Annotated in this window: 59 protein-coding genes (2 of these 59 cut by a window edge); 31 read left to right on the top strand and 28 right to left on the bottom strand. The window is 43.0% G+C overall.

The features are described from left to right. The 11 genes from BW980_RS18240 to BW980_RS18190 form a co-directional block, all read right to left on the bottom strand. On the bottom strand, positions 1-1,961 hold the 5' portion of the coding sequence (locus tag BW980_RS18240) for a HEAT repeat domain-containing protein (RefSeq protein ID WP_076456599.1). The gene continues 1,450 nt to the left of window position 1, outside the view; only the first 1,961 of its 3,411 coding nucleotides appear in the window; it begins with the start codon at positions 1,959-1,961; its stop codon lies off the left edge, out of view. Between the two features lie 78 nt (positions 1,962-2,039). Further along, complete coding sequence (locus BW980_RS18235) at positions 2,040-2,264, bottom strand: putative signal transducing protein (protein ID WP_076456598.1); 225 nt, start codon at positions 2,262-2,264, stop codon at positions 2,040-2,042. Between the two features lie 102 nt (positions 2,265-2,366). Then, on the bottom strand, positions 2,367-2,882 hold the full coding sequence (locus BW980_RS18230) for a DinB family protein (RefSeq protein WP_076456597.1): 516 nt from the start codon (positions 2,880-2,882) through the stop codon (positions 2,367-2,369). Positions 2,883-2,907: 25 nt separating this feature from the next. After that, the gene (locus BW980_RS18225) at positions 2,908-3,927 is read right to left on the bottom strand and encodes a DUF3500 domain-containing protein (RefSeq protein ID WP_076456596.1); all 1,020 of its coding nucleotides are present in this window, start codon (positions 3,925-3,927) and stop codon (positions 2,908-2,910) included. 142 nt (positions 3,928-4,069) lie between these two features. Next, positions 4,070-4,603 carry a hypothetical protein gene (locus BW980_RS18220; protein WP_076456595.1) on the bottom strand — a complete coding sequence of 178 codons (534 nt, stop codon included), beginning with the start codon at positions 4,601-4,603 and terminating at the stop codon, positions 4,070-4,072. Between the two features lie 292 nt (positions 4,604-4,895). Further along, on the bottom strand, positions 4,896-6,227 hold the full coding sequence (locus BW980_RS18215) for a DUF58 domain-containing protein (RefSeq protein WP_076456594.1): 1,332 nt from the start codon (positions 6,225-6,227) through the stop codon (positions 4,896-4,898). 2 nt (positions 6,228-6,229) lie between these two features. After that, positions 6,230-7,228: an AAA family ATPase gene (locus tag BW980_RS18210; protein ID WP_076456593.1), complete on the bottom strand. Its 999-nt coding sequence runs from the start codon at positions 7,226-7,228 to the stop codon at positions 6,230-6,232. Further along, positions 7,206-8,429: a DUF4350 domain-containing protein gene (locus BW980_RS18205; protein ID WP_076456592.1), complete on the bottom strand. Its 1,224-nt coding sequence runs from the start codon at positions 8,427-8,429 to the stop codon at positions 7,206-7,208. Before BW980_RS18205 ends, BW980_RS18210 begins: the two co-directional genes overlap by 23 nt. Beyond that, positions 8,422-9,162, bottom strand: coding sequence for a DUF4129 domain-containing protein (locus BW980_RS18200; protein WP_076456591.1), 741 nt, complete (start codon positions 9,160-9,162; stop codon positions 8,422-8,424). The genes BW980_RS18205 and BW980_RS18200 overlap by 8 nt, the downstream gene beginning before the upstream one ends. A 2-nt stretch (positions 9,163-9,164) precedes the next feature. After that, entirely contained in the window at positions 9,165-10,037 is an 873-nt protein-coding gene (locus BW980_RS18195) for a hypothetical protein (protein ID WP_076456590.1), read from the bottom strand. Beyond that, the gene (locus tag BW980_RS18190) at positions 10,034-10,993 is read right to left on the bottom strand and encodes a stage II sporulation protein M (RefSeq protein ID WP_076456589.1); all 960 of its coding nucleotides are present in this window, start codon (positions 10,991-10,993) and stop codon (positions 10,034-10,036) included. The genes BW980_RS18195 and BW980_RS18190 overlap by 4 nt, the downstream gene beginning before the upstream one ends. Positions 10,994-11,025: 32 nt before the next feature. Between BW980_RS18190 and BW980_RS18185 the strand changes: the two genes are divergently transcribed. Together BW980_RS18185 and BW980_RS18180 are read left to right on the top strand one after the other, a co-directional pair. Beyond that, positions 11,026-11,742: an RDD family protein gene (locus tag BW980_RS18185; RefSeq protein WP_076456588.1), complete on the top strand. Its 717-nt coding sequence runs from the start codon at positions 11,026-11,028 to the stop codon at positions 11,740-11,742. Between the two features lie 60 nt (positions 11,743-11,802). Continuing rightward, positions 11,803-12,420: a trimeric intracellular cation channel family protein gene (locus BW980_RS18180; RefSeq protein ID WP_076456587.1), complete on the top strand. Its 618-nt coding sequence runs from the start codon at positions 11,803-11,805 to the stop codon at positions 12,418-12,420. A gap of 13 nt (positions 12,421-12,433) precedes the next feature. On the opposite strand, the gene BW980_RS18175 is transcribed toward BW980_RS18180, so the two are convergent. Continuing rightward, entirely contained in the window at positions 12,434-13,147 is a 714-nt protein-coding gene (locus BW980_RS18175; RefSeq protein WP_076456586.1) for a peptidylprolyl isomerase, read from the bottom strand. Here BW980_RS18175 and BW980_RS18170 point away from each other — a divergent pair. Together BW980_RS18170 and BW980_RS18165 are read left to right on the top strand one after the other, a co-directional pair. After that, complete coding sequence (locus BW980_RS18170) at positions 13,146-13,790, top strand: NUDIX hydrolase (RefSeq protein WP_076456585.1); 645 nt, start codon at positions 13,146-13,148, stop codon at positions 13,788-13,790. The genes BW980_RS18175 and BW980_RS18170 overlap by 2 nt on opposite strands. Before the next feature lie 25 nt (positions 13,791-13,815). After that, entirely contained in the window at positions 13,816-14,631 is an 816-nt protein-coding gene (locus tag BW980_RS18165; RefSeq protein ID WP_076456584.1) for a lysophospholipid acyltransferase family protein, read from the top strand. Here BW980_RS18165 and BW980_RS18160 read toward each other — a convergent pair. Further along, positions 14,628-15,278, bottom strand: coding sequence for a hypothetical protein (locus tag BW980_RS18160; protein WP_083690525.1), 651 nt, complete (start codon positions 15,276-15,278; stop codon positions 14,628-14,630). The two genes, BW980_RS18165 and BW980_RS18160, sit on opposite strands and share 4 nt — an antisense overlap. A gap of 4 nt (positions 15,279-15,282) precedes the next feature. After that, positions 15,283-15,777, bottom strand: a complete 495-nt coding sequence (locus BW980_RS18155) for an RNA polymerase sigma factor (RefSeq protein ID WP_013991915.1) — start codon at positions 15,775-15,777, stop codon at positions 15,283-15,285. Between the two features lie 326 nt (positions 15,778-16,103). On the opposite strand from BW980_RS18155, the gene BW980_RS18150 reads away from it, so the two are divergent. Beyond that, a complete protein-coding gene (locus BW980_RS18150) occupies positions 16,104-17,429 on the top strand; it encodes an NAD(P)/FAD-dependent oxidoreductase (RefSeq protein ID WP_076456582.1) in 1,326 nt (441 codons plus the stop codon). Here the strand turns inward: BW980_RS18150 and BW980_RS18145 are convergent. Further along, positions 17,414-19,108: a glycoside hydrolase family 13 protein gene (locus BW980_RS18145; protein ID WP_076456581.1), complete on the bottom strand. Its 1,695-nt coding sequence runs from the start codon at positions 19,106-19,108 to the stop codon at positions 17,414-17,416. The genes BW980_RS18150 and BW980_RS18145 overlap by 16 nt on opposite strands. A 231-nt stretch (positions 19,109-19,339) precedes the next feature. Here BW980_RS18145 and BW980_RS18140 point away from each other — a divergent pair, with 231 nt between their 5' ends. Beyond that, positions 19,340-19,837: a hypothetical protein gene (locus BW980_RS18140; RefSeq protein WP_139327728.1), complete on the top strand. Its 498-nt coding sequence runs from the start codon at positions 19,340-19,342 to the stop codon at positions 19,835-19,837. Positions 19,838-19,843: 6 nt separating this feature from the next. Here BW980_RS18140 and xerD read toward each other — a convergent pair whose 3' ends face one another. Beyond that, positions 19,844-20,740: a site-specific tyrosine recombinase XerD gene (xerD, locus tag BW980_RS18135; protein WP_076456579.1), complete on the bottom strand. Its 897-nt coding sequence runs from the start codon at positions 20,738-20,740 to the stop codon at positions 19,844-19,846. A 242-nt stretch (positions 20,741-20,982) separates the two neighbouring features. On the opposite strand from xerD, the gene BW980_RS18130 reads away from it, so the two are divergent. From BW980_RS18130 to BW980_RS18120, 3 genes are all read left to right on the top strand, one after another. After that, positions 20,983-21,570, top strand: coding sequence for an outer membrane beta-barrel protein (locus tag BW980_RS18130; RefSeq protein ID WP_175609913.1), 588 nt, complete (start codon positions 20,983-20,985; stop codon positions 21,568-21,570). A 93-nt stretch (positions 21,571-21,663) separates the two neighbouring features. Next, the gene (aroQ, locus tag BW980_RS18125; RefSeq protein WP_076456577.1) at positions 21,664-22,080 is read left to right on the top strand and encodes a type II 3-dehydroquinate dehydratase; all 417 of its coding nucleotides are present in this window, start codon (positions 21,664-21,666) and stop codon (positions 22,078-22,080) included. Positions 22,081-22,259: 179 nt separating this feature from the next. Further along, complete coding sequence (locus BW980_RS18120; protein WP_139327727.1) at positions 22,260-22,778, top strand: outer membrane beta-barrel protein; 519 nt, start codon at positions 22,260-22,262, stop codon at positions 22,776-22,778. A 17-nt stretch (positions 22,779-22,795) separates the two neighbouring features. Here BW980_RS18120 and BW980_RS18115 read toward each other — a convergent pair whose 3' ends face one another. The 5 genes from BW980_RS18115 to BW980_RS18095 form a co-directional block, all read right to left on the bottom strand. Next, positions 22,796-23,086: a DUF3817 domain-containing protein gene (locus BW980_RS18115; RefSeq protein WP_076456576.1), complete on the bottom strand. Its 291-nt coding sequence runs from the start codon at positions 23,084-23,086 to the stop codon at positions 22,796-22,798. A gap of 102 nt (positions 23,087-23,188) precedes the next feature. Then, the gene (lpdA, locus tag BW980_RS18110) at positions 23,189-24,580 is read right to left on the bottom strand and encodes a dihydrolipoyl dehydrogenase (RefSeq protein WP_076456575.1); all 1,392 of its coding nucleotides are present in this window, start codon (positions 24,578-24,580) and stop codon (positions 23,189-23,191) included. A 165-nt stretch (positions 24,581-24,745) separates the two neighbouring features. Beyond that, positions 24,746-25,273 carry a DUF1572 family protein gene (locus tag BW980_RS18105; RefSeq protein ID WP_076456574.1) on the bottom strand — a complete coding sequence of 176 codons (528 nt, stop codon included), beginning with the start codon at positions 25,271-25,273 and terminating at the stop codon, positions 24,746-24,748. A gap of 55 nt (positions 25,274-25,328) precedes the next feature. After that, positions 25,329-25,832, bottom strand: a complete 504-nt coding sequence (gene msrB, locus BW980_RS18100) for a peptide-methionine (R)-S-oxide reductase MsrB (RefSeq protein WP_076456573.1) — start codon at positions 25,830-25,832, stop codon at positions 25,329-25,331. Positions 25,833-26,001: 169 nt separating this feature from the next. Beyond that, a complete protein-coding gene (locus BW980_RS18095; RefSeq protein ID WP_076456572.1) occupies positions 26,002-26,574 on the bottom strand; it encodes a dihydrolipoamide dehydrogenase in 573 nt (190 codons plus the stop codon). Positions 26,575-26,770: 196 nt separating this feature from the next. Between BW980_RS18095 and glgB the strand changes: the two genes are divergently transcribed. From glgB to BW980_RS18075, 4 genes are all read left to right on the top strand, one after another. Then, a complete protein-coding gene (glgB, locus tag BW980_RS18090; RefSeq protein ID WP_076456571.1) occupies positions 26,771-28,672 on the top strand; it encodes a 1,4-alpha-glucan branching protein GlgB in 1,902 nt (633 codons plus the stop codon). Positions 28,673-28,772: 100 nt separating this feature from the next. After that, complete coding sequence (locus BW980_RS18085) at positions 28,773-31,172, top strand: glycoside hydrolase family 31 protein (RefSeq protein WP_076456570.1); 2,400 nt, start codon at positions 28,773-28,775, stop codon at positions 31,170-31,172. 35 nt (positions 31,173-31,207) lie between these two features. Continuing rightward, entirely contained in the window at positions 31,208-32,020 is an 813-nt protein-coding gene (locus BW980_RS18080; protein WP_076456569.1) for a M48 family metallopeptidase, read from the top strand. Positions 32,021-32,086: 66 nt separating this feature from the next. Then, positions 32,087-33,412 carry an MFS transporter gene (locus tag BW980_RS18075; RefSeq protein WP_076456568.1) on the top strand — a complete coding sequence of 442 codons (1,326 nt, stop codon included), beginning with the start codon at positions 32,087-32,089 and terminating at the stop codon, positions 33,410-33,412. A gap of 43 nt (positions 33,413-33,455) precedes the next feature. On the opposite strand, the gene BW980_RS18070 is transcribed toward BW980_RS18075, so the two are convergent. From BW980_RS18070 to BW980_RS18055, 4 genes are read right to left on the bottom strand one after another with little or no spacing between them, the layout of a single operon-like run. Further along, positions 33,456-34,178 (bottom strand): head GIN domain-containing protein, encoded by a 723-nt coding sequence (locus BW980_RS18070; RefSeq protein ID WP_076456567.1) that lies wholly within the window; start codon positions 34,176-34,178, stop codon positions 33,456-33,458. Positions 34,179-34,212: 34 nt separating this feature from the next. Next, positions 34,213-35,304, bottom strand: a complete 1,092-nt coding sequence (locus tag BW980_RS18065) for a hypothetical protein (protein ID WP_076456566.1) — start codon at positions 35,302-35,304, stop codon at positions 34,213-34,215. Continuing rightward, on the bottom strand, positions 35,285-35,842 hold the full coding sequence (locus BW980_RS18060) for a hypothetical protein (protein ID WP_076456565.1): 558 nt from the start codon (positions 35,840-35,842) through the stop codon (positions 35,285-35,287). Before BW980_RS18060 ends, BW980_RS18065 begins: the two co-directional genes overlap by 20 nt. Before the next feature lie 3 nt (positions 35,843-35,845). Continuing rightward, positions 35,846-36,400 carry an RNA polymerase sigma factor gene (locus tag BW980_RS18055; protein WP_076456668.1) on the bottom strand — a complete coding sequence of 185 codons (555 nt, stop codon included), beginning with the start codon at positions 36,398-36,400 and terminating at the stop codon, positions 35,846-35,848. Between the two features lie 231 nt (positions 36,401-36,631). Here BW980_RS18055 and lon point away from each other — a divergent pair, with 231 nt between their 5' ends. Then, positions 36,632-39,082, top strand: a complete 2,451-nt coding sequence (gene lon, locus BW980_RS18050; RefSeq protein ID WP_076456564.1) for an endopeptidase La — start codon at positions 36,632-36,634, stop codon at positions 39,080-39,082. Beyond that, positions 39,082-39,774, top strand: a complete 693-nt coding sequence (cmk, locus tag BW980_RS18045) for a (d)CMP kinase (RefSeq protein ID WP_076456563.1) — start codon at positions 39,082-39,084, stop codon at positions 39,772-39,774. Before lon ends, cmk begins: the two co-directional genes overlap by 1 nt. 55 nt (positions 39,775-39,829) lie before the next feature. On the opposite strand, the gene BW980_RS18040 is transcribed toward cmk, so the two are convergent. Then, positions 39,830-40,210 carry a LysM peptidoglycan-binding domain-containing protein gene (locus BW980_RS18040; protein ID WP_076456562.1) on the bottom strand — a complete coding sequence of 127 codons (381 nt, stop codon included), beginning with the start codon at positions 40,208-40,210 and terminating at the stop codon, positions 39,830-39,832. Positions 40,211-40,481: 271 nt separating this feature from the next. Between BW980_RS18040 and rpsA the strand changes: the two genes are divergently transcribed. The 9 genes from rpsA to ppk1 all read left to right on the top strand — a co-directional run bounded on the left by rpsA (position 40,482) and on the right by ppk1 (position 49,106). After that, positions 40,482-42,314, top strand: a complete 1,833-nt coding sequence (rpsA, locus tag BW980_RS18035) for a 30S ribosomal protein S1 (RefSeq protein ID WP_013991889.1) — start codon at positions 40,482-40,484, stop codon at positions 42,312-42,314. A gap of 230 nt (positions 42,315-42,544) precedes the next feature. Beyond that, positions 42,545-43,084 carry a bifunctional pyr operon transcriptional regulator/uracil phosphoribosyltransferase PyrR gene (gene pyrR / locus BW980_RS18030; protein ID WP_013991888.1) on the top strand — a complete coding sequence of 180 codons (540 nt, stop codon included), beginning with the start codon at positions 42,545-42,547 and terminating at the stop codon, positions 43,082-43,084. A 2-nt stretch (positions 43,085-43,086) separates the two neighbouring features. Further along, complete coding sequence (locus tag BW980_RS18025; RefSeq protein WP_076456561.1) at positions 43,087-44,013, top strand: aspartate carbamoyltransferase catalytic subunit; 927 nt, start codon at positions 43,087-43,089, stop codon at positions 44,011-44,013. 7 nt (positions 44,014-44,020) lie between these two features. After that, positions 44,021-44,353 carry a ribonuclease Z gene (locus tag BW980_RS18020; protein ID WP_076456560.1) on the top strand — a complete coding sequence of 111 codons (333 nt, stop codon included), beginning with the start codon at positions 44,021-44,023 and terminating at the stop codon, positions 44,351-44,353. After that, positions 44,350-44,823, top strand: a complete 474-nt coding sequence (locus tag BW980_RS18015) for a DUF3291 domain-containing protein (RefSeq protein WP_076456559.1) — start codon at positions 44,350-44,352, stop codon at positions 44,821-44,823. Before BW980_RS18020 ends, BW980_RS18015 begins: the two co-directional genes overlap by 4 nt. Positions 44,824-44,830: 7 nt before the next feature. Continuing rightward, positions 44,831-45,736, top strand: coding sequence for a ribonuclease Z (locus BW980_RS18010; RefSeq protein WP_076456558.1), 906 nt, complete (start codon positions 44,831-44,833; stop codon positions 45,734-45,736). Positions 45,737-45,805: 69 nt separating this feature from the next. Further along, positions 45,806-46,453 (top strand): pyridoxamine 5'-phosphate oxidase, encoded by a 648-nt coding sequence (gene pdxH / locus BW980_RS18005; protein WP_013991883.1) that lies wholly within the window; start codon positions 45,806-45,808, stop codon positions 46,451-46,453. 61 nt (positions 46,454-46,514) lie between these two features. After that, positions 46,515-47,000 carry a SixA phosphatase family protein gene (locus tag BW980_RS18000; protein ID WP_076456557.1) on the top strand — a complete coding sequence of 162 codons (486 nt, stop codon included), beginning with the start codon at positions 46,515-46,517 and terminating at the stop codon, positions 46,998-47,000. Beyond that, a complete protein-coding gene (gene ppk1, locus BW980_RS17995; RefSeq protein ID WP_076456556.1) occupies positions 47,001-49,106 on the top strand; it encodes a polyphosphate kinase 1 in 2,106 nt (701 codons plus the stop codon). It abuts the gene before it with no gap. A gap of 40 nt (positions 49,107-49,146) precedes the next feature. On the opposite strand, the gene miaE is transcribed toward ppk1, so the two are convergent. Then, entirely contained in the window at positions 49,147-49,728 is a 582-nt protein-coding gene (gene miaE / locus BW980_RS17990) for a MiaE family protein (protein WP_076456555.1), read from the bottom strand. Positions 49,729-49,906: 178 nt separating this feature from the next. On the opposite strand from miaE, the gene BW980_RS17985 reads away from it, so the two are divergent. The 7 genes from BW980_RS17985 to BW980_RS17955 are packed head-to-tail and all read left to right on the top strand — an operon-like array spanning position 49,907 to position 56,708. After that, positions 49,907-50,764, top strand: a complete 858-nt coding sequence (locus tag BW980_RS17985) for an EboA domain-containing protein (protein ID WP_076456667.1) — start codon at positions 49,907-49,909, stop codon at positions 50,762-50,764. Between the two features lies 1 nt (position 50,765). Beyond that, positions 50,766-51,674, top strand: a complete 909-nt coding sequence (locus BW980_RS17980) for a TatD family hydrolase (RefSeq protein WP_076456554.1) — start codon at positions 50,766-50,768, stop codon at positions 51,672-51,674. Further along, positions 51,674-52,576 (top strand): UbiA-like protein EboC, encoded by a 903-nt coding sequence (gene eboC / locus BW980_RS17975; RefSeq protein ID WP_076456553.1) that lies wholly within the window; start codon positions 51,674-51,676, stop codon positions 52,574-52,576. The genes BW980_RS17980 and eboC overlap by 1 nt, the downstream gene beginning before the upstream one ends. A gap of 34 nt (positions 52,577-52,610) precedes the next feature. Continuing rightward, positions 52,611-53,771 carry a 3-dehydroquinate synthase gene (locus BW980_RS17970; RefSeq protein ID WP_076456552.1) on the top strand — a complete coding sequence of 387 codons (1,161 nt, stop codon included), beginning with the start codon at positions 52,611-52,613 and terminating at the stop codon, positions 53,769-53,771. Between the two features lies 1 nt (position 53,772). Next, positions 53,773-54,966, top strand: coding sequence for a metabolite traffic protein EboE (gene eboE / locus BW980_RS17965; RefSeq protein WP_076456551.1), 1,194 nt, complete (start codon positions 53,773-53,775; stop codon positions 54,964-54,966). A 3-nt stretch (positions 54,967-54,969) separates the two neighbouring features. After that, positions 54,970-56,349, top strand: a complete 1,380-nt coding sequence (locus BW980_RS17960; protein WP_076456550.1) for an alkaline phosphatase family protein — start codon at positions 54,970-54,972, stop codon at positions 56,347-56,349. Then, positions 56,346-56,708 carry a transmembrane 220 family protein gene (locus BW980_RS17955; protein WP_076456549.1) on the top strand — a complete coding sequence of 121 codons (363 nt, stop codon included), beginning with the start codon at positions 56,346-56,348 and terminating at the stop codon, positions 56,706-56,708. The genes BW980_RS17960 and BW980_RS17955 overlap by 4 nt, the downstream gene beginning before the upstream one ends. On the opposite strand, the gene BW980_RS17950 is transcribed toward BW980_RS17955, so the two are convergent. Continuing rightward, positions 56,697-57,031 carry the 3' end of a DNA polymerase III subunit gamma/tau gene (locus BW980_RS17950; protein ID WP_076456548.1) on the bottom strand. Its footprint extends 1,492 nt past the window's final position, so the window shows 335 of its 1,827 coding nt (coding positions 1,493-1,827); its start codon lies off the right edge, out of view — the gene reads right to left on this strand; the stop codon is at positions 56,697-56,699. The two genes, BW980_RS17955 and BW980_RS17950, sit on opposite strands and share 12 nt — an antisense overlap.

Below are 57,031 nucleotides of genomic sequence, written 5' to 3'. Positions count from 1 at the left end.
ACGGCCGCATGTCTTAAATAAACGTCTTCATCGTTGTTCGCTACAATTAAGTCTAGCAAGGGTTGTACGGCGGCTTCGGCCTTTGTTCTTCCCAAAGCTTGGGCAGCAAAAAACCGTACCCTAGGGTTGGTATGCCTTAATAGTCCGATTAATTTGGAAGTGGCTCCCGTATATCGTACATCGCCTAAAACTTTTGCGGCTTGGGCAATGATTTCAGGATCCTTATCGGATAATAGGTTAACCAAGGGTTCGGCTTCGGTGGCTTTTGTATCGGCCATTTGGCCAATACCCCAAATTGCGTGGATCCGGGCAAATTGATTCGGGCTTTCGGCGGCAACCTGTTTTAGGGCCTTATATCCTTTTGCGCCGTTCTTTGCCAATTGAAATTGGGCTTTTTTTCTGATGCGCATATCGCCGTATGAAAGCAATTTGACCAGTTCTTCGATTGACTGGGCCTCGTAGTCGAGCGTCATAAGGCGCTTGGTCTCCTGACGTTCTTTTTCAAGGTCGTTTTTAGAAGCGTTCACATCGAGCTTCCAGACCCGACCATAGTTTTTGGTGCCCCATCCGGTAATCCAGTCCGCAAGGTACATGGCGCCATCGGGGCCAAACTGGATTCCTGTAGGTAGAACGCCGCTCAAGATACTTTTATCGGTATTGAGTTCAAAACTGGCTCCCTTCGGTTTTAGGTCAAAGGCCCAGATATTGGAACGATCCGGGTTGCCCACAAATTCAACCAAAAAGAACTTGTTCAGCCAATCTTTACCTAGGGCGGTGCCTGGGTTATAAGTCATACCCGTAGGTCCGTTGTGGAAATTCTGTATAGGGGGGACAATGTATGCCGCTTGTCCTTCCCAGCGGGGAGTGAATAGTTTTTCATCCATCCAAACCTTATATCCGTTGTTCTTGGGGTCGGTATACTTGCCGTATTGCCAGTTGGAGCGCCATCCTGAATCGGAACCTTCCACGAGGTGTACAAGGCGTTCGCTTTCACCGGCGTGGTCGCCATCGTTATCGGAGGAGATAATATTTCCGTAGGCATCGAATACAAATTCATGGGTGTTTCTCAATCCTCTGGCGAATACCTCAAAATTGCTTCCGTCAGGGTTGCAGCGTACAATAACACCTTGGTTAGGGTATTTGAACTTTTGGCCGTCGGCAGTGGTAAGGTTGGCGCCAATATCACCTATGCCCCAGTAAATCTTGCCGTCGGGACCTTCAATGGCTCCTGACATACCATGGGCGGCAAAACCTATATGAACGGCGAAACCGTGGGCAAGGGAAGTTTTTTCGTCAAGGATCAAATCGTCGTTCGTATCGGTCAGGCGCCACATATCGGGTCCTACTCCTACAAAGACATCGTTGTCGCGCACTAAAAGTGCTCCGGCAACATCGGTAATCTCTTCGTTAAAATCTTCCAATATTCGGGTAGACCTATCGGCAATACCGTTATTGTTGCTGTCTTCCAGCATCCATACTTCGTCTTTTTCAACGGTAAGATCTTTCCAGTCATGGCTACCGTCTTCGTTCAAGTCTGGAAACCATTCGTTTTCCTCACTTTTTTCAGGGGCGAAGGTTTGGTGTAAAAACTTGCGGCGATCTTCTACCGATTGTAATGAAATTGAAGCGGTCATCCAATCTTGGTGTCCGCGGATGTCGAATTCCGAGTTTTTTTGTCGATTGGTACGGGTGAGGTAAACTCTGCCCTCATCGTCAATTTGCATGGCAATGGGGTCGGGCGCGAGAGAATCGGAAGCCCATAGACTCAATTCGAGTCCCTCTGCTATTTGGGGGTTAATGCTTTCCCTGATCTGTCTTGCCCGACTTACTTCGGTAAGCGAATCTTCAACGATTACCAAGGGCGTTTCCTTTGGTTTTTTCGGTGTGGATTCGCAGGAACAGAATAAGGTAAAAAAAAGCGCGAACGCGACGAACTGGGGGAGTTTGGTGTTGATTGTCATTATTGTTATGTATTCATTGGTATGGAGCCGATAAAAATAGGGAATAATGAATACAGAAAGCAATGTTGCCCCGTTTTTTTACTCTGCCGACACGGCCTTGACAATACGCATGGCCTGTTCCTTCTCGTCTTCACGGACATAGAGCTCTAGCGCACCATCCATATTGGCCGCAAACCCTGCTAAACGAGCCGATTGCGACTCATCCTTGATTATGGGCGCTATGCCGACTTCCTTCAATTTCCCTTCGATTAGTTGTGCCGTAAAACGATTCCCGGAGTAGATTTTAACATCATTTGTGTTCATAGCATTGTTTTTATAACAATATGAAGTTATGGTGTTATTCCAAATTTGTGTCCCCTTAAAACGTTAATTTTTGATCATATAAAACTTGGTAAAAACAAGAGTCTAGTTTTTAGGGGGGATAAGGACGCTTTTTGTAACCAGTAACTGACCTACATGGCGTTGGCTGTGTTCGGCAGCGTGAAATAACAGGCCTAGGGTAGTTGAAGGAAGCTTTTTTCTTCCTACCGAACGTACTTCCCCTAAGGTGGCCTCGTTTAGGGTCTTAAAAAAAGATAGGGCCTCTTGGGTCTTTTCCTGAAAAGCGGAAACCAATTGTTTGACGGTGAGCCCGTCGTCGGCTTGGCCTTCTCTGGAGAGATAGCCAAACTGTTCTTCCGACAAGCTTTCGGCCCGGGCATAGCTCAACATGCGGTCTAATACCCCGGTAATGTGTTGTAAATGAAAGCCTACCGAAGCGCGACCGGCAACTTTGGTCCATAATTTGTCTTGTGGAAAGTGGATAAGGTAGCGCTCTATTTCTTCTGAAGATTGTAACAGGGCGTGTGCCGCGGGTTGTAGTAGAGCGGGTATTTCCGGTATAGGGCCGCGAAGCCAGACTTCAGGTTTTTGGTTTTGCATCTGCTCAAAATTTAGGATCCGGGGTTCAATGGCTGTGCCGGTAGTGCTGCTTTAAAATATCTTGGCCGAAGTCATTGGTCAGGTCGCGGACTACGGTGTGTACATGGTTGGCATTGTTTTGGGTATTGTCGTATTCAATAAGGATGGTCGGTCCGTAAATGCGGTAGTAGTGTCCTTTTCCGGGTTTTAGGCTTCCGGCCCAGCTAAAGGAGAGCTTGTTGATGCCGGCCTCTTCAATTTTGGATTTTAACGATTTTGAAAACTTGGCTTCGTAGTTGCCTAAATACAGGTCCAACAAGTTTAGGAAGAGGTTTTTTTGCGTTTTGGATAAATCGGTGAACGAAATTCCGTCAGGCTCTGGTCGAGATACGGTTCTTTGGTTACCGGTGATTATTTCGTAGGGCGCCTTTTCGGCAAACAAGGCCTGGGCGAGTTGTGGTTCTGTTAGGGAGTGAACAAATGAAAACCCCATTTCGGTCTCTTTTTGAAGCACTTGTTTTCCCTTGGATTGTCCGTGGGGCACGATGCCCGGATTGGAGCCCATAAAGGTAGGTGTGGCCGACAGGATAGTTCCTTTGGAAGCTACAAAGTTCAATGATAGGTGATGCCCTTCAAACCGCCAGCCCCAAAAGTCCTTGGCTGTGGGGTTTCCGAAAATACAAAAATGGTAGTTAAGGGCATCCCGCATCGGAGATCCATCGGGCATAGTGAGCTGGTTCTTTTCAATAAGGGCCAGAACGTCTTCAAGGTCCATGATTTCAGAAGTTTTACGTAAGCCTTCCTTGCTTAAGGATGTTTTTAATAAGGCCAAGGCGGCCTCTTTTTGAATCGCGTCAAAGTCGTTGAAGGTGGGACCTTTTCTTTCTAGGGGTACATAGTTGAAGTTGAAACGTTCGTCGTCGTTTAGTTTGAACTGGGCTTCTTGGCGTAATTCATCGGTCAGCGAAAGAAGAAAGGTTTCCGCTAGTACATGTAATTCTTGGGCTTGTCCTATTTGAAAAGTAATCAGGGCAAGCAGTGATACGACGCTTTGTTTGATGGTCATGGTATTGTCTGGCTAAAAGGTGCTGGTATCCCTAAATTTAGGGAACTCGATTGAATTTGCGGGCAGACTCGACCTAAAACTTGCTATAGTGTGCCTTTTGTGAAGCAAGCCGGTATTGAAAAGCTGTTCAAATAGTGGAAAACTAATAAAGATTGTAGTTCAAAAGACTTAATGTCGGTTTTTGAACAAGGTTCAATTCGTCGGTATACCCGGCTTTTTTGAAAATTCGTAGTAGCTTACCGTAGTCGTTACCGCTGGTTATCAGCTTTAGTTGGTATTCGTCACATTTGATGATGACCTGGGTCTCGGTAATCTTGTGTTCCGATGGGTATACTTTAAAATAACGCGAAATACTACTAGGGATGCCCAATTTGAGTAAAATGTGCATGGGCGACAAGCAGAATGTATCAATGGTTTCCTTCCCTTTTATCAAGCTGATCGAGCGTATTTCGTCTTTCAACAAGGGGATAATATTGTCAGTGCCGTCAAAATTCCCTACTACCATTACCCCTTTAGGTAGGATTTCTAAATTACATTGGGTCTGACATAATAAAAGATCGGTTTTGTAATCTTTGTTTTTGAAATCTACAAGACGGAACCTATACTTTGGTTTTTTATTTGAAAAATTTACGATGTTCTTTGATGATTTCGCAAATCGTGGAAGTGTTTCTTTCATTCCTGTTCTAGTAGGTTTGGTTCGTCGTTATAGTTTTCTCTGTGGCATTCCGCATGCCGTGGGGGGTGCGCAATTTACAGAATAATACCATATTTTTTGCCGTGGTATTTCGTCTAGTGGTATAAACTAAGGTTATCAGGTGTGCATTTTGTCGATAATATATAAGCACAATAAGGGTTGGCAAATAGCTGTTTTTCCGTCAAAAAGTTATCAACAGGATTTTTGGGGATAAACTGTTGAAATCTTATGAAAAATTTATTTGCTAAATTGATTTAATTGAAAACCTTAGCTTTTATAGAAGTCCGCGGGCCTTGATCTCTAAATAGGTGTTAATGGTATTGACGGTAAGCTTTTCAGGTTGCGTAAGAATAGTCTGTATACCGTATTTTTGAAGTTCTTTTTGCATCAGTCGTTTTTCGAGCGAGAATTTTTCGGCAATAGTTTTATGGTAGATGCCCTGAAGGTCTTCTGCCTCTTTCGTTATTAGCTCTTCGAGTTCGGTGTTCTCAAAGAATATGACCACAAGTAGGTGCTTTTTTGCGATGGCCACCAAAAAGGGAAGTTGTCTTTTTAAGGCGGATATATGTTCAAAATTGGTGTACAAGAGCAGTAAACTTCGCTGATTGACATTGCGTTTTATATGGGCGTACAGCATGCCGTAATCTGCATCGGTAAATTCGGTATTAATGTGGTAAAGTTTTTCAAGTATAGTGTTGAGGTGGGTGATTTTCTGAATTGCCGGAACAAAGGATTCTATTTTCTTTGAAAAAGTGATCATGCCCGTTTTGTCGTTTCGTTTTAGGGCGACATTTGAAAAGGCCAAAGCGGAATTGATGGCATAATCCAAAAGTTTTAGGCCGTTAAAGGGCATTTTCATGACCCGCCCCGTGTCGATAACGGAATAGATAGGTTGTGAGCGTTCATCTTGGTACTGATTGACCATCAACTGGTTGTTTTTGGCGGTGGCCTTCCAGTTTACCGTCCTATAATCGTCACCTAGAACGTATTCCTTGATCTGTTCAAATTCTTGGGTGTGCCCGATCCGGCGTATCTTTTTGAGTCCCACTTCCGTGAGACGGTTGTTCATGGCCAAGAAATCGTATTGCTGCATTTGAATGATGCTGGGGTAGACCGGCACCATTTGGTCTTTTTGAAAAACGAATCTACGTTTGATGATCCTAAGTGGGGAAGAAGCATAGATGTTCAGGTGGCCGAATACATATTCGCCGCGCTCGACCGGGCGTACGGTGTATCTGTGCTCTCGTTTTTCGCCATTTTTTAACCGTGTCTTGTATTCAAAATCACGTTTTTGGAACTGTACGGGTAGCTCGTCTATTATAGACAGGTAGGTGGTGAAAGGGTAGTGGCTTTCAAACTGTATGGTAATGGGGTTTTCGTCGCTGTTCGATAGCTTTTTGGGGAGGGTCCGTAGGCCTCGGATAGCTTTGGGGGCAGCGTAGAGCAGGTACAGGTCAAAGAGCAGCAAGGCCGCCAATAGCATGGTCAAAAGCCAGGCGATGGGATAGAGTGCGGGGAGCCAATAGCTCATGATGAAGCAGGCGGCAAGCAGGGCGATGTACCGAAAGAAAACGTTGTGTATGTAGAGCGATCTTATGAACTGCATATTTACCTCGGGATTTCCACCGACTCGGTTATCATTTGTACCACGCTTTCCGTGGTCATGCCTTCCATTTCGCGTTCGGGCGTTAAAATGACCCTATGGTTGAGTACGGGTACAAGTGCTTTTTTGACATCTTCTGGTGTTACAAAATCCCTTCCATTGATGGCGGCAAAGGCCTTGGCCGCATTTAAGGTGGCAATCGATGCCCTAGGGGATCCGCCCAAATACAAATGGGGGTGGTTTCTCGTTTTGGTGATAATGTCCGCAATGTATTTGATGATCTTTTCCTCAACGATAACCTCTTGGATCTTGTTTTTATATTCGTTCAGTTCATCGGGGCTCACCACGCCATTGATCCTTTCCTTGGCTATGGCTCCTTTGCGTTCATGGTGGCTCTTGATAATCAAGACTTCTTCTTCCAAAGAAGGGTAGTCGACCTTTATTTTAAATAGAAATCGGTCTAATTGTGCTTCGGGAAGGGCATAGGTGCCTTCTTGTTCAATAGGGTTTTGGGTAGCCAATACCATAAAGGGGCGATCCATTTTATAGGTCTGGCCGTCCATGGTGATCTGTCTTTCTTCCATGGTCTCGAACATGGCGGCTTGGGTTTTGGCAGGGGCGCGGTTGATCTCGTCGATCAAAACGATATTTGAAAATATAGGACCTTTTTTATATTCGAACTCCGACAGTTTTACATTGAAAATAGAGGTGCCGAGAATGTCGCTGGGCATTAGGTCGGGGGTAAATTGGATCCTGTTAAAATCGGTTTTCAGGGTTTTGGCAAAGAGTTTGGCCGTAACCGTTTTGGCAATACCGGGCACCCCTTCTATAAGGACGTGGCCGTCTACCAAAAGTGATACGATCAAAAGTTCTATAAAATTCTCTTGTCCGATAATGACTTTGGAGAGTTCTTTTTTTATCCGGTCAACTGCGTTTTTTAGTTCGTCTAAGGGAATTCGGTTGTTGAAGTGGAGTTCTTCGTTAGGATCGTGCGTTTCTTCCATGTGCTTTGTTTTTGAATTTTTCTATAGCCGTATTCAATTGTTGTAATTCGGTGTCGGTCAGGTTCGCTTTGGTTTCCACTTGATCTATAAGTGAAAAAAGCGAAGCGATCTGCTCTTGGGTATGGTGGCTTCGCGATGCCAAGTTTTTAAAGAAATCGTCTGTCCTTTCCGTAGTATTCAGATAAAAATGTGACCGAAGGTATTCTAAAAAATGGACGATCTTATGTTGGGCAATTTGTTTTCCTTCCCCTTTTTCAAAATACATGTCGGCGATGGTACGGGTAAAGGCCAAGGTTTGGTTTTTTAGAGGGGTGACGATAGGTATGGCCCTTTGTTTGCGTTTTCCTTCAAAAAATACGTACATGACGACTCCTATCAATACGAGGTAATAGGCCCATTTAAATTCCTTGGTATTCAGAAAAACGTGCATGGGAGACGTATAGACCGCTTTTCCGGCTTTATGATAGTTATCTATGTAAATGGTGCGGGTGTCATCGAGGTAAGAGAGTAGGCCCGCCGTATACTGTTTGTTATCGTTCTTTAAGATAAAATAATTGGTAAAGGCTTTGGGGAATGTGCTGAGCACGATTTCGCCTTTGCCGTAAGCTATTTTGATGACGTTGGCGAAACCAGGGGTTTCGGTATTGTTCTCGTTGGAAACCGTACCCAAGACGGTTGTGATTTCGTTTTTGTACGCATCGAAATAGGTGGCGTAATCGTCTTTTTTGAAGGTATAGGCATTTTCGGGTTTTAAAGTGGGGTTGACCAGCTTGTGCCGATACGAACGTATATTTTCGAATCCATTAAAAAGGCTTGCCGTATTAAGCTTAAGGGTATCTAAAAGTGTCTTCTCAAAATTTTCCGAAGCAATGAAAAGGGTATTCCCTTGGGTGGTCCAATCTAAAAGGGCGAACAGCTCGGTGTCGCCAAAATTTATGGAGTTGTTTACGAAAAAGTAGGTTCCCGAAGTTTTTTTGTTCATCGATAAGAACTCAAAGGGCGATAGGTTTACCTGCTGTGTCCGATCTTGAAAAAGACCTTGCATCACATCGTTCAAGACATAGGTGCCGTAGGGAATTTTGTGTTTGGCCACATAGGAGTCGCCCCAGTTTATCTCTTTGGGCCGGTTGTATTGAAACAACATCAGGAGTACCAAGGTGCCAACGGCAACAATGATGTATTTGAGGCCTTTTTTATCCATTTTTTTGTATCGATTTTTCTATGGATAAAAATGTTTGCTTTGCCCTCTGGTATCCTGTTTCGTCTATGGGGAAATCACCATACCATATAAAATTGTACAAGTGGGTAATATGTGTGAACGGGTCTTTGAGGCCTGAATTTGATATTTCCCGTAGATAATCGTCATTGGTTTTTTGGGGTTCCCAGGCGATCAATTCTTTTTCGCCCATCAATTTGAGCAGGTGTAGGTACCAATAACGCACCGCAAGTCGAAAATCATTTTTTAAGAGGGCCTCCTGTATGAGGTCGTGGATGTTCTCGTTTTTAATGATATGTTCCTCTTCGGAAAGCGAAACCAGGGACTGGTTTTTTTGGGCCGCTTGAAGGGCCCTGGCATTGATGTTAAGAAAAAACCGTATCAAAATATAGATCAATAGGCCTAAAAGTAAATAGGGTACAAGCCGTATGAGTCCCGCAAGAATACCCGAGGCTTTTCCAACGCCGAAAATAAGTTCCAGTGTGCGAAGCATTAGATTGCCGAGCCAACTTTTAAAATTGTCCCACCAAGTGGCTTCGGCTTCGAAGGTTTCATAATTGAAAGCCTTGTCGTTTTGGTAAGGAAGCAGGTCGGCATCACTGATTTTTTTAACCTTCAGTGGCTCGGAGTCGTACGAAATCTTCAATGAGTCCTGTGGCATGGCAAAGGCCATGGAGCAACACAGGGCAAAACAAAAAAAGAAAAACGTTTTTGGCATATTTATTCTTCGAAGGTTCGGCCGAGATTTTTTATACGTTCATAGGTGCCGGTAAAGTTCTTTTTTTCGTTCAGGTCAAAATAGATCAAAACGCCTGCCACGACGGATATGATATTCAAAAGAAACTGAGCGAGTGTACCCATACTGCCCAAAACGATGGATATCGAGTCGGCGGTCCCAAAATTTTCCATGTCTATTTCACCTGATAATATTCCCATTTTGGCATAGTTGTAAATAGTAGCGGGCAAGGCAAAGGCATAGCCGGTAACCATAACGATAATGCCCACCACGAAGAGCGAGGCAAAGGTGATCCACCAATAATCCTTGACCAGTTTGAAACTGTCGCTAAAAGCATCTGAAACAGTTTTGCTTTCAAAGGCGAGTAAGCAAAACGACAAAGATAGGGGCACGTATAGATAGATACCGGGTATAAGGCAGAAAAGAAAACCACATCCTGCACAGATAGCTACTAAAAAACCTAGGCCGATAAACTTCCAAAATGATTCGTAAACGTTTTGCTTTATTTCGTCAAAATCGATATTGCCCTCGTTCTTAATGTACGACTTAATATAGAAAAGGGTAGTGGCCTGGGCCATTATATACGAAGTGATCGTGGTAATGAGGAAGGCGAGCGTAACGATGAAGAAAAGTAAGGGAAGGCCCATTGAGGAAGAGAGGGCGTCATTTCTCTGAACAAAATCCCCTGTTTGGTACATGTAAAATCCGTAGCAAACGATCATGGCCACAAGATAGGGGCCGACCAGTTTGAAGAAAGTAGTGAAAAATGATTTGAAATCGTTTCTCAAAAAAGCAAAGGTGTCGGATAAGATTTGGCCCATCTCCCGTTGTTTTTTGAACTCTATGTATTGTTTCATGGATTTGGTCTTTTATGCAGTCGTTTAGGGTATATAACGTAGTAAAATAAAATTAGTGCCAAAGAGGCCAAAATAATACAAACGGCAAGAAAGTCGGGCATTTCGGTATGTCGGGTGACAAAACCTTCGAGAAAGCCCGCTATGACAAAGAAGGGGATTGTACTCACCATAACTTTTAGTCCGTTCCGAACCCCTCTTTTAAACGATTCAATTCGCGTGTAGGTTCCGGGAAAAAGAATGCCATTGGCCAATACCAGTCCAGCGCAACCGGCAATGATGATGACCGATATTTCTATGGTGCCGTGGATCCAAATGGTGCGCACCGATTCCCATAACAATCCTTTTTCGTAAAAGAAGTACTGAAAGCTGCCCAGCATAATACCGTTATGCATCATAATATACAAGGTGCCTATTCCTAGCATAATACCGTAGGCAAAGGCCATAAGGGCCACGCGTATATTGTTGATGGTGATGCCCAAGAACATGTTGAATTCACCCATTTGCTTGTAGACTGCCATAGGGTCGCCCTTTTCAATGTTTTCGAGGGTCATGTTTACATAGGCATCGCCTAATATCGAACGTACAAAAGTACCTTCGTTGGCCGCAGAGAAGGCTCCGACCATACTAAAGAACAGAAACACCAAAAAAGAAATGAGCAACTCCCTTTGGTGGTAGAAGAACATTTTCGGAAATTCCGTTTTCCAGAATTCGATTATTCGATTTTTGGGTTCGCGTTTGGTCTTGTAAATCTTTTGATGGGCCTGGGAGGCCAGATTATTCAAATAGAACTCTGTGTTGCTTCCCGGATAAAAAGTTTTGGCGTAGCTGAGGTGGTCGGTGATCTCTATATAAAGATTGGACAATTTATCGGGCGTCAACTTCGTTTTGTTGGTCAGGGCACTTTCAAAAGTAGCCCATTTGTCTTTATTTTGTTTTACAAAGGCGGCCTCGCGCATTAACGTTTGGTTTATACCAAAGAAACGAAACTATGGAACAATTTCAAATAGAAACGGCTCAAAATATAACCATAAGCCAGAATACCGCACACCTCGGGGAACGTATGTTGGCCTACCTCGTCGATAGTTTAATTATCCTCGCTTATACCGTACTTGCGGTTGTAACCTTGCTTGCCATGGATTTGGATTTCAGTGATATGTGGGCGCTATACCTACTTTTGAGCCTGCCCGCATTTTTGTATTATGTGCTTCTTGAAACTTTTACCGATGGGCGTACCGTAGGAAAGGCCCTTATGAAGATCCGCGTGGTTAAGTTAGATGGTTCAAAGCCCGGTTTTTCCAGTTATTTCGTTCGGTGGATCTTAAGGATTATCGATGTGGTGCTCAGCTCGGGGGGTGTTGCCGTACTTACCATTCTATTTCGGGGCAATGGCCAGCGTGTTGGTGATATAGCCGCCGGTACCACGGTAATCAGCGAAAAAAAGCGAATTTCGTTAAGCGATACCTTGCTGCGTGACCTACCTGACGATTATACTCCGCAATTCCCGCAAGTGACCGTATTTAAAGATAGCGAGATGCAAACGATTAAAGAGCTTTACGAATCGGCAAAACGGAAGGGGAATCATAATGTAATCGTATCTTTGAGCGATCAAATAAAAAAGGTGGCACAGATTACGACCGATATGAAACCTATTGATTTTGTAGATGTAGTGGTCAACGATTACAGCTACTACACTCAGCGACTCTAGCAATGGTAATAGCTTTTGTCTGAGGGTGAACGGAATCGACTCAGAAATACCCTGTAATGCATGTTTTATTTTCTAATCGATATTTTAGGTACCATAGCTTTTGCTATTTCCGGGGTCTTGGTGGCCATGGATAAAAAACTCGACTTGTTCGGAATTTTTATCGTAGCCTTCGTTACGGCGGTGGGTGGTGGTACCCTTCGCGATGTACTTATCGGCAATACGCCCGTACTCTGGATGCGCGAGCCTATCTACATTACCGTAATCACCGGGGCGGTCATCTTTTCGGTTATTTTTGTTCGCCAATTGAAATACTTAAGAAAAACCCTGTTCTTATTCGACACTATAGGCATAGGTCTTTTTACGATGTTGGGTATAGAAAAAGGTCTGGCAATAGACCTCTTGCCCGTAATGTGCATAGCCTTGGGTACTATTACCGCATGCTTTGGAGGGGTTATTCGCGATATGCTTTGCAATGAAATTCCCGTTATCTTCAGGAGGAAGGAAATATATGCCACCGCCTGTATTTTGGGGGGAATCAGTTATTTTGTTTTGGTGCTGTTGCCCTTTGACGGTGCCTATGCCTATGTGGCGGCCATCTTGATTATTATTGTTACCCGATTGTTGGCGGTTAAATTCGGTATAGCACTGCCCAACATTTACGGTAAAATCGAAAGCTAAGTTGTTGAACGGACTATTCTATGACCTCTGCTTTTTGAATGTAAATGTTCTGTGAGGGCCAATCGCCATCGCCAGTTTCTACCTGGTTAATGGCATCCACCACGTCCATGCCCTGTATGACCTTTCCAAAGGGTGTAAAGTCTCCGTCTAGATGGTATGAGCCCGGGTCGGTGACCACGATAAAGAACTCGTAGGGCGATGCCAACATATGTGGGTTGTCTATTTCACTACTCGGCATTGAAATGGTCCCCCTGTGGTGGCGGTGGCCTTTTCGCGTATCGGGTGGTAAAAGATAGCGTCCGATCTTACTTCTTTTTTGCCCTGTTAACCTATCGTCTGAGTTGCCGCCTTGAATAATGAAATTCTTCACCACCCGATGAAATTGGGTATTGTCAAAATACCCTTTGCGCGCGAGATATATAAAATTGGCCTTGTGGTAGGGAACATTATCGTAAAGCTGCACCGTAAAACTGCCGAAACGGGTAGTTATCTTTACTTTGTCGGCTTTGAGGTCTTTTTGGTAATTGAAGAAAAAATCGATGGCATTGTCTTCGGTGAGCACAAATTCCTCTTCTTTTTTCGTTTCGGAAGAATCTACGGCCACCGAATCTTTTTTGGTTGCTGTCCGGGCCGGGGGCGTTTTTACCTTTTCTTTAGGATTTTCCCCACATGAAGCCAGAAAAATAAGTAGTAATATTGTTACTGAAAACGAACTTTTGATTGTCATGAATTTTGATGATTTCTCCATACGGATACCAAAAATAAAGAATCTACCCTTACCCGGTGAAGCTTCGCATTTAAAAATGGCCCCCCAATTTAGGCTGGAAGACTTGCAGGCCGCCCGTAAAAAGTCGGCAAACACCAAAAAAGCCGCCGTCATGGCGCTTTTCTACCCAGATGAGGTTAATTTGACCCGCCTGTTGCTTATTTTGAGAAAGAGTCACCCAAAGGATGTGCACTCCAATCAAATCGGTTTTCCTGGCGGACAGGTAGAAGAAAATGATAGGGATATGAGGGCTACGGCATTGCGGGAAACCTATGAGGAAGTAGGCGTAGACCCGAACCATATTGAAATTGTAAAATCGCTTACCGAAATTTACATTCCGCCCAGTAATTTTGAGGTTCGACCCTATATGGGACTCTACACGCGTACCGAGCCTTTTACCAAGCAAGATACCGAGGTAGAGGAGCTGGTAGAGGTCCGTTTGGCCGATTTTATGGATGATGCCAATGTTTTTACCGAAAACCTCACTACTTCCTATGCGACCGATGTGCCCGTACCTGCCTTTAAATTAAATGGTTATACGGTTTGGGGGGCTACCGGAATGATGCTAAGTGAAATCAAGACCTTGTTACAACAGGTTTTATAGGGGTAAATTCGTATTTTTGCAATCTATGGGCATATTCAAAGAAAATCCGTTCGGGCATATTTTGTTTCTGAAAAAATGGCTTATTCGTATTTTGGGACTTATGACCCACTCGCGATACAAGCGTTTTAACAGTCTTGATGTAGAAGGTTCCGAGATCATTCGGTCATTACCTGACAAGAACGTTCTTTTCGTAAGTAACCACCAGACCTATTTTGCTGATGTAGTGGCTATGTTCCACGTATTCAATGCAAGTCTCAAGGGCCGCGACAATAGCATCAAGAACGTAGGCTATATTTGGCAACCCAAGTTGAACATGTACTATGTGGCCGCAGCCGAGACCATGAAGAAAAGTCTTTTGACCAAGATTTTTGCCTATGCAGGGTCCGTAAGTGTAGAGCGGACTTGGCGTTCAGAGGGTAAAGATGTAAAAAGGCAGGTGAAAATGAGCGATATTTCCAATATAGGAAAAGCCTTGAACGACGGTTGGGTTATTACTTTTCCGCAAGGTACTACCACGCCTTGGAAACCCCTTAGAAAAGGTACCGCACACATCATCAAAAAATATAGGCCTGTTGTCGTTCCCGTAGTTATTGACGGGTTTAGACGTTCCTTCGATAAAAAGGGACTCCGGATCAAGAAAAAGGGAATTCTACAGTCTATGGTCATAAAAGAACCTTTGGATATCGATTACGAGAACGAATCTTTCGACTCCATCATCGAAAAATTGGAGTATGCCATTGAACAGCATCCGTCGTTTTTAAAGGTTATTTCCAAGGAAGACCTCATGGCCTACGAAGAAGAGAACGAACTCCGAAGGTTCCGTAATCGGCATAAGGTTTAGACTTCAAGTCTTTTTAGTTCCTTATAATTGCGCTTGAGCTTACGCAAGAGTAGTCCGTAGAGCAAAAAGTATACCCCACCGAAAAACGCTATCATGACTACGCCCATAATTGCCATCGATACCATTAGGGTGGTCTTTAGCTTTTCAGGGGAAACATCTTTGGTATTTGCGGCCATTTCCGAAAAGTTATCCATAAAGCTATCGTTGAGATAGATGCCTATGATCACCAGGCCTATAAATATGAGTATGGTAGATAATGAGAATATCACGTAATATTTTACCGTTCTTCGGGTCCTGATAATTTTGCGCATCAGGCCCTTGGCACTATCGAGAACCGATATTTCCTTGTACCTTTTGTAAAAGAGGAAAACGAAGTAGAATACTACCAGGTAGTAGATGACGGTCATGGCGACGAAGCATTGGTCTACAATGGTATTGTCGTAAATGCTCATGCTTTTCCTAAAGGAAGGAATCAGGTACAGTAAATTGGGTAATATGATTTCTAGGATGCTGATAATGAGTATCCATTTGACAATGGAGGAGGATTTCTTCCATGTCATTTTATGAATTTCGTTATAGGTCAACTTAGGAAGCTGGTCGTTTTTCTTTTGCCAGTCTTTCTTTAAAAGTTCCAGTTCGTCCATCATATCCTTAAGGATTCAATATCGTTCTTAATTTTGTCTTGATCCTATTCATCTTCACTCGTGCATTTACCTCGCTAATACCGAGGGTTTCACTTATTTCGCGATAGTCTTTGTCTTCTAGGTATAGAAAGACCAAGGCCTTGTCTATATCACCTAGTTGCTTTACCGCCTTGTACATGAGCTTTAACTGTTCTTCTTCGGTACTGTCATATTCGTCGGCCTTTATCTTAAAGATTACCGACTCATAATCTTGCGTCTGAACACGTCTTTTCGACTTTCGGTACAAGGTAATTGCCGTATTCAGCGCGACACGGTACATCCATGTACTGAATTTCGACTCACCCCTGAATTTAGGGTATGCTTTCCAGAGCTGTATCGTAATTTCTTGAAACAGGTCTTTATGCGAATCCCTATCATGGGTATACAATGTGCAAACCTTGTGAACAATGTTTTGATTGTTCTCAAGCTCCGTAACAAATTGATGTTCCAGTTCTTTGTTCACTCCAAGTTGGTAGGTTGTTAGACTATTAGTAGCACTAAAGGATTAATTGTTACAGCGTCAATTCGGTTATTTTAAGCAGTGATTGAAGATGTTGTTTTTGAAAATGGGATCAAGGTCATTGATTTTTAAGGAGATATGATACTGTTCAATGGATGTGATTAATTTTAAAGTTTACGTTTTTGAATTTTAGTTAAAGTTAAATAAACTTTATTTCACTACATAGTGAAATGAAATTTCTTACGTTATAGTTTCTCCCGAAAGAATAAAACCTGTGGTTTGCCCGTGGGGTAAGTATTGAATGATTAATTTTGCCCATATTTTAGAATATGTCAGATATAGATGCACTTAACATCCCTAAATTGAGCTTGCCGCGTATTGTAATTGTTGGTGGTGGTTTTGGGGGAGTGGCCTTGGCCAAGAAATTGAGCAAAAAAAAAGAAGTACAAGTCGTGCTTCTTGACAAAAATAACTATCATACGTTTCAACCCTTGCTGTACCAGGTTTCTACAGGAGGGCTTGAGCCTGACTCCATAGCTTATCCGATCCGGAAGATTTTGCAAGACTACAGCAACTTTTACTTTCGCTTGGCCGAAGTGCAGCAAGTGAAGCCCGAATCAAAGGTTATCGTTACCAATATCGGTCAGTTGACCTATGATTATTTGGTCATTGCCGCAGGTTCTACCACTAATTTTTTCGGCAATACCGAAATTGAGCTCAACGGTATGGCCATGAAGACCATTCCGCAATCGTTGAACCTTAGGAGTCTGATACTCGAGAATTTTGAACAAGCACTATTGACCGATGACTTGCATGAGCGTGATGCGTTGATGAATTTCGTAATCGTAGGGGGCGGACCTACGGGAGTGGAGCTGGCCGGTGCCTTGGCCGAAATCAAGAAAGGGATTCTTCCCAAAGATTATCCGGATCTAGATACGCGTAGGGCACAGATCAATCTCGTGCAATCGGGGGATCGGATATTGAAGGGAATGAGCGATAATGCTTCGAAAAAGGCAGAGGATTTTCTAGAAAGCCTTGGGGTCAATATCTGGAAAAATACACGGGTTACCACTTATGACGGTAAAACGGCATTGACAAAAACGGAACTGAAGTTTGAAGCGGCCACTTTGGTTTGGGCCGCCGGGGTAAAAGGCGTGCCTATTGCCGGGCTAGATGCCAAGGAAATTCTGGCGGGCGGCAACCGTTTGAAGGTTAATGAGTTTAATCAAGTGATGGGCCATGATCGTATTTTTGCCATTGGCGATATAGCTTGTATGCAAACCGACGCTACCCCTCAAGGGCATCCGATGATGGCGCAGCCTGCCATTCAGCAAGGTCGTAACCTGGGTGAAAACCTATTGCGCTTGGTTCGTGACGAAGCCATGGAACCTTTTGTGTATAAAGACAAGGGAAGTATGGCCACGGTAGGCCGTAACAAGGCCGTAGTCGATCTAAAAAATTATAAGTTTCAAGGGGTTTTTGCCTGGTTCGTATGGATGTTCATACACCTCTTTTTTCTTATCGGGTTTAGAAACAGGGTAGTGGTCTTTGTAAATTGGGTCTACAATTATGTACGCTTTGATAGGGAAGCACGTTTGATCATACGTCCCTATCAGCGTGATTATTCATTGTTCAAAAATCAAAAGACCTTATAGATCGAAGCTTGATAAGGGGCCAGTTTAAAATTGGTTCCGACCTGTACGTTTTCGGCCTTATGGTTTGAAATAATAAGACGGGCCTTTTCAAAGGGAATTTCATTTATGCTTACCGAACTGGATTCGGTTGAAAAGTTGAGGAGGACTAAAAATTGTTCACCCTGCCATTCACGGGCATAAGCATATACCTTTTCGTCGTCTTTAAGCAATAAGCGGTAGGTGCCATAGACCAGTCCGAGATGGTCTTTTCGCACTTGAACCATGCTCTTGAAGTAGTTGAGTACGGAGTCTTTATCCGATTCTTGTGCCGCAACGTTGATGCCCTCCTTGTAATTTTCATTCACCTTTAACCAAGGTTTTTTTACCGTAAAGCCCGAATGGGGCTCGGTATTCCATTGCATGGGGGTTCGGGCATTGTCCCTACCGGCATCTTTTTCGTTTTTGATAAAAGCTTCCAAGTCACCACCGGATTTTTTTATGCTTTCGTAGCGGGTCAGGGTGTTAATGTCTTGATAATCGGTTATACTGTCAAATTTTATATTGGTCATTCCTATTTCCTCTCCATATAAAAAATAGGGGGTTCCGCGCATTGAGAGCAAAAAGGTCTGTAATAGGGTGGCCGAGTTTTTCCAGTGCTCCTTAGAGTCGTTTCCCCAACGGCTGACACTGCGGGGGAAATCGTGGTTGTCTAAGTAGAGGCTTCCCCATCCCTTTTGGGCAAAGACTTCGTCCCATTCGGAGAATATATGTTTAAATTCGGTGAGTTTCCAAGGTTCTTTTCTCATCTTAAAGGTCTCCCCAGGTTCACGGTCAAGGCCCATAAGGTCAAAATGAAAGAACATATTGAGTTCGTTTCGGTCTTCATCAACAAAGTCCAAGGCCTGTTCTTTTCGAACACCGGGAGCCTCTCCAACCGTCATGACGTCATACTTGCTCAAAACTTTTTCGTTCATTTCCTGCAGGTACTCGTGCAAGTGGGGGCCTTCGGCGTAGTATGGAATAAAATCGCCCATGTACTTTTCGGGAAGCTCTGGGTAATCGGTGTCTTTTGAAATGGTTGAAATCACATCCATACGGAAGCCGTCTATGCCTTTGTCGAACCAAAATTTCATAAGGTCGTAGACTTCTTCCCTTACTTTGGGATTTTCCCATTTGAGGTCGGGCTGTTTGGCCGAGTAGTAGTGTAGGTAATATGAATCGCTAGGTGGGTCATATTTCCACGCATTGCTGTCTATATCAAAATAACTAAAGCGTTTTGGGGGAGTGCCTTTTTCGGCGGGCCACCAATGATAGTAGTCGCGGTAAGGGTTGTCTCTTGATTTTCGCGATTCAACAAACCATTGATGTTCATCGCTACTGTGGTTTACAACAAGGTCCATGACCAGGCGTAGGTCTCTTTTTTTCATTTCTACCATAAGCTCGTCCATGTCTTCCATGGTTCCGAACTCGCCCATAATATCCCTATAGTTTGAAATATCATAGCCGTTATCGTCGTTGGGGGAAGTGTAAACGGGATTCAGCCAAATGATATCGACACCTAGGCTTTTTATATAATCGAGTCTTTTAATGATGCCTTGTAGGTCGCCAATACCGTTACCGGTGGTATCTTGAAAACTTCTTGGGTAGATTTGATAGACTACACCTTCTTTCCACCATTTTCGTTCGGTGTTTTCGTACATGTGCTTTATTTATTTTTTAAATATAGAACTTGTAGATTCAATAAAAGAGGGTGTAGGCGTATGGGGCTAAACTACAACGTTTTCGGTTTATAAATTTCCTATAAAATAGCGTTTAAAGTGAAAATGAGGCGCTTTTTTGGGCTTCGACCAAAGGTTAAAATTGTCAAAATCAGTCATTTTTGGCCCGGGGTATACTTATATTTATAATGACAAAACCAAGCTGTGATTCCATTGATCAGAATTGTATGTATATTTTTTATTGTAGCCATTGGAAAGTGTCAAACTCCCGAAAAGACACTACAGGGAATTGAACCCCTTACGGAAAATTCGAACTTTAATACAAGTGCATATTCTTATCCGGTTTTTATGGATGATGAAATGCACTCGGGGTTTTTAATAGGCTATGAATTTGACGAGAAATTCATGGTTGAGCTACAGAATTACTATGACACCTATAGGACCTTTGATGTTCAAAAGGTCTCGATGAGACTAAAAAATTATGTGAGTCATAGGCTGTACTTTGTAAACGGAGCTGCAATGGAACGGGAATTGGATAAGCATGGTGCAAATGCACCCAAGCCACGTTATATCATGACCAACGGCGTGGGCTACGACATCAATAAAAATGTGATGATGGAAGTGAATCACGACTTGAATTTCAATAAATCGAATATAGGTACTTACGGAATGCCGAGTTTGTTGTCGATAAAAAGCAAAATTAAATTTTAATGCCCTCTACTTTCTCGGGTGGTATTTGTTCATGACATCGGTCAGGTGTGTGCGGTCTACATGTACGTACACCTCGGTAGTGGTAATACTTTCGTGTCCCAACATCTGTTGAATGGCCCTTAGATCGGCACCGTTCTGTAAGAGGTGCGTGGCAAATGAATGTCTGAAAGTATGGGGGCTTATGCTTTTCTTTAGGTCTATTTTTACCGCCAGTTGTTTGATGATGGTAAAGACCATGGCACGGGTAAGCTGTCGCCCCCGACGGTTTAGGAAAAGGATGTCTTCAAAGCCCTTTTGTATGTTTTGGTGAACCCGTATCTCCTTCCTGTAAATGGTAATGTATTTTTTGTTGACGGGGCTAATCGGAACAAAACGCTGTTTATCTCCTTTACCCGTCACTTTTATGAAGTCTTCTTCAAAAAAAAGATCTGAGATTTTAAGGTTGATTAGCTCCGAGACCCTGAGTCCACACCCGTAGAGTGTTTCGAGCATGGCACGATTCCGCTCGCCTTCGGGTTTTGACAGGTCTATTGCTTCGATTAGGGCGTTGATCTCATCTTCCGATAGGGTATCCGGTAGTTTGCGTCCTATCTTGGGTGATTCGATCAGGTCCATTGGGTTATCGTCCCTATAGTCCTCAAAAACCAGATAATTAAAAAAACTTTTGAGTCCTGATATAATACGTGCCTGTGACCTTGGGTTCATGGTCTTGGCAACTTGATAGACGAACTGCTGCAAAACTTCCTTTTTTATTTTTACAGGGCTATCGCTTAAGGAACTCGCGTCTAGAAACCTTATGAGCTTGGTAATGTCCAAAGTATAGTTGGTAATCGAGTTTTTCGATAGGCCCCGTTCGATTTTCAGGTAATGTTGGTAGTCTTGAAGCGCTTCATGCCAATTCATAGGGTAAAGTTAACCATTGCAGGGTTTACGGCAATCCGTTTTTTATAAGGAGGTGTAAAAATTAAAATCAAAAAATGAGCTAAATAACTGACAGTATGTAAAGTTTTCTATCTTTGGTTACGATATAATAACGAACCAATGCTAGTTTTCGTTGTTGTTGCCTTGGTCTTAAAATCTATCTTTTTCTGTTAAAATAGGGATGGCAACTAATGAAAATAGCGTTCACAAAAACCATTGTAATCATGAAAATTAAGTTTTGCGCTATTCTGGCGTTAGTTTTTTTTGGAGTACAAAGTAGCATTGCACAAACCGTAATTCAGGGTACCGGCCCATCGGGTGGAATCAATACAGGGGATATTTCCTTCGGGGGAAAAACCGGTATCAATTTCACTACATGGCGCGGTAGCGAGTTCAATGGCATATCGGCCAGGGTGGGAGCTTATATTGGTGGTGTGGTAGAGATACCTGTTATGGACGATTTTTATGTGCAGCCAGAGTTGTTGTTTTCTTTGCAAGGTGCCGATTTAGGCCCTTCCAATGCCAATCTGGTTTATTTGCAAATACCGGTTATGGGAAAGTACCATATTACCGATGAAATAGCCGTAGAGCTAGGGCCTCAACTAGGTTTTCTCTTGGCGGATAACTGGGAAGAGGACCTTCAGTCACAAGATACCGAGTCTCTTGAATTAGGCTTGAACTTAGGGGGCGGTTATCGAATGGATGAAAATTTCTATTTTCAGCTTAGAATAGGTTTGGGACTTTCCAAAGTATTGGAAGTTACCAAAGCCTATAATGCCGGAGTGTCGATAGGGGCCGTATACTTCCTGTAATTGATAAGATCCATATTAATATAACGGCCGCCTAAAGCGGCCGTTTTTCATTGTCTAGGGTAAGAATCACATTAAAAAGTTTATTTTTGGAATATGAAATTAATCATTATCAACGGCCCTAACCTGAATCTGTTGGGCAAACGCGAACCAGAGGTATACGGAAACAAAACTTTCGAAGATTATTTTGCTGATTTACAGTTTAGGTACAAAGACGTTCAGCTCGAATATTTTCAATCGAATATTGAAGGTGAACTTATAGGAAAGATACAGGAAGTAGGCTTTTCTTATGACGGTATTGTCTTGAATGCCGCGGCCTATACGCACACTTCCGTAGGTATTGGCGATGCTATAAAGGCGGTTACGACACCTGTGGTAGAGGTTCATATTTCCAATACCCATAAGCGCGAAGAATTTAGGCATGTATCCTACATCTCGCCCGTTGCAAAAGGGGTAATTCTTGGCTTTGGTCTTCAGAGTTATGATTTGGCCATTCAGAGTTTTTTAAAATAGCCTAATGACTTATTTTGACCTGTTTTAGGCAGTTTTTTGGTTTAAGGGAAGCTTATTTATAAGAGTTTCGTCGTTTGTCACACGTCGATTTTTGGTTTGTTGCTGCAACAAAAGGATAAAAAACTTCGTTTAGCTTCTAGCTTACAAAGCAATCCAAACAAACCAAATTTTATATTGCCATGATCAAATCTTTTTGTTTATTTCTGACCCTGACCTTTTCATGTATTTCCTTATACGCCCAAGAGGGCTTTAAAATCGGTGCCCAGGCGGGTTTGCCTATCGGGGAGTATAATGACTATGTAGGGGTGGTCATAGGAGCCGATGTAGGTTATATGTGGGCCCCGAACAAGATCTTCGACCTCGGTATAAAGGGGGGTATCATCCACGGTTTTGCCGAAACGTTTACTGCCCAGAACATCAGTGTAAAGTATCCCAGTATCCAGTTCGCGCCCCTTGCAGCCTCGGTAAGGCTTTGGCCGGCAAAAACTTTTTCCATCGGCGGCGATATCGGAAAGGCTTTCGGATTAAATGAAGGAAACGAGGGCGGACTTTACTATCGGCCTCAAATAGGGTTTCAAGTGGGGCCAAAGTCGGAATTGAACTTTTCGTATACCGGTATTAGCGTAAACGATAGTACTTGGTCGACCATTACCATGGGCTTTGTCTATACCTTTTTATCGGCGAGACATTTTAGGTAATTCGGCGGAAGGGAATTTTAAGCCAATGTAGCCTCTTCGTTCAAGTACTTTTTTTCCACGTAGAAAGTGGCAAAGGGAAGGAGGGAAGCGACCAGTAGGATGACTCCTTTTTTTAAGCTCCATTTTTTTTCCATCCAAAGAACAACCGCCAAAATAATATAGGCAATGAACAATGCGCCGTGTGCATACCCTACATATTTGTTGGGCATAGGCAAATCTGCCAAATATTTTAACGGCATGGTAACGGCGAATAGGGCCAAATAAGAGATACCTTCTAAAATAGCTATAACCCGAAAAAAACTTAGCATACGGAATGGATTTTTAAATAAGTTCGTTTAAAGATGTAATAATGGGCCTATGAGACGTGTTCGACACGGTCTTATAGGCCCATTGGTAATTTATTCTGTCTATTACAGGTGTATCACCTCGTCGTAAGCGGCAGCTACAGCTTCCATAACGGCTTCACTCATTGTTGGGTGAGGGTGTACCGCTTTTAAGATTTCATGGCCGGTAGTTTCAAGTTTTCTGGCTACAACGGCTTCGGCGATCATATCGGTTACACCGGCACCGATCATGTGACATCCTAACCACTCACCATATTTGGCATCGAAAATAACTTTTACGAAACCATCAGGAGTACCGGCTGCTTTTGCTTTACCACTGGCGGAGAAAGGAAATTTACCAACTTTGATATCAAATCCTTTTTCCCTTGCTTGTTTTTCGGTAAGACCTACGGATGCAATCTCGGGAGTACAATACGTACATCCGGGGATATTGCCGTAATCCAAAGGCTCAACATGCATGTCGGCAATCTTTTCAACACATAGAATACCTTCGGCAGAAGCAACATGGGCTAGCGCCTGACCTGGTGTTACATCACCAATAGCGTAATAACCCGGTATGTTGGTCTGGTAGTAATTGTTTACCAATATTTTATCCCTATCGGTAGAAATTCCCACGTTTTCAAGACCAATGTTCTCTATGTTGGTTTTGATACCTACGGCAGAAAGAACAATGTCCGCTTCTAGGATTTCTTCTCCTTTAGCGGTCTTTACGGTTGCTTTTATACCTTCTCCGGAAGTATCAACGGAAGTAACCTCTGCGGACGTTTTGATTTTTATACCGGCTTTTTTTAAGCTGCGTTCCAGTTGTTTTGAAATATCCTCATCTTCTACAGGTACAACGTTGGGTAAGTATTCCACTACGGTTACCTCTGTACCTATGGCGTTATAGAAATAAGCAAATTCAATACCAATGGCACCACTACCTACAACAACCATTTTCTTTGGTTGTTCTTTTAAGGTCATGGCCTCGCGATACCCAATAATCTTTTTGCCATCTTGTGGTAAACTAGGTAGTTCGCGGCTACGGGCTCCGGTAGCAATAATAATATGGTCAGCACCGTATTCCGTTTCTTTACCCTGCTCATCCTTTACAGAAACCTTTTTGCCCGGTTTTAAGGTACCAAATCCTTTGATGACCTCAATTTTATTTTTCTTCATCAAAAATTGGACACCTTTACTCATGCCGTCTGCAACGCCACGGCTTCTTTTGATTACGGCATCAAAATCTTTGTCCACATTTTCTGCGGAAAGACCATAGTCTTCAGCGTGTTTTAAGTAATTAAAAACCTGAGCTGATTTCAAAAGTGCCTTGGTAGGGATACACCCCCAGTTTAAGCATACACCACCTAGATTTTCTTTCTCGATAATGGCCGTTTTAAAGCCCAATTGAGAGGCTCTAATGGCGGTAACATACCCTCCGGGTCCGCTACCCAAAACAATAACATCGAAATTGCTCATATTTTTTATTTTTTTGCTGTTGTAAATTTAAGAAGCCAGCTATAGCTAAGCAGGTGCAAAAGTACAAAACCAAACGGAAAGATTAATACGAAAATTAAAGTCTAGTGCTAAAAAGAAGAAGTTTGGTATAGTGTAAAACCAACATTTTGTGGTGTGCGTAACCGCTTAGTTGTTGAACATGGTTCTATTGAACTGCTCTGAGCCGCCTTTGGGAATGGAAAGGGAAATCCATTTTTCGCCCTTTCGTATTTTTGCGAGTAATACCATTTGTCCTATATGGGCACTGTAATGGGCCAGTTGCCTATGTATGGCTTCAACGATGCTGTGGTTTTCGTTTCTTATTTTTATCGGATGGTCAAAATTTTCAGGAGACACGGAGTCCAAGGCGTTAAAAAGGCATTGCCACCCGGCTTCCCAAGCGGTCAACATTTCGCTTTTTGTCGTGTAGGGGACTTCAAATTCGATTTCGCGATTGCGCCACGATTTTTCCCCGTCCTCGGTGAGAAAGTTGGTCCACCTACTGAGCATGTTGCCTACCATGTGTTTGACGATCAGTGAAATGCTGTTGGAGTTTTCACTGGGCAGCCATAAGAAGTCATTGTCCGATAGCTGGGCAAAGGTTTTGTCGCCCATACCCTTATATTTCCGAAATTCAGAAATGGCGCTGTTTAAAAAATGTTCTTGATAGTTCATATCGTCATTTACCTTTGTGCCATAGCATCCTATGATCTATATGCTAGCTTTGGTGTTATTCTTTTTTGGCGGGGATAAAATCGAGGGCCACGCCGTTAACGCAATGTCTTAGTCCCGTTGGTTCCGGTCCATCCTCAAAAACATGTCCTAAATGGCCTCCGCAGGTCGCGCAATGTTCTTCGGTTCGTTTGTAACCGATTTTGTAATCGACGTCATAGGCCACGTTTCCTTTTATCTCTTCGTAAAAACTGGGCCAACCCGTACCTGATTTGAACTTGGTACTACTCTTGAACAGCTCGGTACCACAGGCCGCGCATACGTAGGTGCCTTCTTCTTTGTTCTCCAGCAAATCGCTGCTGAAGGGATTTTCGGTTGCCGCCTTTCGTAAAACATAGAATTCGGCCTCGGTCAATTCCTTTTGCCACTCCGCATCCGTTTTTACAACGCTAAAACGCTGTTCTTTTTTTGGGGCGGTCTGCCCGGCGGTTTCTTTTTTTTGACTGTTGCCCTTGCACCCGATAAATACGAGGCAGAGTCCTAAAATTATATTTTTATACATGGTATCCGTGATATTAAGTGTTAGGGCTTAGACGGGCCATACGGCTCTTCCTTTCAAATTTAATGGTATTTGCCCTAAGTTTCATGGTCGATTTACGTTTCCTCGCCAAAAAGTAAAACCCCGTACTTTTTAGAACGGGGCTTGTTTTTTCTGAAATGGGGGAAGGGCTTTACTTCAGGGACATTTTTTTAACATCTTCTTCGGTAAGGCCAAGGCTGCCCATTACGGCGGTGATACTGCTTTTATCCATTTTGGCGGCCGCTTGCCCAGGAATGATCACGAACCTAAAAATCTGTCCTTGGGTAATATCGGTGTCCAGATCTGAAAGGTCGAAGTTTCCAGTGATAAGAATCTCTACGTCTTTTGTCGTATGCCCCGGTACAAATTGAATACTGCCCTCTTCATAAAAGAAGGTCTGTGGGATTAAATTCCAAATATCATTTAAATTGCCGTCTTCAAATTCAACCGTTCTATCGTATTGGTATACGAGCACGGCGTCGTTTGGTAAAACTTCGAAACTGGTAAAATCTTCAAAGACAAGAATGGTTTCGTATAAATTGTTTTCGGCGATATAGTTAAAATCTACATCCTCTACTTCAAAAACTTGGGCTTCACGCCCATCTAAACCGTCAGCCCCATCACGGCCATCACGTCCGTTAGTTCCAGGAGGACCTGTTGGGCCTTCACATGAAATAAAGAATAGTGCAACAAATGTGCCGAGTAAAAGAAGTGTTTTTTTCATAATTCCATTATTTAATAAGATGAGCCATATTGGCAGAATGTAAAAGATGTTTTCAAAAAGTGTTCCACTTTTTATATTATTCGTATCTTTTTATTTGTAACATTGAATTATCGATTCAAAGTTAATCGACAATAACCTAAAGCTTTTTTGTAAAGTTGCTTAGATTTGTCTTAACTACCTAAAATATTTGAACACTATGCCGCAAGTTACCGTTTTCAGTCTTTTTTCCGAATTTGATATTGATCTTTTTAAGTCGGGAAAGCATTTTAGATTGTACGAAAAATTAGGTTCCCACCCTGTAGAATTTGAAGGGGTCAAAGGAACTTATTTTGCCGTTTGGGCGCCATCGGCACGCTCGGTATCCGTTATCGGGAACTTCAATGAATGGGATGATGAAAAGCACATGCTCAACGTTCGTTGGGACGGGAGTGGTATTTGGGAAGGTTTTATACCCGATATAGGGGTGGGTGAACTTTACAAGTACAAGATCTATTCGAACAATCATGGGGCCGTTACGGAAAAGGCCGATCCTTTTGCCCGTTATTGTGAGCATCCGCCTAAAACCGCTTCTATCGTATGGGAGCAAGACTACAAGTGGAAGGATAAGAAGTGGATGGAGAACGTACGAAAGAAAAAAAATGCGCTAGATGCCCCGTTTTCTGTTTACGAAGTGCATTTGGGTTCTTGGAAACGTGATAAAGGCGGAAATTTTTTAACCTATAAGGAAATGGCCAAAGATTTGGTGGCCTATGTAAAGGAAATGGGTTTTACCCATGTAGAGTTTATGCCTATTATGGAGTATCCTTACGATCCTTCTTGGGGCTATCAGCTAACGGGATATTTTGCGCCAACATCAAGATTTGGAGATCCAGAAGGTTTTAAATTATTGGTAGATGCGCTGCACCAAGCAGAGGTAGGGGTTATTTTGGATTGGGTGCCTTCGCATTTTCCGGAAGACGCACATGGTCTTGGCTTTTTTGATGGTTCCCATCTTTATGAGCATCCCGATAGAAGAAGGGGCTACCATCCCGATTGGAAGAGTTTGATCTTTAATTACGGAAGAAACGAGGTGCGTGCCTTTTTGATCAGTAATGCCCTCTTTTGGTTGGACCACTATCATGCCGATGCCTTACGTGTCGATGCGGTGGCTTCTATGCTCTACCTTGATTATTCACGTGAGGAAGGGGAATGGGAACCCAATATGTACGGAAATAACGAAAACCTTGAGGCCTTGTCTTTTATTAGGGAATTTAATGAGGCCGTTTATGGAAGTTTTCCCGATGTGCAGACCATTGCCGAGGAATCAACGGCATTTTCAGGGGTGTCAAAACCCGTAATGTACGGGGGCCTTGGTTTTGGTATGAAGTGGATGATGGGGTGGATGCACGATACCTTGGAATATTTTAAAAAAGAATCGATATACCGAAAACACCACCAGAACGATCTTACGTTCAGTATGACCTATGCCTTTACCGAAAACTTTATGCTGCCCTTTTCGCACGATGAGGTGGTATACGGTAAACAATCGTTGGTGTATCGTATGCCAGGTGATGAATGGCAGCGTTTTGCCAACCTGCGTTTGATGTTCGGTTACATGTTTACGCACCCGGGTACGAACCTTATTTTTATGGGGGGCGAATTTGGGCAGACCAGCGAGTGGAACTTTCAAAAAGGGTTAGATTGGCATCTTACCCAGTACAAAGTGCATTCGGGCATACAAGAATTGATAAAAGATTTGAACAAGGTATATAGAGACTTTCCGGCCCTGTACCAAAAGCAGTTCAGTCCCGATGGTTTTCAGTGGATCGATTACGGAGACCATGAAAACTCGGTATTGACCTATATTCGACGGGGACATGACACCAAAGACGATATATTCATCGCCTGTAATTTTACCCCGGTAGTAAGGGAAAACTATAGGGTGGGTATACCCAAAGTTTCTGGAAAGTTGAAAGTTATTTTGAACAGTGATGACGAAAAGTATGGTGGGTCGGGCGTTCAGCCCAATATATCGGCCATTCAGAAAAAAGTTTGGCACGGACGTGAACAATCGGTAGAAATGACCATTCCGCCATTGGGGATTGTTATTTTTCAATAGTCGGGCCTATTATAATGATAATAGTTCGTAAATGGATGTGAAATCATTTCGTTATTAAGGTTTAAAGTCTTTTTTTTGTTAGTCTTTAAATACTCAATACATGATAACCAATACTGAGCTAGAATATAAAGGGAATCTCTATCCAAATCATATTGTAGATTATGTGAGGGATAAAGATAAATTCTATTTTACCACTGAAAACGGAGTGGTCTTAGAAATTACCGTAATTCAAGATAGAACAATCAGGTTCAGATATGCTACCGAGCATGCCTTTCAACCTGATTTTTCATATGCGGTAGATCCTAACGCAAGCCGGGGGTACAGTCATCTCGACTGTACCGAGAACCAGACGGAATATATTATTGAGACCGCAAGGCTCAAAATACTGGTAGATAAGAAAACCTTGCGTACCCAAGTATCGGACCTCAAGGGTAATATCATCAATGAAGACGAATTGGGGTTTCATTGGGAAGAGAACTACGAATACGGGGGCAACACCGTTAAAATGAGCAAGATTACCCAAAATACCGAAAGCTTTTACGGTATGGGCGATAAGGCTACGCACAGTAACCTTAAGGGGAAAAGGGTTTGTAACTGGGTTACCGATCAATATGCTTACGGTAAAGACCAAGATCCACTTTACAAAGCGATTCCGTTTTACATTGGCTTACATAATGGCCAATCGTATGGTATTTTCTTTGATAACAGTTTTAGGACCGATTTCGATTTTGCCCATGAACGTCGTTCCACAACCAGTTTCTGGGCCGATGGGGGAGAAATGAACTACTATTTTTTCTATGGTCCCGAAATGCATAAGGTGGTCAAGGCCTATACAAACCTGACCGGGGCCCCAGAGCTTCCTCCTTTATGGGCTATGGGCTATCACCAGTCGAAATGGAGCTATTTCCCAGAGAGTAACGTAAAAGATATAGCCAAGCAGTTCAGGGATCTTAAAATTCCCTGTGATGCCATTTATTTGGATATCGATTATATGGATGGGTTTAGGTGCTTCACTTGGGACAAGACCAGGTTTCCCGATCCGAAACGTATGATCAACGAACTTAGCGAAGATGGGTTTAAGACAGTGGTCATGATCGACCCGGGTATTAAAATAGATAAAGACTATTGGGTATACCAGGAAGCCGTTGAAAATGATTACTTCTGTAAGCGTGCCGATGGACCAAGAATGAAAGGTAAGGTTTGGCCAGGGGAATGTAACTTCCCTGATTTCACCAATCCTGAAGTTCGCGAGTGGTGGGCCGAACTCTATAAAGAATTTATGGCCGAGATAGGCGTTCATGCCGTTTGGAACGACATGAACGAACCTGCGGTTATGGAGGTGCCTACAAAGACAGCTCCGCTCGATACCCGCCATGATTACGACGGGCACCCTAGTAGTCATAGAAAGGCGCATAATATTTATGGAATGCAAATGGTACGGGCGACCTACGACGGGGTCAAAAGATATGTATACCCCAAACGGCCTTTGGTAATAACTAGGGCCGCCTATTCCGGAACGCAGCGTTTTGCCTCGACATGGACGGGAGATAATGTAGCTACGTGGGAACATTTATGGATCGCCAATGTGCAGATGCAACGGATGTGTATGAGTGGTTATTCCTTTGTAGGGTCCGATATTGGTGGCTTTGCCGAGCAACCGAACGGCGAACTTTTTGCCCGATGGATCCAATTGGGTATTTTTCACCCATTTTGTAGAGTGCACTCCAGTGGGGATCACGGCGACCAGGAACCTTGGTCGTTTGGAAACGAAATTACCGATATCGTTAGAAAGTTCATCGAATTGAGATACGAATTATTGCCTTATCTCTACACGATGTTCTGGAGGTACTCAAAAGAAGGTACCCCGATGTTGCTTCCTATCGTATGTTACGACCAAGAAGATACGCAGACCCACTTTAGAACGGATGAGTTTATTTTTGGGGAGCAAATTTTGGTCTGTCCGATTCAAGAACCTAATGCAAAGGGGCGAAGAATGTACATTCCTCGCGGCAATTGGTATAATTTTTGGAACGATGAGGTCGTAGAGGGGGGAAAAGAAAAATGGGTCGTTGCCGACATCGATAAGATACCCTTGTTCATAAAGGCCGGGGCCATTATTCCAAAATACCCTGTACAGCAGTATGTGGGCGAGCTTGAGATCGAAGAGCTGGTATTGGATGTTTATTTTACGGAAGGGGCCGAAAACTCTACCGTTTATGAAGATGCAGGCGATGGTTATGCTTACGAAAACGGAAAATATAGCTTGAGAAACTTTAAGCTTTTGGGTAAGGCAAATGAATTGACCATTCAACAATTTAAGGATGGGGCCTTCATTACAAGCTATGAAACGTTTAAGATCAAGTTGCACGGACTCCCGTTCAAAATAGGGGAGGTTCAGATAGACAACGAAAAAGTAGCTATTGAAGATGTTATGCCGAATGGGGGCAATATTATAATCGTAAACAAAGACTTTACTCAATTGCGTCTTACCGCGAAATAAGATTTTTGTATTTTACGAATCTAAACACGACCATAATGAGAAAGATAATTTTAGTTTTTGCCCTGTTTTTAGGGGTAGCAGCTTGTAAAACCAATCCGTTTACAGGTAAAAAAGTATTAAATTTTTATCCGAACAGTCAAATTTTTCCAACTGCATTTGCCCAGTATGATCAATTCTTGACCGAAAACAAGGTGGTAGAGAATACGGCCGATGCTAAAATGATCACGAAGGTAGGCCAGCGGATATCGTCTGCGGCGGAAAGATGGTTGACCGCCAATGGTTATTCGGGTTATCTTAAAGATTACAAATGGGAGTATAACCTGGTAAATGACGAAACGGTCAATGCATGGTGTATGCCCGGGGGGAAAATTGTTTTCTATACCGGTATTTTGCCCATTTGTAAGGGAGAGACAGGTGTTGCCGTGGTAATGGGTCATGAGGTAGCTCATGCCTTGGCCGATCACGGAGCGCAGCGTATGAGTGCCGGCACATTGCAACAATTGGGCGCTGTGGCCGGTAATGTCGCTATACAAGACCCTGAAAAAAGAAACATTTTTAATCAGGCTTATGGGGTCGGTTCCCAAGTAGGGGTGATGTTGCCTTTTAGCCGAAGTCATGAAACCGAGGCAGACCGTATCGGCCTGCAGATTATGGCCATTGCAGGGTATGATCCCGCAGAAGCCGCCGAGCTGTGGAAACGAATGAAGGCCAACAGCGGAGGAGAGGCACCACCTGAGTTTATGAGTACCCACCCATCGAACGATACAAGGATCAAGAACCTTACGGAATGGGCGCCAGCAGCAAGGGCCGAGGCCAAGAAGTTTGGGGTAACCTCGTTTCAAAAGTAAATAATTGCAATTATTGTATATTTAAAACCGTTCTTAAAAGAGAACGGTTTTTTTATTGATACCATTATGCCAAAAACTATCCTTCCAAAAGGAAGTAAAAAACTTCTGAATGCTTGGGCATTCTATGATTGGGCCAATTCAGTTTACAACCTGGTAATCTCATCCGCTATATTTCCTATCTTTTATGGGGCGCTCACTTTGGTGAAAGACGAAGACGGCAAAGTACTTGACGATACGGTCCGTTTCTTGGGCATCGATTTTAACAACGATACCCTGATCAGTTATGTGACGGCAGCCGCATTTTTAATGGTCTCCTTTTTGAGTCCGCTTTTAAGCGGGATAGCAGATTACGTAGGGAACAAGAAAATGTTCATGAAGTTCTTTTGCTATTTAGGGGCCTTTTCGTCTATCGGACTTTATTGGTTCAATATGGACCACCTTTGGTTTGGTTTGCTCTGTTATTTTATGGCATTGATCGGTTTTTGGTCGAGCTTGGTATTCTATAATTCGTATTTGCCCGATATTGCTTTTCCCGAACAGCAAGATGCCATTAGTGCTAAGGGATATTCTTTGGGCTATATCGGAAGTGTCTTGCTTTTGATTATTTGTTTGGCCATGATCTTAAAGTTCGATACGTTCGGCTTTGAGGATGAATCTACACCGACCCGGCTTTCATTTGTGTTGACCGGTTTGTGGTGGATCGGTTTTAGTCAGTATACCTACTATCACTTGCCAAAAGGAAATAAGAAGGAAAACTTTACCAAGGATATATTGTTCAACGGGTTTAAGGAATTAAAGTTGATTTGGTCAAAGATCAAGGCAAATGTACCGTTAAAAAGGTATTTGGGGGCATTTTTTGTTTACAGTATGGCGGTGCAGACCATTATGTTGGTGGCTACGTATTTTGGTATAGAAGAACTTGACTGGGGGAAGACCGATTCTACTACCGGCCTTATAGTGAGTATTCTGCTCATTCAAATCGTTGCGGTCTTAGGGGCTTATGTGACTTCACAATGTTCAACGCGTTTTGGGAATATCAATACATTGATTGTGTTAAATATTATTTGGATCATCATTTGCGCTTTTGCCTATACGATTACCACACCGATGGAGTTTTATATTACGGCTTCGGCCGTTGGTCTTGTGATGGGGGGTATACAGTCCCTTTCTAGGTCGACCTATTCAAAGCTCTTGCCTGAAGACGCGGTAGATACCACATCTTATTTTAGCTTTTATGATGTCTCCGAAAAAATAGGGATTGTTATCGGGATGTTGAGCTATGGGTACATTGCACAGCTTACGGGAAGCATTAGATATTCAATTATCTTCTTGGGGTTGTTTTTTCTAGTAGGGATGATTCTCTTGACACGGGTCAATAAAAAAGCCTCTTAAAAAGAGGCTTGATCGATGACTGTGATACTCGTTTTTTGATGTATTATTCTTTTGAAATGTCACCCGACCCCGATACTTTGCTGTCTACCTTTGTCGGGTTACCGCGATAGCTGATATCACCCGAGCCTGAAACCCTTGCCTTTAATTTTTCATGGGCCGTAAGCTTGATATCGGCCGATCCCGAAACCGTGGCTTCCACGATGTCGGCCTCTAGCTCGTAGGCCTTGATATCCCCAGAACCTGAAATACTGGCTTGAAAATGATGGGTGTTACCAGAGAGGTTCATATCACCGGACCCCGACATGGTGGCGGTCAGGGTATCCGTATCTACGTCAATGGTAATATCGCCTGAACCCGACATCGATGTTGTGAGTTGAGGTGTATTTAGGGTTACATGGCCTACAATATCGCCCGAACCCGATAGACTTAGGGCGTCTATACTTTCTATCGGTACCTTTATCTGTATGCTCTTATTGCGTAAAGAAGGTTTTAGGTTTACACCGCGTTCAACCTTGATGATCAGCTTGCCCTGCTCTACTTTTGTAATGATATGCTTCAATAGGTTTTCTTCGCCTTTGATGACGAGTTCGCCTTCGTTCCCGCTTACGAGGTCAACATCGAACCAGCCCGATACCGCAACGGCATCATAGTTGCCGACCGTGCGCTCTATGCCGACCATGTGGCCGTTGCCCTTAACGCCCTTGCCCCATTGTGCCGAGCAGGAAAAGCTTACGAACGCTAAACTTAATAAGATTAAATTTTTCATGACTTTCTGTTTTAAATATGATTTTGATGAGGTGTTAATTTCTAAAGAATGAGATGCCTCCGTAGTCGCTCACGATAGAAAGCGAATTGTTTCCTTGTGACGAACCGTGAAAACCTTTGTAATAGGTACTTGTGTTTTTTTCTTCCCTGATATTGATTTCAAAATCGTCTATACCGCCCACTCCGGCATATGAGGTTTTGATTTCAAAATTAAATTGATAATCGCGAGCATAACCAATTTTTATGCCCGTATAATCGGCCCTGATCTCTACGTTGCCCGCATCTTCAGATAAACGGCCTATTTTTAGGGAACCATAGTCGGCCGAAATATCGAGGTTCCCGTGAACGCTTTCTAATTGTACATTGATGTAATCTCCGGAGCCTTGTACGTTTTTGACTTGGCCTATTTCAATCTTACCGTAATTACTCGAATATTGTAGGTTTTCCATTTGTTCGACCGAGCTATTGGTATAATCGGCACTTATGATCAGGTTTCCGGCTTTCGCTATGTTGAACCCCGAGTAATCTGCCGATATTTTTCCGCTATTTATATATGAAATAGTCGATTTAGAGGTGTAATCAAAATTCAATTGGTTGTTCCGGCCCCGGAGTTCTCCGATATCCAAGCGGCCATAATCGCAACTTATTTTGGCGTGTCCGTCTATTCGGTCGAGGTTTATGCTGCCATAGTCGTTGTCAAGGTCTACACTGCCCTTTATCGGTAGTTTGACCGTGTAATTGATCTGCATGTTTACATTGCTGCTTTTTCCCCAGTTCCACCCCCAACTACTTTTATGGTCGTTAAATATCGTCCTTGCCGAGACAACACTATTGCTGGCGTCGAAATCGACAGAAATTTGGTCTAGTTTTTCTTGGGCCTTTTCTTCGTTGTTACTGCTCGTTTTGATATGTACCTCTATAAGGATGCGGTTCTCGTTCCAAGAAGTGATATTCAGGTTTCCGTAGCTGTTATTAACCTCTAAGAGGGCATCGCTGTTGACGTCAAATTCTTTCTTGATGGTCTTTTCCTTGGTGTAGCGCCCCTTGAGCTTCCCCTCGTGGGGAAACAGGTAGAGAGGTAGGGTCAAAAACAAAAGGACTAAGGTTTTATATTGTTGTGCTATCATCGTATTTTTTTAAATTTTTAATAGTTTCAATGGTCTCGAGAACATCCTGTAAAAGATTGATGCGGGTCTGGAAATTGGTAATCATGGCGCTTAGAATGGCCTTGCTATTGCCCCCATTGATAAGGTCTTCTTCCAGTTGTTTGTAATCGACTTCCAATTTGTTGAGCTGAACCATAGTGTCGTCTACGATTTTCTTCGTTTCGGGGGAGGTTTCGTTCTGCAACTCGTTTACCTGCTCTTCGATCAGACTGGCGAAATAAAACTCGGTTCTTGAAATCTCAGGGGATATTTTGGCCACTTTTTCCTCTAAGGAAGGCTCGGGCCGAAAAAGACCTATTCCGGCCGCAAGGAGTACCAGCAAACAGGCGGCAATGCCCATGGGCCTGTACCATGTTCTTTTTGGGGGCTTCAGACTGATCGCACCCTTTTGGGCGTTCAATTTTTGAAGAAACCTCAGTTCATGGCCTTCTGCCGGTATTTCATGGTCAAATGAACCGTTCAGGTTTTCAAAAAGATGGTCTATATTATCTTTTTCCATAGGTCAAGCTTGTATCAATTTATTTCTAAGGCTTGCTTTGGCCCTTGAAATAGTCGTTCTGCAATTGGCATAACTCATATTCATTATTTCGCAAATTTCCTCATAATCATAACCTTCGATAAGATGTAAGGTCAAAGAAATTCCATAGTTGTCTTTAAGCCGCTTCATGGTTTCCATCACTTTTTGAGCCTTTAGTTCCTTAAACTCATGGGGGCCGCTAGCATCTACTTCCTTATCTTCGACCTTGTGTAACACATCTTCTAGGGCTACCTCGTTCTTTTTTGAACGTTTTCTGTAATGGTAGATACTGTTGTTGATTACAATCCGTTTTAACCAAGAACCAAATGTGACCTCTCCTTTGAAAGTATGCAGTTTCGTGAACGCGTTCAAAAACGATTCCTGCATGATGTCTTCGGCCTCATCGCTTTGTTTTATAATCCGCAGGGCCGTATTGTACATGGCTTTGTAATAGCGGTTGTAAACTTCAAGTTGGGCACTTTGGTTTCCGTCAAGACACTGTTGCAACAATGTATCGATATGTTCTCTTTGTTGGCTCAAAAAGTGAATGGTTTCTTTATAGATGATCATAAGGTATGGATTGTTACAGTTTGTCATAAAAATATTTTCGTTGGTTTTTTTTGGTCTGGCATAAGAATTGACCATTATGGAGCGATAGAAAAGGCGCTAGGCGCTGTTTTGCCAATAGGTAAGGCGCTTTTGATGAATATGATGTAAATAGATAACTAAGGGTTCTGTCAATAAAATGACAGAATGACCGCAATTGATACTATGGGAGATTCTAAATTCACGAATTTTGACAATATGTCGCTACAGTCCATCGATGAAGATGCTGAGCTAATACCACTTTTGACCTCTGAGGATGAAGAGGAAATGAGCAACGAGGTGTTGCCGGAAACGCTTCCGATACTTCCGCTTCGTAATACGGTACTCTTTCCTGGGGTGGTTATTCCTATTACCGCGGGCAGGGATAGTTCGATCAACTTGATCAAAGATGCGAACAACGGCTCCAAGGTTATAGGTGTGGTGTCGCAAAAAGATAAGGATACCGAAAAACCCACCGTTAACGATATTAATGTATTGGGTACGGTGGCGCGGATCCTAAGGGTGCTAAAAATGCCCGATGGGAATACGACCGTAATCTTACAGGGAAAAAAGCGTTTTGAAGTGGCCGAGGTGCTAACCGAGAAGCCTTATATAACCGCAACCGTCAGGGAGACCTCGGAAGAAAGACCCGACCGGAACGATCCCGAATTTTTGGCGATCATAGAGTCGATCAAAGATTTGGCCCTTCGCATTATTCGTGATAATCCCAATATCCCGAGTGAAGCGTCTTTCGCCATAAAGAATATTCAAAGCAATTCGTTTTTGATCAATTTTGTTTCAAGCAACTTGAACCTCAATGTAGACGATAAGCAAGAACTTCTTGAAATTAACAATCTACAAGAGCGTGCCCTTGCCACCTTAAAACATATGAACCTTGAGCTACAGAAATTAGAGCTCAAGAACGATATTCAATCGAAGGTGCGTAACGATATGGACCAACAACAGCGCGAATATTTCTTGCATCAGCAAATGAAGACCATTCAAGAAGAATTGGGTGGGGTTTCACATGATGACGAGATTTTCGAGATGCGTAAGAAGGCCAAAAAGAAAAAGTGGGACGATAAGGTCAAGGAGCATTTTGATAAGGAATTGTCAAAGATGCAACGAATGAATCCGCAAGTGGCGGAGTATTCGATCCAGAGAAACTATTTAGACCTGTTTTTAGATTTGCCTTGGAACGAGTTTTCAAAGGATAAATTCGATTTGAAACGGGCCCAACGAATATTGGACCGTGATCATTACGGATTGGAAGATGTCAAACAAAGAATTATCGAGTACCTGGCAGTTCTTAAGTTGAGGAATGATATGAAGTCTCCCATATTATGTCTTTACGGCCCTCCTGGGGTGGGTAAGACCTCTTTGGGAAAATCGGTCGCCGAAGCTTTGGGGCGTGAATACGTAAGGATATCCTTGGGGGGGTTAAGGGATGAGGCGGAAATACGCGGACACCGTAAAACCTATATAGGGGCCATGCCCGGTAGGATCGTACAAAGCCTTAAAAAGGCGGGTACTTCCAACCCGGTCTTTATCCTTGACGAGATAGATAAACTTTCTAGTAGCCATCAGGGCGACCCATCTTCCGCCATGCTGGAAGTTTTGGATCCGGAGCAAAACAATGAGTTTTATGACAATTTCCTTGAAATGGGCTACGACTTGTCAAAAGTGATGTTCATTGCCACGGCGAACAACTTGTCTACCATTCAACCCGCACTTCGTGATCGAATGGAGATAATAAACGTAACGGGCTATACCATTGAGGAAAAAGTGGAAATTGCCAAAAGACATTTGCTTCCGAAGCAACTGAAGGAACACGGTCTTACGTCAAAAGACCTGACGATAGGCAAGCCGCAATTAGAGAAGATCGTTGAAGGGTACACACGTGAATCGGGTGTGCGTTCATTAGAGAAACAGATTGCCAAAATGGTGCGTTATGCGGCCAAGAATATCGCCATTGAAGAAGAGTACGAGGTAAAGGTTACCAATGCGATTGTAGAAAAGGTATTGGGGCCTGCCCGTTTGGAACGCGATAAGTACGAGAATAATGATATTGCAGGGGTTGTAACCGGCCTCGCGTGGACAAGTGTTGGAGGGGATATCCTTTTTATCGAATCCATTCTGTCAAAAGGAAAGGGCGCCCTGAACATTACCGGTAATTTGGGTAAGGTGATGAAGGAATCGGCAACGATCGCTATGGAATATATTAAATCGAATGCCGAAAGATTTGGCATCGACTCAGGAGTGTTCGATAAGTACAATGTGCATATTCATGTGCCGGAAGGGGCGACCCCAAAAGACGGGCCAAGTGCCGGTGTAACCATGTTGACTTCATTGGTTTCATTGTTTACACAAAGGAAGGTGAAGAAGAGCCTGGCCATGACCGGCGAGATTACGCTTCGTGGTAAGGTTTTGCCGGTAGGGGGTATCAAAGAAAAAATCTTAGCGGCCAAGCGTGCCAGAATCAAGGAGATTATTCTTTGTAAAGACAACGAAAAGGATATCTTGGAAATAAAAAAGGAGTATCTTAAGGGTCTCAAATTCCATTATGTTACCGATATGCACGAAGTGATAGATATTGCTATTACAGGGCAAAAGGTTAAGAATGCTAAAAAACTCTAATGTCTAAGATTACGATTGCCATCGACGGCTTTTCTTCTACCGGTAAAAGTACTTTGGCCAAACAATTGGCCAAGGCCCTAGGTTATGTTTATGTAGATACGGGGGCCATGTACAGGGCGGTAACCTTGTTCGCCATGCGTAACGGTTTTATAGGAGGCGAAAGCGAAAAACTGGAAGATTTGGTACAGTTGCTTCCTAAAATAAAATTGCGGTTCGAACCTAATGAAGCATTGGGGTTCTCGGAAATGTATCTCAACGGGGAAAACATCGAGAAACAGATACGTACGCTCGAAGTCTCTAATTATGTGAGCCGAGTAGCGGAAATTGAACAGGTGCGCTACAAACTGGTAGAAATGCAAAAGGAGATGGGTAAGGAAAAAGGCGTGGTTATGGACGGTAGGGATATCGGTACCGTGGTCTTTCCCGATGCCGAGCTCAAGGTCTTTATGACCGCATCGCCCCAGGCACGTGCTACCCGTAGGTACAAGGAACTGTTGGATAGGGGGGAGAAGGTATCTTACGAAGAAGTGCTCGAAAATGTGCAGAAACGGGATTTTATCGACTCCAACCGTGAGTTTTCCCCACTGCGGAAAGCCGATGATGCCATTGAGTTCGACAATAGCGATATGGGCTTGAAAGAACAGTTTGAGCGCTTGTTGAGCATAGCGAGGCGGTTTATAGAAAAAGCTTAAAAAAAACCTGTCAGAAACAAATCTGACAGGTTTTTTATTGTCTTTCGGTTTATCCTTAGATATTCGGAATAACAAGAACTTGATCCGGGTGAATTACATCAGGATTGTCAAGTACGCCCGTATTGGCCGCAAAGATTTGCTTGTACTTCATTGGGTCACCGTAATATTGCTTGGCAATTTTACTCAAAGATTCGCCGCTTTTGACAGTATGTCTGTGGTAGACCGAAGTATCGGAAACCGTAATGTTCGCCTTTACGTCAGAAGGATTTTCACCACCCAATTGCTTGATTTTGTCCCACAAAAGGTTTTTTTCGTATTGGGTTCCGGCTTCTCCCTTTATCTTTAAAACGCCGTCTTCTTCCTTAACGTCGCCATTTTTTATACCTAATTGCTCACCAAGATTTAAAACCTCTTGATATTTTGCTTTAACACTCATAATTGATTTCTTTTTTTCTAATGGTTAATATTTGAATTCCTAAGATAACGATAAATCCAATGTTTTATGTATAAAATGGCATAAAATATAGTCTGAATGGGAATGCTTGGGCCTAAGGGTTGGTAGACTAATAAAAAAGATGTATTTTTGCACACCTTTTTTGCAAAGTCATCAAGAGAAAAAAGGATAGATAAAAAATTGACATATAACAACTTCTACGATCATTGTTTAACTCTTGTGACGTCGTGGAATACAAATTGAACATCAGCAAATGGCTGAAGAAAAAACAACAGCTCAGGTAGAAGAAACTGCCGAAGCAAAACAAGAAGTAAAAGAACAAGCTCCGAAACAAGATCCAAAAGAATTTTTGGAAAATTTTGATTGGGACAAGTACGAAGAAGGTATCGAACGGGTAGATGACTCTAAATTAGAGGAATTTGAAAAGTTGGTAGCTGAAAACTTCGTAGACACTGCCGATGAAGAGGTAGTTGAAGGTAAAGTAGTCTATTTGACCGACCGTGAGGCGATCATAGATATCAATGCCAAATCTGAAGGTGTTATTTCGTTGAACGAATTCCGTTACAACCCAAACTTAAAAGTGGGTGATAAGGTTGAAGTTCTTATCGATATACGTGAAGATAAAAGTGGCCAATTGGTACTTTCGCACAGAAAGGCCAGAACTATTATGGCTTGGGATCGTGTGAATGCGGCCCACGATAAAGAGGAAATTGTTAGTGGTTTCGTCAAGTGCAGAACTAAAGGGGGTATGATCGTTGATGTTTTTGGCATCGAAGCGTTCTTGCCAGGTTCTCAAATCGATGTGAAGCCTATTCGTGACTACGATCAATACGTAGGTAAGACAATGGAATTCAAGGTGGTTAAAATCAACCACGAATTCAAGAACGTTGTAGTATCTCATAAAGCCTTGATCGAAGCCGATATCGAAGAGCAGAAGAAAGAGATCATCAGCCAATTGGAAAAAGGACAGGTATTGGAAGGTGTTGTGAAAAACATCACTTCTTACGGTGTGTTCGTTGACCTTGGCGGTGTTGATGGTTTGGTACACATTACCGACCTTTCTTGGAGCCGTATCAACCACCCGAACGAGGTTGTAGAATTGGATCAGAAAATCAACGTTGTTATACTTGATTTCGATGAGAACAAATCTAGAATCCAGTTGGGTATGAAGCAATTGGAGAAACATCCTTGGGATGCCTTGAGCGACGAAATCAAAATTGGAGACAAAGTAAAAGGTAAGGTAGTTGTAATCGCTGATTACGGTGCATTTATCGAGGTTGTTGAAGGTGTTGAAGGTTTGATCCACGTTTCTGAAATGTCATGGTCTACGCACTTGCGTTCTGCCCAAGATTTCGTAAACGTTGGTGATGAGGTTGAAGCTGTGGTATTGACCTTGGATCGTGAAGATCGTAAAATGTCTCTTGGTATCAAGCAATTGACGCCAGACCCATGGACCGATATTACTACTAAATACCCTGTTGGTTCAAGACACACAGGTATCGTTAGAAACTTTACCAACTTCGGCGTTTTTGTTGAAATGGAAGAAGGTATCGACGGTTTGATCTACATTTCTGATCTTTCTTGGACGAAGAAAATCAAGCACCCATCTGAATTTGTATCCGTAGGAGACAAAATGGAGGTTGAGGTATTGGAGTTAGATGTTGAAGGTCGTAAGCTTAGCTTAGGTCACAAACAGACAACTGAAAACCCATGGGATAAGTATGAGGCTGAATTTGCAGTCGGAACTTCTCACACGGCGGCCATTACCGATATCGTTGATAAAGGTGCTACCATCGACTTTAACGAAGACATTACGGCATTTGTACCGCAACGTCACTTGGAAAAAGAAGACGGAAGCAAGCTTGGTAAAGGCGAAGAGGCAGAATTCAAGATCATTGAGTTCAACAAGGACTTCAAAAGGGTTGTTGCAAGCCACACCGCTATTTTCCGTGAAGAAGAGCAGCGTAATATCAAAGCCGCTCAGAAAAAAGCTGCAGCAGCTGCAGACGAGGCTAAACCTACTTTAGGTGACGCTAACGAGCAATTGCAAGCTTTGAAAGATAAGATGGAAGGTAAGACGAAATAAGTCTTTTCACTTATAGATTATAGATCTCCGCAGCCCAATGGGTTGCGGAGATTTTTTTTGTAGTTGTTTTTGGGTTAACCGCTTTATTAGGAACGAGTTGTGACCCTGAAAGGTGAAAAAGGGCGGAAAAAGAAGCTTCATATGTGAAAAGAAAAACCGATACATTTGTAAAGTCTCTTTTTTTCTAACTAGAAATCGCTATTTTTGTCAAGCTAAACCAACAAAGCAGTATGGGGCAAAAAGTACTTCTTTCTGAAAAAGAAATAAACATCATACTCCATCGTTTGGCATGTCAACTCCTCGAAAATCACCTTGATTTTAAAGACACCGTACTCATAGGCATACAGCCTAGGGGCACCTTTGTAGCGGAAAGATTGACCAAAATCTTGAAGGAGGAATATGGTGTAAAGGAAATTAAATCAGGTTTTCTTGATATCACCTTTTATAGGGACGATTTTAGAAGGGGTGATAAGACCTTGGAGGCCACCAAGACCAAAATCGATTTTTTGGTCGAAGATAAAAAGGTAGTCTTAATTGATGATGTTCTGTATACCGGGCGGAGTATCCGTTCGGCCCTTACGGCCATTCAGTCTTTTGGCAGGCCTTCGGAAATCGAGTTGTTGACCCTTATCGATAGACGGTTCAGTAGGCACTTGCCTATTCAGCCCAATTACAGGGGGCGTCAGGTCGATGCTATCAACGATGAAAAAGTTAAGGTTCTCTGGAAGGAGAACGACGGTGAAGACGTGATATATTTGATAAATAAATAACAATGGCGGAACTGAGTGTAAAACACTTATTAGGAATCAAATATCTAAATGAAAAAGATATTCATCTCATATTTGAGACCGCCGATCATTTTAAAGAGGTAATCAACCGTTCCATCAAAAAAGTACCGTCACTACGTGACATTACCATTGCCAATATCTTTTTTGAGAACAGTACGCGAACCAAATTATCTTTTGAACTTGCCGAAAAAAGATTGTCGGCGGATGTCATTAACTTTTCGGCGGGCCAATCATCGGTAAAAAAAGGGGAAACCCTTATAGATACCGTTAACAATATTCTTTCGATGAAGGTCGACATGGTGGTTATGCGCCATCCGAACCCCGGGGCGGGCATTTTTCTGTCCAAACACGTCAACGCGAGTATTGTAAATGCGGGTGACGGCGCCCATGAGCACCCGACACAGGCATTGTTGGATTCTTACTCCATTCGTGAAAAACTCGGAGATGTAGCGGGTAAGAAGGTTGTGATTGTAGGTGATATTCTTCACTCTAGGGTGGCCCTATCAAATATTTTTGCCTTAAAATTGCAAGGTGCCGAGGTTAAGGTCTGTGGTCCTAAGACTTTGTTGCCCAAACATATTGAGTCGCTTGGGGTAAGTGTAGAGACCGATTTGAGAAAGGCGCTTGAATGGTGCGACGTGGCCAACATGCTACGCATACAGAACGAGCGTTTGGATATTAGCTACTTCCCCACCACTAGGGAATATACCCAACAGTTTGGGGTGAACAAGAAAATGCTTGATAGTTTAGATAAGGAAATCGTTATTATGCACCCCGGACCGATTAATAGGGGAGTGGAAATTACGAGCGATGTTGCCGATTCAAAACAAAGTATTATCTTGAACCAAGTAGAAAATGGTGTAGCGGTTCGCATGGCAGTGATTTATTTGTTAGCTTCAAAAATTAAATGATATAAGTATGATTTTCGATTCAGACGGTTCAACCACCATCGTTTTTCAAGAAAATACCACACTTTCAGTTTTTTTGAAAAACCTAAAAGATGCTTATCCTAAGATTAAGAACGATAATATAATTGTTAACCTTTTTTCCTTTTCAAAGTTGAAGGCCGACGATGTTCTAGAGTTTTTGCAGATATCTGAAGAACATAGAAAATCGAAAAAATCATTTGTGCTGGTCACCGATAAGGTGTCGTACGAAGAAGTGCCCGATAAGATTATTGTTGTGCCCACTGTTCAAGAAGCGCACGATATCATTGAAATGGAGGAAATAGAAAGAGATCTAGATTTATGAGCGACTATCACCTATCTCAAGTAAACATCGCAAGAATGCTTGCACCTATCGACAGTCCGGTAATGGCTGATTTCGTCAAAGATTTGGATCGTATCAACGGTATTGCCGATAAGAGTACGGGGTTTATTTGGAGGTTAAAGGGTGATGAAAACAATGCAACGGCCCTGCGGGTCTTTGAAGATGATTTCTTGATCATCAATATGTCCGTTTGGGAATCGAAGGAAGCCTTGTTCAATTTTACGTACGCCTCACAACATGCCGGTGTGCTCAAGCGAAAAAAGGAGTGGTTCCACAATATGGCCGATATGCATATGTGCCTTTGGTATATAGAAAAAGGACATGTGCCTACGCCCGAAGAGGCAAAAGAACGCTTAAATTATCTTAATACACACGGCGAGTCTCCTTACGCTTTTAGTTTTAAAGGGCAATTTTCAGCTGAAGACGCTTTGAAATATTCGCCCAAGAACTAACAATAAAATGAAATTGCACATTCTAGGTTGCTATGCGGCCACCCCGAGAACCTTGACCAACCCCACTTCACAGGTACTCGAAATAGGGAACCACATGTTTCTCATCGATTGTGGGGAGGGAACGCAGGTGCAATTGCGCAAACTTAAGCTCAAATTTTCCCGCGTCAACCATATTTTTATTTCGCACTTGCACGGCGACCACTTTTTTGGTCTACCCGGATTGGTCTCCACCTTTAGGTTGCTGGGAAGGGAGAAGGAATTACATATTTACGGACCCAAAGGCATCAAGGATGCCATTACGCTCTTATTGAAGCTGGGTGATTCGTGGACAAACTACCATATCCATTTTCATGAACTGACAAGTGCCGTACCTGAAGTTATTTTTGATGACGACAAGGTAAGTGTAGAGACCATTCCCTTGACCCATAGAGTGTATACCAATGGTTTTCTTTTTAAGGAAAAATTGGGCGAGCGAAAGCTCAGTGTGGAGGCCGTAGCAAAGTATAAGGTCGATAGGGCTTATTTTCAAAATATCAAAAACGGGCGTGATGTAACCATGGACGACGGTACCGTTTTGCCGAATGCCTTGTTGAGCTTTGATCCGGCGAAACCCAAGAGTTATGCCTATTGTAGTGATACGGCCTATAAGCCGGACATTGTTGGGCAAATCGACCATGCAACGGCATTGTACCACGAATCTACTTTCTTACAGTCTGAGGCCGACTTGGCGGTAAAAACCAAACATAGTACGGCCAAGGAAGCGGCGGCAATCGCGAAATCGGCCCATGTAGAGCAGCTTATTTTGGGGCATTATTCTACACGTTACAAATCGATTGGGCTGTTTAGGCAAGAAGCCGCGGAAATCTTTCCCGATGTAGAACTTGCCGAAGATGGTAAGTTTTTTGAGTTTTAGTATCCTTCCTATTTTTGCATTAAAGATCTTTTGCAGAACTTTGGTTGAACAGATTTCAGGAATAAGATTATGCAAAAAGATTTAGGTGATTATCGTAAGTCATACGAAAAAAGTGCCCTTTTAGAAGGTGCTATTTCGGAAAACCCCATGGAGCTCTTTCAAAAATGGTTCCATGAAACCGAGGCTTCGGAAGGTGTTGATGAGCCCAATGCCATGACGGTATCTACAATTGGTTTAGATGGCTTTCCAAAGAGCAGGGTGGTGTTGTTGAAGAAATTCACTTACGAAGGCTTTATATTTTACACCAACTACAATAGTGAAAAGGGAAAGGCCATTGCGGCCAACCCGAATGTATGTGTGTCCTTCTTTTGGCCGAATATGGAAAGGCAGGTTATTATTAAGGGAAAGGCCGAAAAAATTGCAAAAAATTTATCGGACGGTTATTTTGAGTCACGACCTGACGGAAGTAAACTAGGGGCCTTGGTTTCAGATCAAAGCTCGGTTATTCCTTCCCGGGAAATCTTGGAAACCAAGTTGAAGGCACTTGAACGCGAGTATGAAAACAAGGAGATCCTTAGGCCCGAACACTGGGGGGGATACCTGGTCAGGCCCCAATCGATTGAGTTTTGGCAAGGTAGGCCCAATCGTTTGCACGACCGCATAAGATATGTATTGGTGGATCAACTGGATTGGAAAATGGAGCGTTTGGCTCCCTAGGACAGATTAGACATGTAAGGGGCGATGTCATAACATTTTTTAAACTTTAAATTTTGGTTAAATGAAAACATTGGTATTGGTCAGACACGGAAAATCTTCATGGGATTATTCAGTAGGCGATAGGGATCGCCCCTTACAAGAAAGAGGTATTAGAGATGCGCTTAGGGTGTCTTCCGCCTTTAAATCGCAAGCCGTAAAAATCGATAAGGTTTTCTCAAGCCCTGCCAATAGGGCTTTGCACACTTGTATGATTTTTATGAGGCAATTGGGCCTGCCTTTGGCCAAAGTGGAAATTACCGATGAGCTTTACGACTTTTCAGGTGAGTCGGTCTTTGATTTTATCGAAAGGCTTGACGATGCCCTTGATTCCGTTTTGGTTTTTGGGCATAATCATGCCTTTACCTATGTTGCCAATTCTTTGGGAAATACCTATATTGACAACGTTTCTACGAGTGGACTGGTACACCTTGATTTTAATGTGGATTTTTGGAAATCGGTTCAAAAAGGAACGACTAAACAGACAATTTTCCCCAAAGACCTTAGATAGATGATTAAAACGAAAACGAAATATATAAACCGAGAAATCAGTTGGTTGCGATTTAATGAAAGGGTGCTTCAAGAATGTGAGGATGAAAATGTGCCCCTGATCGAACGACTTCGGTTTTTGGGTATTTTCTCTAACAACCTCGACGAGTTCTTCAAGGTACGCTACGCTACGGTAAAGCGAATTTTTGAGGCAGGTAAGTCGGGAAAGAGTGTTTTGGGAGGAGAAAAGGCCAAAGATTTACTGGAAGAGATCACCAAATTCGTAATCGAACAGCAACGTAAGAGTGTTGAGATTCTTAAGAATATAGAAAACGAACTAGAGGAACAAGATATCTTTTTGTTGAATGAAAATGAACTCAGTGAGAAGCAAGGGGAGTTCGTTAGAAAGTACTTCATCCAAAAGGTGAGTCCTCAATTGATGACCATAATTCTGAATGACCTGGCGGAGTTTCCAATGTTGAAGGATACGGCGGCGTACTTGGCCATAAAAATGGTATTAAAGAGCGATGACCGTACCAAACGTACCTATGAGAAAAAGGAGAAACGGTATGCGCTTATAGAAATTCCGAAGGGAATAGACCGTTTTGTGGTGCTTCCCAAAGAGGGCAATAAGAACTATATCATTATTTTAGACGATGTCATCCGGTATTGTATGGACAGTGTTTTTCCGATGTTCGATTATAAGTCGATATCATCTCATATGATCAAGATTACCCGAGATGCCGAGCTTGATATCGATAACGACCTGAGTAAGAGTTTTATAGAGAAAATATATTCAAGCGTAGAGCATAGAAAAATCAGTGATCCGGTACGTTTTGTCTATGATAAGAATATAGAGACCGATACCCTCGATTTTCTTAAGGATAAAATGGGAATCGAAGATGCCGATAGTGTTATACCTGGTGGTCGCTACCACAATAAAAGGGACTATATGGGTTTTCCTAGTTTAGGGAGGGAAGATCTTATGTACGAGAAAATAGCGCCCTTACCCGTAAAAGGATTGCCTTTGGAAGGCAGTTTGCTTGAAAAGATAGCGGAGAAGGACTATCTGCAGTATACGCCCTATCACACATTTTCCTATGTACTTAAGTTTTTAAGGGAAGCGGCATTGGATCCTAAGGTTAAGACCATCAAGATTACCGTTTATCGGCTAGCCAACGATTCTCAAGTGGCGGCTTGTCTCTCCAACGCAGTAAAGAACGGAAAGCAGGTGACCTTGCAGATCGAGTTGCGCGCTCGCTTTGATGAACAAGCGAACATTAGGTATGCCGAAGAATTACAGGCAGAAGGTGTAAAACTGATTTTTGGTGTACCAGGTCTGAAAGTGCATAGTAAAATTTGTATGATCGAGCGTGAGGAAAACGGACTCATAAAGCGCTACGGTTTTATCAGTACCGGAAACTTCAACGAGTCTACGGCCCGTATCTATACCGATTATACCTTGTTTACGGCCAACGAACCTATTTTAAAGGAGTTGAACAAGGTTTTCGATTTTTTTGAAACAACATATAAAATCAATAAATACAGACACTTGATCGTGTCTCCCCACTATACTAAAAGCTTCTTTAAAAAGCTGATACAAAAAGAGATAAGTAACGCAAAAGAGGGTAAGGAGGCGTATATTAAGATCAAGATGAACAGTTTTACGTCGTACAAGATGATCGATATGTTGTACAAAGCGAGTAATGCGGGCGTTAAAATTCAACTGATCGTAAGGGGTATCTGTTGTCTGATACCGGGCATAAAGGGTATGAGCGAGAATATCGAGGCCATCAGTATTGTGGATAAGTTTTTAGAGCATCCGCGTTTGTTTATTTTCTGTAATGATGGAGATCCAAGGGTGTTTATTTCTTCGGCCGATTTTATGACACGTAACCTAGAGAATAGGGTAGAGGTAGGGTGTCCGATCTATGATGAAGATGTAAAAAAGGAGCTGATCGATACTTTTGAAATATCGTGGAACGACAATGTAAAGGCCAGGGTCTTCAATGAGGCCCAAGATAACGCCTATCGTGTGAACAATAAACCTAAATTAAGGTCGCAGTTCGCCATGTACGATTATTACAGGGATAAATTGGGTTCTGATATACCTACCGCAACAGAATAGAAAAAAGCCTCTGCTACATCCTGCATGGCAGAGGCCGGTCTTAACCGTGAATACTTTCTTTTTTTCCGAGGTCTTTCATGATCTCGGCTTCGTAATCTAATAGGGCCTGCCATTTTTGGTCAACTTCGGAGCGGTCTCCGTATTGCCGTGCGAACTTTAGGAACATCGTATAGTGGCCGGCCTCGCTTACCATTAATTTGTGATAAAACTCTGCCAGTTCCTTGTCTTCGAGTTCTTCGGAAAGCAACCTGAAACGTTCGCAACTTCGGGCCTCTATCAAGGCGGCATATAAAAGCCGGTGTACCAATTGATGGGTACGACTACCTCCTTTTGGAAAAAATTGCGTCAATTTATTCACATATTCGTCCTTTCTGTCGCGACCCAAAACCTGGCCACGGGCAATAATACGGTCGTGTACCATTTTAAAGTGGGCCATCTCTTCGCGGGAAAGTGCGATCATTTCTTCGACCAACTCGGTATATTCGGGAAAACCTATGATCAATGATATGGCCGTGCTCGCTGCCTTTTGTTCGCAATAGGCATGATCGGTCAGTATTTCATCGATATTTTTCTCAACAATATTCACCCATCTGGGGTCGGTCGGTAGCTTTAGGCCTAGCATAATTCAATTTTTCGTAAAATTAGCAAGAATCTTTGTAAAGTATAACTAGAATTTAGCATCTAAAATATCAAGTTTCCCCTAAAGAATAATTAGTTTTGTGATTAGTTGTTTTTTATGGCGCCAAATAACATAAAGAACAGGGTTGTTACCACTTGTCAAGAAACCCGAAAAACAGATTATGAAATTTACCAAATTAGACCAAGGACTAAGGTCTTTGCTGAATAGCAATCTAGACCCTGAAACAAAATCATGGTTACATTCAAAGTTAGAGTTAATTGTAGGTTCGAGTTCCGCTAAGGAACTTTATATGACCTATAGTTTATTGGCCAGTAAAATAGATGCGAACAAAACTTTGCAACTAGGCTCCGATACCGATGAAGTAACCGCGTATCTGCGAACACAAAGTGCAAGTACCTTAGAGATAGCGAGAATCTATCTTTTGATAGAGGTGCTGAAAGCCGATGCCGCTTTTTTTACGCCTAAAGTGGCCAACCTGATTCAGGTGGCCGATACGGGCGAACTCGAGACGTTTTTAAAGTATCTGATGCTTTTGCCCGACGCCGAAAACTACAAGCAGACGGCAGTGGAGGCTTTGCGTACCAACATAGCTACGATTTTTGAGGCTATTAGCATGCAGAATCCCTATCCGGCAAAATACTTCAATGATCAGCAATGGAACCAAATGTACTTGAAAGCGGCTTTTATGCAATTGGATCTTTCCAATATTTTGAGTATTGATGAGCGTGCCAATAAAGATTTGGCCCGTATTATATCGGACTATGCCCATGAACGATGGGCGGCTTCCCGAGAAATCGACCCCTTGTTCTGGAGACCTGTTGCGGCATTTTTAGACGACAATCTCCTAAAGGATATGCAACGCCTGTTCACAAGTGACAATCCCGTAGAAAACAAGGTGGCGGCATTGTGTTGTTATAATTCCGAAGCGCCCAAGGCGAAAGAATTATTGGCGCAGTACCCTCAATTGCAGTCAGAAGTAGCGAATGAAAAAATTACCTGGAATAATATAAAAGCTTAATATGGAAGATAAAATGATGATAATCGACCCGCATGTGCATATGTCATCGCGGACTACGGATGATTATGAAGCTATGGCCGCGGCCGGAGTAGTGGCTATAATAGAACCTTCGTTCTGGTTGGGCCAACCGAGAACACAAGTTGGCTCTTTTCAAGATTATTACAGTAGCCTGGTCGGTTGGGAGCCTTTTAGGGCCAGCCAATTTGGTATTCAACATTATTGCACCATAGGGCTGAATTCAAAAGAGGCCAATAACGAGGCCTTGGCAGAACAGGTTATTGAGCTTTTGCCCCTGTATGTACATAAGCAAAATGTGGTGGCTATTGGTGAAATCGGTTATGACGATCAAACCCCGGCAGAGGACAAGTATTTTCGTCTACAGTTGGAAATGGCCAAAGAACTGGGTATGGTCGTTCAGGTACATACGCCACACCGTGATAAAAAAGCGGGTACCTTAAAAAGTATGGAAGTTTGTTTGGAACATGGCCTTGATCCCTCTAAGGTGGTTATTGACCATAACAACGAAGAAACCGTAAAAGATGTGCTTGATAGAGGTTTTATCGCAGCGTTCACTATTTACCCTAAAACCAAAATGGGCAACGAACGCATGGTAGAGGTCGTTAAAAAATATGGCAGTGACAATATAATCGTCGATAGCTCCGCAGATTGGGGCGTTAGTGATCCTTTGGCGGTGCCGAAGACCGCTAACCTTATGTTGAAAAGAGGTATAGCCCGGGAAGACGTAGTAAAGACTTGCTACCAAAATGCCTTGGATATCTTTGGTTCCAATGGTAAAATGAAGGAAGAGCACTGGCTGAATCCTAAGGGGGTCAATCAGGCCCAGCTTTTTAATGATAATAGTGTTCTGAGGGGGCAGGAACCTCGAATAGATTCAGACCAGATTACATAATGAATCGCACGTTTCTTGGCTATGCTCGTTTGGCAAGACCTGCTAATTTGCCCACGGCCGCGGCCGATATATTGGCCGGTGTGGCTATTGGGGGTGTTTTTGCAGGGGGTGTTCAAAGCGATTTTATAGGGTCTATTGTTTTTCTGAATGTCGTGTATTTGGTATGCTCGTCCGTCTTTCTTTACGCCGGAGGGGTGATTCTTAACGATGTTTTTGATTTTAAGCTCGATAAGGTCGAACGGCCCGAACGGCCTATACCTAGTGGCGTAGTGCCATTGCGTTCGGCCGCCATATATGGAGGGCTTACTTTAACCATCGGTGTAGGACTGGCCTTTTTGGTATCCCAACTGTCTGGTATCGTGGCCTTGGCACTGGCACTGGCCATTCTACTTTACGATGCGATCGCTAAAAGATATGATTTCTTCGGCCCCTTGAGTATGGGCCTATGTAGGGGAATAAACCTGCTGTTGGGCGTGTCCGTTCTGGGCAACTTCGATTATTGGTTTATGGCCCTCATCCCTATCGTTTATATATTTGCGATTACCCTGATAAGCAGGGGGGAAGTACATGGGAAAAACAAAAACCATATCGTATTGGCAGGCGTGCTTTATGCTACGGTCGTTTTGGCCGTGGGATCCATCGCCTTTTTGTATACGGATGCCCGTATATTTCCGTTATTGTTTTTGGTATTGTTTGCGTTCACGGTTTTTAGACCTTTGATAAAGGCATATACCGTTAACTCTCCCGAGAATATCAAAAAAGCCGTTATGGCGGGAGTCATAGCGCTAATTTTACTCGATTCGTCTATTGCCGTTGCATTTTCCGATTGGTGGTACGGATTGTGTATATTGGCATTACTGCCCGTTTCAATGGGCTTGTCTAAATTATTTGCCGTTACCTAAGGTCAATTTATTATTGGCGTTCAAAAGAAATACAATGTTTAAAACTATAGAGCAGAAGTTTGAGGTTTCCTATCGATATGGCCTCCATTTTACAGAAAACCTTTTCGGGACTACGAATACCTTGTTCAGGGATATTATAAAAGCATACAAAAACGAGCCCGTAAAGCTGCTTTTTGTAATTGATGATGGCGTAGCGCTTGCCCATCCGCAACTCGTACAGAGTATAGAGACTTACTGTCGGAACTACCAAGAAAACTTGGTACATATGAAAAGTATGGTCGTTCAAGGGGGCGAGGCGTGTAAGAACGATCAAAGTCAGGTCGAAGATATTCTCAAAGCCGTTAGTGAGTATGCTATTTGCCGCCATTCTTTTGTCGTGGTTATTGGTGGGGGTGCCGTTATAGATATGACGGGGTATGCCGCCGCGATAGCGCATAGAGGGGTGAAATTGATTCGTATACCAACGACCGTACTTTCCCAGGACGATTCTGCCGTTGGGGTAAAGAATAGCGTAAATGCCTTCGGAAAGAAGAATTTCATAGGAACCTTTGCGCCTCCTTATGCTATCATTAACGATACGGACTTTCTTAAGACTTTAGAGCAACGCGATTGGATCGCCGGTATTTCTGAAGCCTTAAAAGTGGCGTTGATCAAGGATGCCGTCTTTTTTGAATACATAGAGAAAAACGCACACCTCTTGCGCGATAGAAATATGGAAGCCATGCAGTATGCCATTTATAGGTGTGCCGAAATGCATATGCACCATATCGCCCAAGGAGGAGATCCTTTTGAAAGTGGATCGTCCCGACCTCTTGATTTCGGACATTGGGCGGCCCATAAATTGGAATATATGACCAATTACGCGCTTCGCCACGGTGAAGCCGTTGCAAAAGGTATTGTATTAGATGTGGCCTATGCCCATTTGATCGGTCTGATAAACGAGAATGATCTAAACCGCATTGTACGCGTCTTTCAGAACATTGGTTTCGACTTGAGTTTTCCATTGGCTTCCGCGAAGGAGGTAGACGAACTGCTTAACGGAATTGAGGAATTTAGGGAACACTTGGGCGGTGAGCTTACGATTACCCTGATTTCAGATATTGGTGTAAAACACGACGTTCATGAAATTGACCGGGAGACTATGAAAAAAGCACTGGATGTAGTAAACGAAATTTCTAAACTTAAAGTAGAGTAACTTGCGCATAGATAATAATTTTCAACTTACGTATTGTACCAATATCCATCCCGGATTCGATTGGAAGACCACTTTTGATAGTCTTAAAGAGCACGTTCCGCGGATAAAGGGCAAAGTGTCTTCGGATAAACCCTTTGGCTTGGGCCTGCGGTTGTCCAATAAGGCGAGTGAGGAGCTCGATATGGATGGAAACCTAGAGGAGTTCAAGCAATGGATGGCGGAAAACCAAGTATATGTGTTTACGATGAACGGTTTTCCTTATGGAAACTTTCATAACGAGCGGGTCAAAGACGATGTTCATGCACCCGATTGGACAACATTGGAACGCCTGACGTATACCAAACGAATGTTCGATCAATTGGCGGCCTTGCTTCCCGACGGTATTTCTGGAGGGATTTCTACCTCTCCCGTGAGCTATAAATATTGGCATACTACGGAAGACGCTACGAAATCGGCTTTTGAAAGCGGGGCGAAAAATATGATAGAGGTGGCCATGCATCTCAATGAAATAGAGCGGCAGACCGGAAAATATTTGCACCTTGATATAGAACCTGAGCCCGACGGAATGCTGGAGAACAGTGACGAGGTGCTGGGCTTTTTTGCAGATTACCTTTTGCCTATCGGTACATCGGTAATTGTCAAAAAACTAGGGGTAGATGCGGAAACGGCCGAGAAAATGATACGTCGTCACCTAACCGTTTGCTACGATATCTGTCATTTTTCATTGGCTTTTGAGGAGCCGACCGATACCTTTGAAAAACTCGCTGAAGCGGGAATCGTTATCGGGAAAATTCAGGTAAGTGCCGCCTTGAAGATTCTTTCGAACCCCTCAGGGAACGATGAAATATGGAAGGCTTTGACACTTTTTGATGAGCCTACCTATCTCCATCAGGTTACCGAGAAAATCGCGGGAAAGGTGGTGACCTATAACGACCTGCCTGTTGTACTTAAGGATAAAAAGGAATTTCAAGAATTGCGGGCGCATTTTCATGTGCCTATATTTTTAGAACGTTTTGGTGCGTTGGATTCGACCCAAGACCATATTCTAAAGGTGATGGAGTATGTAAAGAAGCATCCCGTTTCAGAACATTTGGAAATAGAAACCTATACTTGGGATGTGCTTCCAGCGGCCTTAAAAAAAGACCTTTCAGAGTCTATCATTAGGGAAATCGATTGGTTTGTAGAAAAGTTTTAGAAGATGAAAAAAACGCTAGTGATCAATGTTGTGGGCCTTACCCAACGTCTTATCGGGGAGTATACCCCCTTTATTGAGTCTTTTTTAAAAAAAGGCAAGTCGGCCTATATCAGTCCTGTTTTACCGGCGGTTACTTGCTCGGCCCAGTCTACCTATCTGACCGGGAAAACCCCATCGGAACACGGTATAGTGGGGAATGGATGGTATTTTAAGGAGGAATGCGAAGTGAAATTCTGGCGCCAATCGAATAAATTGGTGCAGAGCGAAAAGCTTTGGGACGAGCTAAAAAAAGAAGATGAGCATTTTACCTGTGCCAACCATTTCTGGTGGTACAATATGTATTCTAATGTAGATTATAGTTTAACGCCACGGCCCAATTACTTGGCGGATGGGCGAAAGATTCCCGATGTGTATTCGTATCCCCCTGAACTGAGGGATACCTTGCAGGAAGAGTTGGGTACCTTCCCTTTATTCCAGTTTTGGGGGCCGAAAACTTCTATTAAATCGAGTAAATGGATTGCCGATGCGGCCATTCGTACCGATGAAATGCATAACCCGACCCTGTCATTGGTTTACCTTCCGCATTTAGATTACAATTTGCAGCGACACGGCCTTGATTTTGCCAAGATCAAAAAGGATCTTAAGGAGATAGATGGGGTAGTGGAGCAGTTGGTAACGCATTTTCAGCAGCGTAATGCACGTATTGTATTGCTGTCTGAATATGGTATTACCGATGTGGGCAATCCTATTCATTTGAACAGGATTTTGCGTTCCAAAGGCTATATCGCCATACGGGAAGAACGCGGATTGGAGTTGTTAGATGCAGGGCAGAGCAAGGCCTTTGCGGTAGCGGACCACCAAATAGCCCATGTTTATTTGAACGACCCTTCGGTAAAGTTGGAAGTTAAGGCTTTGTTGGAATCGGTTTCGGGGGTAGAAATGGTATTGACAGGGGAAGAACTGCAAAAGGTCAATTTGCAACATGAACGTTGTGGTGACCTTGTGGTTGTGGCCGATGCGGACTCATGGTTTACCTACTATTTTTGGCTAGACGATGCAAAGGCCCCCGACTATGCGCGCATGGTGGATATTCACAAGAAACCGGGTTATGATCCGGTGGAAATGTTGACGGATCCTAAGGATAAATTGGTGATGGCCAAGGTTATCGGTAAATTGTTGAAGAAGAAATTGGGATTCAGGACGGTAATGAACATTATACCCTTGGATGCTACCTTGGTAAAGGGGTCGCATGGTAGGATTCCGGAAGATAGGGCTGATTTTCCTATTTTGATCACCGATCAGATCAATGCTACTTTTGACGATGCTATTGAAGCGACCGACGTATACCGCATTTTGAAAAACCATGTAACCGAAGATATATGAGGTATTTTTTTAAAATATTGGGCTTTGTGTTTACGGCCTTGTTTCTATGGTCGGCCTATGTTCAGAATAACGACCCCGATGCCCTTTTATGGTATGGTATTTATGGCCTTGCCGCAGTAGCTTCGCTATTGTTCGCTATGGATAGGTTGAATTTTTCCGTGGCGGCTGTCTTGGGTGTGCTTTATTTGATAGGAACCATTGTTTCTTGGCCCGAAAAATTTGAAGGTTTTACCATTGGTGAAGGTGATATCGTAAATATTGAAAGAGGTCGGGAAGCTTGTGGTCTACTGATCGTGGCCTTGGTTATGTTTACCTATATGTGGCGTGAACGGTATGTAAAAAGGAAATTAAAGGTCTAGGTCAAAAGTTTGGCGCAGCAAATCTATGGCGGGGTTTTTCTCCCGTAATTTTTGATATTTTTCTTCTGGGGTAAACGCAAACTTTTTGGCTACGGTTTCGTTTACGGTTATTTTCAGTTCAATAAAGTAGTTGTTGAGTTTTTTTCTCAGGTACTCCATCAGGTCGTATTGCTCTCGCTCAATCTCCTTTTTCATGGTACCGTTGGGAAGCTCGATCCAAATGGTTTTTTCTTGAAGCAGTTTAGGTACATCGGCATTGAGGTTGGAAGCCAGTATTTTCTTGCCCTCTAAATCGATTTTGTCAACAAAATCGGCCCAGTGCT

Source organism: Zobellia uliginosa, assembly GCF_900156625.1.
GTDB classification, from domain to species: Bacteria; Bacteroidota; Bacteroidia; order Flavobacteriales; family Flavobacteriaceae; genus Zobellia; species Zobellia uliginosa.
Note: the sequence above shows the minus strand (reverse complement) of the source record. Positions and strands in the feature narration are given on the sequence as shown.

Excerpts from the sequence above, each read along its gene's own strand:
- ppk1 (WP_076456556.1), top strand. The coding sequence starts at position 47,001 with ATGATTAAAACGAAAACGAAATATATAAACCGAGAAATCAGTTGGTTG.
- BW980_RS18200 (WP_076456591.1), bottom strand. The coding sequence starts at position 9,162 with ATGCCAAAAACGTTTTTCTTTTTTTGTTTTGCCCTGTGTTGCTCCATG.
- BW980_RS18095 (WP_076456572.1), bottom strand. The coding sequence starts at position 26,574 with ATGAAAAAAACACTTCTTTTACTCGGCACATTTGTTGCACTATTCTTT.
- miaE (WP_076456555.1), bottom strand. The coding sequence starts at position 49,728 with ATGCTAGGCCTAAAGCTACCGACCGACCCCAGATGGGTGAATATTGTT.
- pyrR (WP_013991888.1), top strand. The coding sequence starts at position 42,545 with ATGGGGCAAAAAGTACTTCTTTCTGAAAAAGAAATAAACATCATACTC.
- BW980_RS18185 (WP_076456588.1), top strand. The coding sequence starts at position 11,026 with ATGGAACAATTTCAAATAGAAACGGCTCAAAATATAACCATAAGCCAG.
- BW980_RS17970 (WP_076456552.1), top strand. The coding sequence starts at position 52,611 with ATGTTTAAAACTATAGAGCAGAAGTTTGAGGTTTCCTATCGATATGGC.
- msrB (WP_076456573.1), bottom strand. The coding sequence starts at position 25,832 with ATGTATAAAAATATAATTTTAGGACTCTGCCTCGTATTTATCGGGTGC.
- BW980_RS18130 (WP_175609913.1), top strand. The coding sequence starts at position 20,983 with ATGAAAATTAAGTTTTGCGCTATTCTGGCGTTAGTTTTTTTTGGAGTA.
- BW980_RS18020 (WP_076456560.1), top strand. The coding sequence starts at position 44,021 with ATGATTTTCGATTCAGACGGTTCAACCACCATCGTTTTTCAAGAAAAT.
- BW980_RS18230 (WP_076456597.1), bottom strand. The coding sequence starts at position 2,882 with ATGCAAAACCAAAAACCTGAAGTCTGGCTTCGCGGCCCTATACCGGAA.
- BW980_RS18015 (WP_076456559.1), top strand. The coding sequence starts at position 44,350 with ATGAGCGACTATCACCTATCTCAAGTAAACATCGCAAGAATGCTTGCA.
- lpdA (WP_076456575.1), bottom strand. The coding sequence starts at position 24,580 with ATGAGCAATTTCGATGTTATTGTTTTGGGTAGCGGACCCGGAGGGTAT.
- BW980_RS18025 (WP_076456561.1), top strand. The coding sequence starts at position 43,087 with ATGGCGGAACTGAGTGTAAAACACTTATTAGGAATCAAATATCTAAAT.
- BW980_RS18205 (WP_076456592.1), bottom strand. The coding sequence starts at position 8,429 with ATGGATAAAAAAGGCCTCAAATACATCATTGTTGCCGTTGGCACCTTG.
- BW980_RS18170 (WP_076456585.1), top strand. The coding sequence starts at position 13,146 with ATGAATTTTGATGATTTCTCCATACGGATACCAAAAATAAAGAATCTA.
- cmk (WP_076456563.1), top strand. The coding sequence starts at position 39,082 with ATGTCTAAGATTACGATTGCCATCGACGGCTTTTCTTCTACCGGTAAA.
- BW980_RS18060 (WP_076456565.1), bottom strand. The coding sequence starts at position 35,842 with ATGGAAAAAGATAATATAGACCATCTTTTTGAAAACCTGAACGGTTCA.
- BW980_RS18165 (WP_076456584.1), top strand. The coding sequence starts at position 13,816 with ATGGGCATATTCAAAGAAAATCCGTTCGGGCATATTTTGTTTCTGAAA.
- glgB (WP_076456571.1), top strand. The coding sequence starts at position 26,771 with ATGCCGCAAGTTACCGTTTTCAGTCTTTTTTCCGAATTTGATATTGAT.
- BW980_RS18105 (WP_076456574.1), bottom strand. The coding sequence starts at position 25,273 with ATGAACTATCAAGAACATTTTTTAAACAGCGCCATTTCTGAATTTCGG.
- BW980_RS18235 (WP_076456598.1), bottom strand. The coding sequence starts at position 2,264 with ATGAACACAAATGATGTTAAAATCTACTCCGGGAATCGTTTTACGGCA.
- BW980_RS18040 (WP_076456562.1), bottom strand. The coding sequence starts at position 40,210 with ATGAGTGTTAAAGCAAAATATCAAGAGGTTTTAAATCTTGGTGAGCAA.
- BW980_RS18080 (WP_076456569.1), top strand. The coding sequence starts at position 31,208 with ATGAGAAAGATAATTTTAGTTTTTGCCCTGTTTTTAGGGGTAGCAGCT.
- BW980_RS17985 (WP_076456667.1), top strand. The coding sequence starts at position 49,907 with ATGAAATTTACCAAATTAGACCAAGGACTAAGGTCTTTGCTGAATAGC.
- eboC (WP_076456553.1), top strand. The coding sequence starts at position 51,674 with ATGAATCGCACGTTTCTTGGCTATGCTCGTTTGGCAAGACCTGCTAAT.
- BW980_RS18120 (WP_139327727.1), top strand. The coding sequence starts at position 22,260 with ATGATCAAATCTTTTTGTTTATTTCTGACCCTGACCTTTTCATGTATT.
- BW980_RS18210 (WP_076456593.1), bottom strand. The coding sequence starts at position 7,228 with ATGGAAGAAACGCACGATCCTAACGAAGAACTCCACTTCAACAACCGA.
- BW980_RS18195 (WP_076456590.1), bottom strand. The coding sequence starts at position 10,037 with ATGAAACAATACATAGAGTTCAAAAAACAACGGGAGATGGGCCAAATC.
- BW980_RS18150 (WP_076456582.1), top strand. The coding sequence starts at position 16,104 with ATGTCAGATATAGATGCACTTAACATCCCTAAATTGAGCTTGCCGCGT.
- BW980_RS17960 (WP_076456550.1), top strand. The coding sequence starts at position 54,970 with ATGAAAAAAACGCTAGTGATCAATGTTGTGGGCCTTACCCAACGTCTT.
- BW980_RS18220 (WP_076456595.1), bottom strand. The coding sequence starts at position 4,603 with ATGAAAGAAACACTTCCACGATTTGCGAAATCATCAAAGAACATCGTA.
- BW980_RS18225 (WP_076456596.1), bottom strand. The coding sequence starts at position 3,927 with ATGACCATCAAACAAAGCGTCGTATCACTGCTTGCCCTGATTACTTTT.
- BW980_RS18175 (WP_076456586.1), bottom strand. The coding sequence starts at position 13,147 with ATGACAATCAAAAGTTCGTTTTCAGTAACAATATTACTACTTATTTTT.
- rpsA (WP_013991889.1), top strand. The coding sequence starts at position 40,482 with ATGGCTGAAGAAAAAACAACAGCTCAGGTAGAAGAAACTGCCGAAGCA.
- BW980_RS18065 (WP_076456566.1), bottom strand. The coding sequence starts at position 35,304 with ATGATAGCACAACAATATAAAACCTTAGTCCTTTTGTTTTTGACCCTA.
- BW980_RS18070 (WP_076456567.1), bottom strand. The coding sequence starts at position 34,178 with ATGAAAAATTTAATCTTATTAAGTTTAGCGTTCGTAAGCTTTTCCTGC.
- BW980_RS18160 (WP_083690525.1), bottom strand. The coding sequence starts at position 15,278 with ATGATGGACGAACTGGAACTTTTAAAGAAAGACTGGCAAAAGAAAAAC.
- BW980_RS18085 (WP_076456570.1), top strand. The coding sequence starts at position 28,773 with ATGATAACCAATACTGAGCTAGAATATAAAGGGAATCTCTATCCAAAT.
- BW980_RS18115 (WP_076456576.1), bottom strand. The coding sequence starts at position 23,086 with ATGCTAAGTTTTTTTCGGGTTATAGCTATTTTAGAAGGTATCTCTTAT.
- BW980_RS18215 (WP_076456594.1), bottom strand. The coding sequence starts at position 6,227 with ATGCAGTTCATAAGATCGCTCTACATACACAACGTTTTCTTTCGGTAC.
- BW980_RS18075 (WP_076456568.1), top strand. The coding sequence starts at position 32,087 with ATGCCAAAAACTATCCTTCCAAAAGGAAGTAAAAAACTTCTGAATGCT.
- BW980_RS17955 (WP_076456549.1), top strand. The coding sequence starts at position 56,346 with ATGAGGTATTTTTTTAAAATATTGGGCTTTGTGTTTACGGCCTTGTTT.
- BW980_RS17980 (WP_076456554.1), top strand. The coding sequence starts at position 50,766 with ATGGAAGATAAAATGATGATAATCGACCCGCATGTGCATATGTCATCG.
- xerD (WP_076456579.1), bottom strand. The coding sequence starts at position 20,740 with ATGAATTGGCATGAAGCGCTTCAAGACTACCAACATTACCTGAAAATC.
- lon (WP_076456564.1), top strand. The coding sequence starts at position 36,632 with ATGGGAGATTCTAAATTCACGAATTTTGACAATATGTCGCTACAGTCC.
- pdxH (WP_013991883.1), top strand. The coding sequence starts at position 45,806 with ATGCAAAAAGATTTAGGTGATTATCGTAAGTCATACGAAAAAAGTGCC.
- BW980_RS18010 (WP_076456558.1), top strand. The coding sequence starts at position 44,831 with ATGAAATTGCACATTCTAGGTTGCTATGCGGCCACCCCGAGAACCTTG.
- BW980_RS18190 (WP_076456589.1), bottom strand. The coding sequence starts at position 10,993 with ATGCGCGAGGCCGCCTTTGTAAAACAAAATAAAGACAAATGGGCTACT.
- BW980_RS18180 (WP_076456587.1), top strand. The coding sequence starts at position 11,803 with ATGTTTTATTTTCTAATCGATATTTTAGGTACCATAGCTTTTGCTATT.
- aroQ (WP_076456577.1), top strand. The coding sequence starts at position 21,664 with ATGAAATTAATCATTATCAACGGCCCTAACCTGAATCTGTTGGGCAAA.
- BW980_RS18000 (WP_076456557.1), top strand. The coding sequence starts at position 46,515 with ATGAAAACATTGGTATTGGTCAGACACGGAAAATCTTCATGGGATTAT.
- BW980_RS18145 (WP_076456581.1), bottom strand. The coding sequence starts at position 19,108 with ATGTACGAAAACACCGAACGAAAATGGTGGAAAGAAGGTGTAGTCTAT.